General features: G+C 42.0%; 53 protein-coding genes (1 of these 53 running past the window's edge). 27 read left to right on the top strand and 26 right to left on the bottom strand.

The window, feature by feature from the left end; genetic code table 11:
- The 3 genes from ABJK37_RS07855 to ABJK37_RS07845 all read left to right on the top strand — a co-directional run.
- Positions 1-837 carry the end of a TonB-dependent receptor gene (locus ABJK37_RS07855; RefSeq protein ID WP_348351801.1) on the top strand. It extends 1,488 nt beyond the left edge of the window, so 837 of the gene's 2,325 nt are visible here — the last part of the coding sequence; the start codon falls outside the window, past its left edge; it ends in the stop codon at positions 835-837.
- Between the two features lie 525 nt (positions 838-1,362).
- The gene (locus ABJK37_RS07850; RefSeq protein ID WP_348351799.1) at positions 1,363-3,402 is read left to right on the top strand and encodes a TonB-dependent receptor; all 2,040 of its coding nucleotides are present in this window, start codon (positions 1,363-1,365) and stop codon (positions 3,400-3,402) included.
- A 17-nt stretch (positions 3,403-3,419) separates the two neighbouring features.
- On the top strand, positions 3,420-4,571 hold the full coding sequence (locus ABJK37_RS07845; protein ID WP_348351796.1) for a PepSY-associated TM helix domain-containing protein: 1,152 nt from the start codon (positions 3,420-3,422) through the stop codon (positions 4,569-4,571).
- A 26-nt stretch (positions 4,572-4,597) separates the two neighbouring features.
- Here ABJK37_RS07845 and ABJK37_RS07840 read toward each other — a convergent pair whose 3' ends face one another.
- The 10 genes from ABJK37_RS07840 to ABJK37_RS07795 all read right to left on the bottom strand — a co-directional run bounded on the left by ABJK37_RS07840 (position 4,598) and on the right by ABJK37_RS07795 (position 15,960).
- Positions 4,598-5,974 (bottom strand): histidine kinase sensor domain-containing protein, encoded by a 1,377-nt coding sequence (locus ABJK37_RS07840; RefSeq protein ID WP_348351794.1) that lies wholly within the window; start codon positions 5,972-5,974, stop codon positions 4,598-4,600.
- Positions 5,971-6,660: a response regulator transcription factor gene (locus ABJK37_RS07835; protein WP_348351829.1), complete on the bottom strand. Its 690-nt coding sequence runs from the start codon at positions 6,658-6,660 to the stop codon at positions 5,971-5,973. The genes ABJK37_RS07840 and ABJK37_RS07835 overlap by 4 nt, the downstream gene beginning before the upstream one ends.
- A gap of 705 nt (positions 6,661-7,365) precedes the next feature.
- Entirely contained in the window at positions 7,366-8,403 is a 1,038-nt protein-coding gene (locus tag ABJK37_RS07830; protein WP_348351792.1) for a 2-dehydropantoate 2-reductase, read from the bottom strand.
- A 78-nt stretch (positions 8,404-8,481) separates the two neighbouring features.
- The gene (locus tag ABJK37_RS07825) at positions 8,482-9,978 is read right to left on the bottom strand and encodes a BCCT family transporter (RefSeq protein ID WP_348351790.1); all 1,497 of its coding nucleotides are present in this window, start codon (positions 9,976-9,978) and stop codon (positions 8,482-8,484) included.
- Positions 9,979-10,072: 94 nt separating this feature from the next.
- A complete protein-coding gene (gene egtD / locus ABJK37_RS07820; protein WP_348351788.1) occupies positions 10,073-11,020 on the bottom strand; it encodes an L-histidine N(alpha)-methyltransferase in 948 nt (315 codons plus the stop codon).
- Positions 11,021-11,056: 36 nt separating this feature from the next.
- The gene (egtB, locus tag ABJK37_RS07815) at positions 11,057-12,238 is read right to left on the bottom strand and encodes an ergothioneine biosynthesis protein EgtB (RefSeq protein ID WP_348351786.1); all 1,182 of its coding nucleotides are present in this window, start codon (positions 12,236-12,238) and stop codon (positions 11,057-11,059) included.
- Between the two features lie 18 nt (positions 12,239-12,256).
- Positions 12,257-13,108: an SDR family oxidoreductase gene (locus tag ABJK37_RS07810; protein ID WP_348351784.1), complete on the bottom strand. Its 852-nt coding sequence runs from the start codon at positions 13,106-13,108 to the stop codon at positions 12,257-12,259.
- A 174-nt stretch (positions 13,109-13,282) separates the two neighbouring features.
- Positions 13,283-13,666 (bottom strand): nuclear transport factor 2 family protein, encoded by a 384-nt coding sequence (locus tag ABJK37_RS07805; protein WP_348351782.1) that lies wholly within the window; start codon positions 13,664-13,666, stop codon positions 13,283-13,285.
- A 231-nt stretch (positions 13,667-13,897) separates the two neighbouring features.
- The gene (locus ABJK37_RS07800; protein ID WP_348351780.1) at positions 13,898-15,271 is read right to left on the bottom strand and encodes an ATP-binding protein; all 1,374 of its coding nucleotides are present in this window, start codon (positions 15,269-15,271) and stop codon (positions 13,898-13,900) included.
- Positions 15,268-15,960 (bottom strand): response regulator transcription factor, encoded by a 693-nt coding sequence (locus tag ABJK37_RS07795; protein WP_348351778.1) that lies wholly within the window; start codon positions 15,958-15,960, stop codon positions 15,268-15,270. Before ABJK37_RS07795 ends, ABJK37_RS07800 begins: the two co-directional genes overlap by 4 nt.
- Positions 15,961-16,182: 222 nt before the next feature.
- Here ABJK37_RS07795 and ABJK37_RS07790 point away from each other — a divergent pair, with 222 nt between their 5' ends.
- The 10 genes from ABJK37_RS07790 (at position 16,183) to ABJK37_RS07745 (ending at position 24,112) form a co-directional block, all read left to right on the top strand.
- Entirely contained in the window at positions 16,183-16,620 is a 438-nt protein-coding gene (locus ABJK37_RS07790) for a hypothetical protein (protein WP_348351777.1), read from the top strand.
- An 84-nt stretch (positions 16,621-16,704) separates the two neighbouring features.
- On the top strand, positions 16,705-17,178 hold the full coding sequence (locus ABJK37_RS07785) for a Na+/H+ antiporter subunit E (RefSeq protein WP_348351775.1): 474 nt from the start codon (positions 16,705-16,707) through the stop codon (positions 17,176-17,178).
- Positions 17,179-17,451 (top strand): monovalent cation/H+ antiporter complex subunit F, encoded by a 273-nt coding sequence (locus ABJK37_RS07780; protein ID WP_348351773.1) that lies wholly within the window; start codon positions 17,179-17,181, stop codon positions 17,449-17,451. It abuts the gene before it with no gap.
- Positions 17,448-17,771 carry a monovalent cation/H(+) antiporter subunit G gene (gene mnhG, locus ABJK37_RS07775; protein WP_348351771.1) on the top strand — a complete coding sequence of 108 codons (324 nt, stop codon included), beginning with the start codon at positions 17,448-17,450 and terminating at the stop codon, positions 17,769-17,771. The genes ABJK37_RS07780 and mnhG overlap by 4 nt, the downstream gene beginning before the upstream one ends.
- 44 nt (positions 17,772-17,815) lie before the next feature.
- Positions 17,816-18,829: a Na(+)/H(+) antiporter subunit B gene (locus ABJK37_RS07770; RefSeq protein ID WP_348351827.1), complete on the top strand. Its 1,014-nt coding sequence runs from the start codon at positions 17,816-17,818 to the stop codon at positions 18,827-18,829.
- Positions 18,829-19,173 carry a cation:proton antiporter subunit C gene (locus tag ABJK37_RS07765; protein WP_348351769.1) on the top strand — a complete coding sequence of 115 codons (345 nt, stop codon included), beginning with the start codon at positions 18,829-18,831 and terminating at the stop codon, positions 19,171-19,173. The genes ABJK37_RS07770 and ABJK37_RS07765 overlap by 1 nt, the downstream gene beginning before the upstream one ends.
- Positions 19,173-20,657: a monovalent cation/H+ antiporter subunit D family protein gene (locus ABJK37_RS07760; RefSeq protein WP_348351767.1), complete on the top strand. Its 1,485-nt coding sequence runs from the start codon at positions 19,173-19,175 to the stop codon at positions 20,655-20,657. Before ABJK37_RS07765 ends, ABJK37_RS07760 begins: the two co-directional genes overlap by 1 nt.
- Positions 20,654-22,135, top strand: a complete 1,482-nt coding sequence (locus ABJK37_RS07755; RefSeq protein ID WP_348351765.1) for a proton-conducting transporter membrane subunit — start codon at positions 20,654-20,656, stop codon at positions 22,133-22,135. The genes ABJK37_RS07760 and ABJK37_RS07755 overlap by 4 nt, the downstream gene beginning before the upstream one ends.
- Entirely contained in the window at positions 22,135-22,437 is a 303-nt protein-coding gene (locus tag ABJK37_RS07750) for a hypothetical protein (RefSeq protein ID WP_348351763.1), read from the top strand. The genes ABJK37_RS07755 and ABJK37_RS07750 overlap by 1 nt, the downstream gene beginning before the upstream one ends.
- Positions 22,424-24,112, top strand: a complete 1,689-nt coding sequence (locus ABJK37_RS07745) for a Na(+)/H(+) antiporter subunit D (RefSeq protein WP_348351761.1) — start codon at positions 22,424-22,426, stop codon at positions 24,110-24,112. Before ABJK37_RS07750 ends, ABJK37_RS07745 begins: the two co-directional genes overlap by 14 nt.
- 200 nt (positions 24,113-24,312) lie before the next feature.
- On the opposite strand, the gene ABJK37_RS07740 is transcribed toward ABJK37_RS07745, so the two are convergent.
- The gene (locus ABJK37_RS07740) at positions 24,313-25,545 is read right to left on the bottom strand and encodes an FtsX-like permease family protein (RefSeq protein WP_348351759.1); all 1,233 of its coding nucleotides are present in this window, start codon (positions 25,543-25,545) and stop codon (positions 24,313-24,315) included.
- Positions 25,545-26,270: an ATP-binding cassette domain-containing protein gene (locus ABJK37_RS07735; protein ID WP_348351757.1), complete on the bottom strand. Its 726-nt coding sequence runs from the start codon at positions 26,268-26,270 to the stop codon at positions 25,545-25,547. Before ABJK37_RS07735 ends, ABJK37_RS07740 begins: the two co-directional genes overlap by 1 nt.
- Positions 26,271-26,352: 82 nt before the next feature.
- Between ABJK37_RS07735 and ABJK37_RS07730 the strand changes: the two genes are divergently transcribed.
- From ABJK37_RS07730 to ABJK37_RS07720, 3 genes are read left to right on the top strand one after another with little or no spacing between them, the layout of a single operon-like run.
- Positions 26,353-26,937 carry a DUF3299 domain-containing protein gene (locus ABJK37_RS07730; protein ID WP_348351755.1) on the top strand — a complete coding sequence of 195 codons (585 nt, stop codon included), beginning with the start codon at positions 26,353-26,355 and terminating at the stop codon, positions 26,935-26,937.
- Positions 26,938-26,950: 13 nt separating this feature from the next.
- The gene (locus ABJK37_RS07725) at positions 26,951-27,391 is read left to right on the top strand and encodes a hypothetical protein (protein ID WP_348351753.1); all 441 of its coding nucleotides are present in this window, start codon (positions 26,951-26,953) and stop codon (positions 27,389-27,391) included.
- A gap of 24 nt (positions 27,392-27,415) precedes the next feature.
- Positions 27,416-28,096 carry a DUF3299 domain-containing protein gene (locus ABJK37_RS07720; protein WP_348351751.1) on the top strand — a complete coding sequence of 227 codons (681 nt, stop codon included), beginning with the start codon at positions 27,416-27,418 and terminating at the stop codon, positions 28,094-28,096.
- Positions 28,097-28,160: 64 nt separating this feature from the next.
- Here ABJK37_RS07720 and ABJK37_RS07715 read toward each other — a convergent pair whose 3' ends face one another.
- The 6 genes from ABJK37_RS07715 to ABJK37_RS07690 form a co-directional block, all read right to left on the bottom strand.
- Positions 28,161-28,628 carry a transcriptional repressor gene (locus tag ABJK37_RS07715; protein WP_348351749.1) on the bottom strand — a complete coding sequence of 156 codons (468 nt, stop codon included), beginning with the start codon at positions 28,626-28,628 and terminating at the stop codon, positions 28,161-28,163.
- 295 nt (positions 28,629-28,923) lie between these two features.
- Positions 28,924-29,601 (bottom strand): DUF1826 domain-containing protein, encoded by a 678-nt coding sequence (locus ABJK37_RS07710; protein ID WP_348351747.1) that lies wholly within the window; start codon positions 29,599-29,601, stop codon positions 28,924-28,926.
- Positions 29,602-29,605: 4 nt separating this feature from the next.
- A complete protein-coding gene (gene zigA / locus ABJK37_RS07705) occupies positions 29,606-30,805 on the bottom strand; it encodes a zinc metallochaperone GTPase ZigA (protein WP_348351745.1) in 1,200 nt (399 codons plus the stop codon).
- A gap of 7 nt (positions 30,806-30,812) precedes the next feature.
- Positions 30,813-31,223: a MerC domain-containing protein gene (locus ABJK37_RS07700; protein WP_348351743.1), complete on the bottom strand. Its 411-nt coding sequence runs from the start codon at positions 31,221-31,223 to the stop codon at positions 30,813-30,815.
- Complete coding sequence (locus ABJK37_RS07695; protein WP_348351741.1) at positions 31,216-31,713, bottom strand: transcriptional repressor; 498 nt, start codon at positions 31,711-31,713, stop codon at positions 31,216-31,218. The genes ABJK37_RS07700 and ABJK37_RS07695 overlap by 8 nt, the downstream gene beginning before the upstream one ends.
- Entirely contained in the window at positions 31,710-32,252 is a 543-nt protein-coding gene (locus tag ABJK37_RS07690) for a DUF2796 domain-containing protein (RefSeq protein WP_348351739.1), read from the bottom strand. Before ABJK37_RS07690 ends, ABJK37_RS07695 begins: the two co-directional genes overlap by 4 nt.
- Before the next feature lie 108 nt (positions 32,253-32,360).
- Between ABJK37_RS07690 and ABJK37_RS07685 the strand changes: the two genes are divergently transcribed.
- The 7 genes from ABJK37_RS07685 to ABJK37_RS07655 all read left to right on the top strand — a co-directional run bounded on the left by ABJK37_RS07685 (position 32,361) and on the right by ABJK37_RS07655 (position 43,463).
- Positions 32,361-34,814: a TonB-dependent receptor gene (locus ABJK37_RS07685; protein ID WP_348351737.1), complete on the top strand. Its 2,454-nt coding sequence runs from the start codon at positions 32,361-32,363 to the stop codon at positions 34,812-34,814.
- Positions 34,815-34,863: 49 nt separating this feature from the next.
- On the top strand, positions 34,864-36,267 hold the full coding sequence (locus ABJK37_RS07680; RefSeq protein WP_348351735.1) for a 5-methyltetrahydrofolate--homocysteine methyltransferase: 1,404 nt from the start codon (positions 34,864-34,866) through the stop codon (positions 36,265-36,267).
- 203 nt (positions 36,268-36,470) lie between these two features.
- Entirely contained in the window at positions 36,471-38,123 is a 1,653-nt protein-coding gene (locus tag ABJK37_RS07675) for an HAD family acid phosphatase (protein WP_348351733.1), read from the top strand.
- Between the two features lie 22 nt (positions 38,124-38,145).
- Entirely contained in the window at positions 38,146-39,525 is a 1,380-nt protein-coding gene (locus ABJK37_RS07670) for an alkaline phosphatase PhoX (RefSeq protein ID WP_348351731.1), read from the top strand.
- Positions 39,512-40,519, top strand: coding sequence for a GTP-binding protein (locus tag ABJK37_RS07665; protein WP_348351729.1), 1,008 nt, complete (start codon positions 39,512-39,514; stop codon positions 40,517-40,519). Before ABJK37_RS07670 ends, ABJK37_RS07665 begins: the two co-directional genes overlap by 14 nt.
- A 302-nt stretch (positions 40,520-40,821) precedes the next feature.
- On the top strand, positions 40,822-41,433 hold the full coding sequence (locus ABJK37_RS07660; RefSeq protein WP_348351727.1) for a PEP-CTERM sorting domain-containing protein: 612 nt from the start codon (positions 40,822-40,824) through the stop codon (positions 41,431-41,433).
- 998 nt (positions 41,434-42,431) lie between these two features.
- Positions 42,432-43,463, top strand: a complete 1,032-nt coding sequence (locus ABJK37_RS07655; RefSeq protein WP_348351725.1) for a TetR family transcriptional regulator — start codon at positions 42,432-42,434, stop codon at positions 43,461-43,463.
- A gap of 172 nt (positions 43,464-43,635) precedes the next feature.
- Here ABJK37_RS07655 and ABJK37_RS07650 read toward each other — a convergent pair whose 3' ends face one another.
- From ABJK37_RS07650 to ABJK37_RS07615, 8 genes are all read right to left on the bottom strand, one after another.
- Positions 43,636-44,502 carry an alpha/beta hydrolase gene (locus ABJK37_RS07650; RefSeq protein ID WP_348351723.1) on the bottom strand — a complete coding sequence of 289 codons (867 nt, stop codon included), beginning with the start codon at positions 44,500-44,502 and terminating at the stop codon, positions 43,636-43,638.
- Between the two features lie 144 nt (positions 44,503-44,646).
- Positions 44,647-46,833, bottom strand: coding sequence for a TonB-dependent receptor (locus ABJK37_RS07645; protein ID WP_348351721.1), 2,187 nt, complete (start codon positions 46,831-46,833; stop codon positions 44,647-44,649).
- 338 nt (positions 46,834-47,171) lie between these two features.
- Positions 47,172-47,642, bottom strand: a complete 471-nt coding sequence (locus ABJK37_RS07640; protein ID WP_348351719.1) for a nuclear transport factor 2 family protein — start codon at positions 47,640-47,642, stop codon at positions 47,172-47,174.
- Positions 47,643-47,687: 45 nt separating this feature from the next.
- Positions 47,688-48,239, bottom strand: coding sequence for a hypothetical protein (locus ABJK37_RS07635; protein WP_348351717.1), 552 nt, complete (start codon positions 48,237-48,239; stop codon positions 47,688-47,690).
- A 6-nt stretch (positions 48,240-48,245) separates the two neighbouring features.
- Positions 48,246-49,244, bottom strand: coding sequence for a fumarylacetoacetate hydrolase family protein (locus tag ABJK37_RS07630; protein WP_348351715.1), 999 nt, complete (start codon positions 49,242-49,244; stop codon positions 48,246-48,248).
- 104 nt (positions 49,245-49,348) lie between these two features.
- A complete protein-coding gene (locus ABJK37_RS07625; RefSeq protein ID WP_348351713.1) occupies positions 49,349-50,215 on the bottom strand; it encodes a glutathione S-transferase family protein in 867 nt (288 codons plus the stop codon).
- Between the two features lie 48 nt (positions 50,216-50,263).
- On the bottom strand, positions 50,264-51,493 hold the full coding sequence (locus tag ABJK37_RS07620; protein WP_348351711.1) for a VOC family protein: 1,230 nt from the start codon (positions 51,491-51,493) through the stop codon (positions 50,264-50,266).
- Between the two features lie 337 nt (positions 51,494-51,830).
- Positions 51,831-53,501 carry a CocE/NonD family hydrolase gene (locus ABJK37_RS07615; RefSeq protein ID WP_348351709.1) on the bottom strand — a complete coding sequence of 557 codons (1,671 nt, stop codon included), beginning with the start codon at positions 53,499-53,501 and terminating at the stop codon, positions 51,831-51,833.
- Positions 53,502-54,025: 524 nt separating this feature from the next.
- On the opposite strand from ABJK37_RS07615, the gene ABJK37_RS07610 reads away from it, so the two are divergent.
- The 4 genes from ABJK37_RS07610 to ABJK37_RS07595 all read left to right on the top strand — a co-directional run.
- On the top strand, positions 54,026-54,592 hold the full coding sequence (locus tag ABJK37_RS07610) for a cytochrome b/b6 domain-containing protein (RefSeq protein ID WP_348351708.1): 567 nt from the start codon (positions 54,026-54,028) through the stop codon (positions 54,590-54,592).
- A 150-nt stretch (positions 54,593-54,742) separates the two neighbouring features.
- Positions 54,743-56,449 (top strand): long-chain-fatty-acid--CoA ligase, encoded by a 1,707-nt coding sequence (locus ABJK37_RS07605; RefSeq protein WP_348351706.1) that lies wholly within the window; start codon positions 54,743-54,745, stop codon positions 56,447-56,449.
- A 189-nt stretch (positions 56,450-56,638) separates the two neighbouring features.
- On the top strand, positions 56,639-56,791 hold the full coding sequence (locus tag ABJK37_RS07600) for a transposase (protein ID WP_348351704.1): 153 nt from the start codon (positions 56,639-56,641) through the stop codon (positions 56,789-56,791).
- A gap of 605 nt (positions 56,792-57,396) precedes the next feature.
- On the top strand, positions 57,397-57,671 hold a 275-nt coding region (locus tag ABJK37_RS07595; protein WP_348351702.1), incomplete at its 3' end, for a DUF3718 domain-containing protein.

Raw genomic sequence — 57,671 nt, 5'->3', positions numbered from 1 at the left:
TCGGGGGTAGAGCCTCCTTCATCCGCTGATTTTGACGCATTTTTACCTAAGCTAGGGGTGAGTTATCACTTCAGCGATAACATGACTACCAGCCTTATTTATCAAAAGGGTTATCGTTCAGGTGGCGTCGGCACCAATACTGCCGACAACTATCTATTTACTTATGACGCCGAGTATACCGACAATATAGAGCTGTCGTATCGTTCTGTTTGGATGCAAGGACGGCTTATGTTTAACGCCAATACCTTCTTTACCAAATGGACAGATCAACAAGTGTTGAATCAACTGTCTACCCGTCAATATGATGTGGTGACACAAAATGCCGGAAAGTCAGAAGTCTTTGGGATCGAAGCGGAAGTTTATTACTATCCAAGCAGTAACTTTTCTATCACCGCGGGTCTAGGATATGCAGATTCAGAATTTGTGGAATTTAGTTATGTCATCCCCGGAACCGAGATTGAACGAGATCTGTCAGGACGTTCCTTTGCCGATTCGCCTGAATGGACAGGTAACATTGCCCTAGAATACGAGTTTGAATCAGGATTATTCGCTAATTTGAATGCGAACTATCAAAATTCGTCGGTCGCCTATTTGGATAACGAACGCTCAACAGGCAGGGCAGGTTTTGATCCCAAAAATGACAGCAGGCTGCTAATCAATGCTCAAGTTGGTTACGATTTTGGCAGCTATTCAGTTAGATTGGACGCGCGGAATTTATTAGACGAGCAATATATAAGCCGTTACTTGTTAGATATTGAAAATCCAACGAGCTCTTATGGTCAGCATCAACTAGGCCGTTCGCGCCAAATTAGTTTGTCTTTACAGGCTCATTTTTAAGATGCAAACAAACAAGTACCGATTGAGGTCGGTACTTGTTGTTTTGAATCTGGCTACACTTGCTGCCAATTGAATTGGGTAGCAAATAAATACAAATATTTATTGATAATCATTATCATTTGCGTTAACTTGATCTTGTCAAGTTAATTGGTCTTTTCTTGACATCGCTCTAGGGTAGGTATTCTCCGAGGGGTACCTGCCCAATTCTATCCGTCCCAAGATAATGTTCGCCTAATTCAAATCAACGTAACTAACAAAACAATTCTGCTAGGTTCAAACTGACACAGCTGCTGGAGATCCTGAATTAAAAGACTTTAAAGCTGAAACTCATCGATATCCAAATAACAATTCCGCTGACGGTCAGCTTTGCCTGCGGCAATGTTAAATTTAGCGTGGGTTTTACCTTGTCGCTCATATAGGTTTTTGAGATCAGTAAATGTAACAAATGTAAAAGTACTACTTTTTTTGTTTTAATTAAATGAGAATTGTTCGCATTAAGAAATTTGAAAATAATAGGAGCTTTTCTTGAAAAAACGAGTCTTTATCGGTGCCGTTTGTACTTTTGCAAGTGCACTGTCATATGCTGATACCCAAACAACAGAAGATACAACAACAGTTGAAAAAATTACTGTGGTAGGTGCTGCCACTAATTTAAGTATTACAGCTGAAGATATTGAGCAATATCAGGCAAGTGATCTAGCAGATATTTTTAAACACGCCCCTTCGGTGAGTGTGGGCGGCTCGGTAGGGGTTGCGCAAAAAATATATGTACGAGGCTTAGAAGATTCATTTTTAAATGTAACAGTTGATGGTGCCCAGCAAACCTCAACGCTGTTTCACCACATAGGTCGAGTAACCATTGACCCTGATCTTTTACAACAAATTGATGTGCAAGCCGGAGCGGGTGAAGCAACAAGTGGCCCGGGTGCGATAGGTGGTTCGATTCGATTTAAAACCAAAGACGCGCAAGACTTATTGCAACCAGATCAACGTTTTGGTGGCCGCATTAAAGCAAACTACTTCTCAAACGATGCCACTCGTTATAGTGGCAGCCTATATGGAAAATTAAGTGATACTTGGGGGGTTTTAGGTTACTTCAGCACAATTGACCGTGACAACATGGAAGACGGCGATGGCAACGAGATATTCGGTACCGCTGCCGAGCAAGACATGTTATTTATCAAAACCAGTGGCGATATCGCCGAAAACCATTTTTTATCGTTGAGTGTGGAACAACGTGATGAAAAAGGAGAGTTTTCAGCTCGTCCAAATTGGGTGGTACTTGAAGGTGCAGCACTTTATCCTAGCGAAGCGCAGCGTGATACTTATGTAGCCAATTACCGTTTTGACCATAGTGCTATGGTTCAGCTAGAAGCCACGGCTTACCAAACTGAATCATCTTTTCGTGGTGGCCGATTTGATTGGTTAGCCGACATTGATAGCTTTGGTTTTGATCTTCGTAATACCAGCGAAACTTCACAGCATAAATTTGTATACGGTGTGGATTATCGTAGTGATGAAGTCACAAGCGGCCCTGCGGAAGGTGCGGTAGAAAATGCTGAAGAAGGCAGCGTTTTAGGTGTATATGCCCAAGGTTATAGCGATCTTACTGCTGATTTATTGTTAAGTTATGGGGTGCGTTATGATGACTATGATTTCCAGCAAAATATTCTTGTTGATGAGTACTATGGTGAACCAGTTACTGACGAGGCGTCGTCATTAAACGACTCAGAAGTCAGCTTTAACATAGGTCTAGCGTACCACGTAAATGAAGACTGGACACTTGGTTTGGGATACGCGCAAGCCGCCCGAGGCAAACAAATTGGTGATGGGTTTACAATTGATGGGTATCTATATGATGGATCAGATATCCCGGTAGTGGCAGACGATTTAGTACCTGAAACAGTGGAAAATATTGAAGCGTCTATTGAATATAATGCCAACAACCTAAACGCAAAATTGAGTGTTTATGATTCATCTTTGGATGACGTGATTTTCGAAGGCTATGAAGGAAACTCAGTCTTTAACAATATTGGCACGTTAGAATCGAGCGGTATTGAGTTTGATGTGGCCTATCATTGGCAGGATCTAGATTTCTACCTAGGTTTTGCCCATGCTGACACTGAGTTAAAACCTAATGATGGTTTGTACAACGTGGACTATTCATCCATCGCTATCAACGGTTATGAATTTGTAGGGTTAGGTAACAGCCGAGGTAATACTTGGGTAGCTGGTGTGGACTATGAGTTAAATGCAGCTGCATCTATTGGTTTTAATATCACTAAAGTCGACTCTATTGACATAAATACTCTACATCAAGCTGTTGACCTAGCTTGGACTGACTCCTTGTATCGTTTAAATAAGCCAAGTTACACAACAGTGGATGTTTATGGCGAGTGGCAAGCCACGGACCACGTATTGGTTAATCTTGCGGTAACTAACTTATTCAACGAGCAATATATAGATCATTCAAGTGTAGGAGATTACAGCGAAGTATTTGCTACTGTAGTTGGCCCTCATGAAGCGGGTAGAGATATTAGACTGTCTGTGACTTACGATTTTTAAGACTTAGTAGACTACCTATGAGCTTGAAACTCTTTAAAAGGTGGGTCTTTTGGGCCCACCTAATTACAGGTCTGGTTGCTGGTTTATTTATATTTTTTATGTCTTTTAGTGGGGTGTTACTCACCTACGAAAGGCAAATAAAAGAACTCAGTGAAATGCGATATACAGTAGAGTCTACGCCAGCATCACAGCGTATTACTACTGACAGAGTGGTTGAGATCCTACAGCGACTAAAACCGGATGAGCATCATATCTATGTACGCTGGGTCAATCGTGAGGGAGCCGCTGTGCCTGCTTGGGCCGGTCGATATAGCTATTTATTACATCCCTACACCGGAGAGGTACTACGCGAAGGGGAAGGTACGGCAGCTGCATTTTTTCACGTTGTCACCGATTTTCATCGCTACTTGTTGCTAGAAGGTGGCAATCGCTCAATAGGCAAAAATATTACAGCCTATGCCAATCTTGTTTTTATATTCTTGTTAGTTAGTGGCTTGTATTTATGGTTACCTAAGCGTTTTGGCTTTAAAGCATTCAAACAATACTTAACCTTTCCAAGTCGCTATATCAATGTTCATCATCGCAATAGGCAGTGGCACTTAGTGTTTGGAGTTTGGTGTTTACCGGTGTTATGTGTGATAGCTATTACTGCTACTATTTTTCACTTTTCTTGGGCAAATGTTGCCTTGTATGGCGCGTTTGGCGAAAGTGTGCCCAAGCCTGAGAAACACGAAGAAGTGCTAAATCTAAACGCTGATATTATTCCCTACGAAACCTTATTTAATCAGGCTAAGTTGCAGGCTAACAATAATGGCTATCAAGATTGGTATTCGATGTGGCTAGAAATTGGAGAGCATAAAAACGAAGCACGCTTTTACATCGATAAGAGTATTGGTCGTAGACAAGAGTTAGCTTACTCTCTATTTTTTGATACTCACACTGGCGAGCAGACTCAGGTATTACGCAAATCTGACTGGTCCAAAGGAGGTCAAGCATGGGGCACCGCGCGGTTTTTACATACTGGAGAATACTTTGGATTCGTGGGGCAAACCATTGCAGGTTTAGCCTCATTGTTAGCTTGTATCTTAGTGTATACCGGTGTTGTGCTTGCTTGGCGACGTTTAATTACTGTACCTTTACGACAAAAGTATGAGAGTCGCGCTGAATAACGCACATGATTGAGTGCTAAGTTCAGTTATAGCGGAAGGTCTATGGTAATTTGCAAGCCCGAAAGGTGGCCCGACTCTGCGTAATAGTTGGTTGCTCTGATGCTGCCACCTACCGCAGAGATTTGCCTATGCGCTAACGCTAAGCCTAAGCCAAATCCGCTGTTTGTGGACTTATCATTTTGGTTTTTACTGGTGGTTCTTGCTTTATCAACACGAAAGAACGGCTTGAATATGTCAAGAAGCATAGCTTCTGGTACGCCAGGGCCTTGATCAGAAATCAGCAAACGATAAGCTTGTTCGTTGCGGCTAAGGGATACTTCTATTTGTCCCCCAACAGGTGTGAATCGTAGACCATTGCGAATAGTATTTTCTATTGCTTGCCCTAGCGCTTGCTGGCTGCTGTTGATCATTACTTCTTGCTCTGGCAGCTGGATTCTAAGCGCGCGGTCTGGGTATTCAAAGCGCGCGTCTTCACAAATAACTTGGATTAATTCGACTAAATCAAAATGATCCGTTTTTAAATTTGGAGATTCGGTAGTGAGCCAGGCCAAGGTCAGGGTATCTTCAACTAGATTGCGCATGGTGGTGGCTTCATAACGGAGTCGTTGTAACGCCTGTTGGGGATTTATTTTTTGCTCTACAAAATCTACCGCCATATCGATGCGGGTCAAGGGGGTTCGAAGTTCATGAGACAAATCAGCAAGAATTTGCCGTTGGTTATAGATAAGTTGGCTGATGCGTTCTGCCATCTGATCAAAAGTAGTCGCAAGGCGCGTTAACTCGTCATTTCGATCCTGTAAAGAAGGACTCACTCTCACATCAAGTTTACCTTCGCTAAACGACTTAGTGGCATTTTCTAGTCTGCGAAGTGGGGTCATAACATACTGGTAAATCACAAAACTTAAAATACATAACAGTACAAAGGGCAAGGCAATTTGCAGCAGTACCTTGGCATAAATAAGCAATGCTCCCGGGCGCATCCGTTGCGGTAACTGAATGATTAAATGGGAAGACCGGTCAGAAAACGGGATTTCCATGGTGGGGTTGGTTTCAAAATATAAGTGAATCTTCCATTCAACACTTCTTCCTAAAAGGAATTTTTCGAGATATTCATTGGGAAGCGTTGTGCCAGCAAAAGGAGTGAGTTGTGAAGTGACCACTGCGGCCCACGTATTCTCCTTACGCTGAAGTTGTTGTAACCAAGTTGCTAGTGCGGCTTCACCATGCTGATGTAATATTTGTTCTGCCTGTTCACCATAACCAAGTAGCTGTTGTTGATGTTCTTTAGAGATAAAACTCATGCTAGTTTCAGTGTGATCCGTCAACCAGCTCAAGGCCCAAAATAGTAAAACCGTGCCGCATGCGATAAATACACAGAGACGCCAAAATAGCTTATTTTTCATATAAAGCGGTAACCCTTACCATGAATGGTTGCTAAGCGTTCTGGCGACATTCCCGCATCCACCAATTTTTTGCGTACCCGGCTCATATGCATATCTAAACTGCGGTCATAACGGCTAAAAGGCCTATCCAAAACGCTTTGATATAGAAACGCCTTGCTCAAAATATCCTGCTGATTTTCGAGCATTATCCACAACAACTTAAATTGGATAGGCGTGAGCTCTACCTCTTTTTTGTCGAATAAGACTTGTTGATTTCTGCGGTTGAGTTGCAGTTTATCGACTGTAAGTTGAGTGGCAGGGGTAGTTGGTTCTGCGTAACGCTGTGTGCGTCGTAACAGTGCTTCCACACGTAACATCATTTCAGTGAAATTGAAGGGTTTAGGCAAATAATCATCAGCGCCTTTGCGGTAACCTTCGATACGTTCCTGCTCTGCGCCACTGGCCGTAATCATCATTACAGGGGTATTTTTAACTTTCCTTAATTGGTTAAGAACCGAAAAGCCATTTATAGAAGGCAACAGTAAATCTAACAAAATCAGGTCAAAGCGTTGCTGTATGGCGGTCAGTAGCCCCTTTTGGCCATCAAGACACTGTTGTGTCTGAAAACCCTTTTTTTGAAGAAGTTGAGCGACTTGATCACTGAGAACAGTATCATCTTCAATAATTAAAATGCGCGCGAGAGACATAAGCTGAGTGGTGAGGTTTGAATGATTATCAATCTTATTGATAATCATTCTTATTTGCAAGTTTATTGGTTGTTCATTCTAGCTATAAGGTAGATGAAGCATTCACCCATGCTATCAATATATATGAAAACACTATGTATTTAACCTTCACTACTACTGGTCACAATGATGAGCATTACGCCATAGATTTAAGTAACATGAACTCGGGATAAGCCATATCGTCCAGCACCGCTATTATTGCGCCTATCTTCGTTGAACTTGCTCTCAATAGCTGGCTATTGCTTCACAAGCTCGCCTTGATAAACACAATAATATCAGCACTGGATGCATTAAATTGGCGGCTAGATAAATAGTAAGACTATAACCTATTGTTTTTATTAGATTTACTTCATAGGACGCGGCACGTCTTAACCCGAGCTCGGGTTAAGTAACAACTTAGATGCATATGGTAATGTTGATGTACATGATCTTCCACACGGCTCCACGGGGGATTGGGTTGTTGATAATACCAATCCATCCTAACAATTGATCGCTCAGAGAACACCAGCGACTAATTGATAAGATGAATTGGTATAAGGCAAACGGCGATTATACTCAGGTAACCTTTCTATGCTTAGTGACTGCTAGTGCCAAAATCCCAATAATTGAATCGATAGATTGTGTTCAATTGCTCGAGTCGGGTAGGTTTGCCGATGCAAGGCAAGGCTAGTTCTTTATAGAGTCTAAAAGTACTCCGGCAGGTATTTCAGGCGAGCCTTGGTTCAGTTTTTCTGCTTTTTTGACTAGCTCAACAATGGCGTTATTGACTGGTGCTTTGATGGATTTTTTATTGGCTAGGTGGAGTATTTCACCGTTAAGAAAGTCAATTTCTGTTTTTCTATTGCGTACAAAGTCTTCATACATTGAAGAGCGTGCCAAAGGGTCAATTTTCAAACTCGCTGCGGCAATCTTTTTATAAAGCCAATTTGGTAAATTAAGGAGTACCGGCAATAATTTAGGAGGAATATTATTTGCTGATTGCACAGCTATATTATTTAAAGACAATACCTTAAGCGTTTCTTTAATGCTTTTTGCTAAAACCTTTCTGTAGTCTCGATTGCCTAATTGCTCTACTAACGGTAAACCCGATAGGGCATTAATGGCATTGTTAAGGTTCATAATTAACTTCCCCCATTGTATAGGCAGCAAGTTTTCATAGGTATTGATCGCTAAGTTAGATTTTTCGGCAACGGCAAGTAGGTCTGAAAACTCACCCGGTTTCGCTTCAATTGCCAATTCGCCTTCCGTGCCGCGGTGAAAATGTCCTGAACCTTTATTAATAACGTTAAAGGGCACCATGCCACGGATCACTCTATTTTGATTGAGAATGTCTGACAACTCATCAAAATTCCGTATCCCATTTTGAAAACTGATAACAACGGCCGAGTCCTTAAGGAGCGCTTTAATCTGCTTAGCGGTAACAACTGTATCGCCACTTTTAACCGCCACAAATACGTAGTCTGCGTCGCTTAAACTGTCTAAATCGGTAACATAATCAATATCACTGGCGACAATGCATGCGTCGATGCCGTCTAGGTCAGTGAGTTTTAGTCCGTGCTGCTTAACGTCTGCCTGTATTTTTTCTCTACCGATAAGCGTGACATTTGCACCACTGTTAATGAATCGACCACCTAAGTAGCAACCAATGCTGCCCGCTCCCAATATCACTATTTTGGGCGTATCACTTTGTAAGACGTTTGACATATTTACAATCCAATCTAAAAATTAGAGTTTCAATCAAGACAAAACCGAGTAAAAAATTGCGATAACAAACACAGTAATTTAGGACTTTGTTTCACTCAGTAACTCTTTAACAAAACCTATGAGCTGCAGCAAAAATATAACTAAAAACGGGATGGCGCCTACAATGGCAATGCTTCGATTTAATGGCTCGTTGTTTTGCACCAACAAAACATAGCCACATAAACCTAGGGCGATTGCCCAGCCGTATAAACTCCAAGATTTTACCTGACTAGCACCACTCAACTGACGTATCACTAATATGGCAGAATCGGCAGAAGTGGCCACAAAAATCAATAAAAGTAATAAACTCGCCCATACCAATACGGCCCCTTGCCATCCGAGTTGTTCAAAAAACACAAATAAACCTTGGGTGTAGTCGGATTGAATCGCCTCTAAAATGCCACTGTGATGCGCGGCATCCCATGCGATGGCAGAGCCAGAAAACACACTAAACCATAAAATGGTCACTAAAGTTGGTACCAATACGACCCCTAAGATATATTGCCACACAGGACGACCTTGGCTAATTTTGGCTAAAAACACCCCTACAAATGGCCCCCAAGCTAACCACCAAAAGTAATAATTATAGGTCCAACCGTTGGCCCATTCTGGGTTGTTGAGTTGATTGGCAAAGTGCCAAGTACCACTTGTGATTAACTGTATATAGTCCCAACTCCCTCCTATCGCGGTATCAATAATAGGTTGTATAGGTACAAAGATTAATAGCCAAACAATCAACGCAAATGCGATAAATACGTTGAGTTTACTGAGCGCTTGAATACCTTTTTTAAGCCCTAGTTTGGCCGACAAAGTGTACAAAACCACTATTAAGCTGATGATGATTAATCCTGAAAATAGCGCGGATTCGACGCCAAGTTTGATTTCTAAACCTTTTCGCAGTAACAAGGTTGAATTGGCTAGCGTGCCCACCACACCAAAAAAAATGGCAAAAATAGCCACTAATTTAATGGTAAAACTTAACTTAATTTGCCAATTTTCGGTCAATAACCCTTGGCTTACACTTAGCACTGGGGCACTAATATCTCCAGACTGACCACTTCTACTACTTAGTCCTCCTAACACTAAACCAAAGACTGCGTAAAGCGCCCAAGCGTGTGCGCCCCAATTTACCAAAGTTAACGCTAATCCACTGCTTTGCGGATCACCGAATAGCTCCGCTTTTAAGGGAGAATTAATGGTATGTAATGCAGGCTCTGCAATGCCCCAGAAAATCAGTCCAGAGCCCATGCCAGCCGCAAACAACATAGACAACCATCCAAACAAATTGAATTCCACTGTTGCCTGTTCACCGCCCATTTTTCGTCGCCCGATTGGACTAATGGCTATGACTAAAACAGCCACAAGTAATACGTTAACCAACACAAAAAACGGCGCACCCAACAAACTAAGTGATTGATTAATAACAGGTTGTAACTGAAGAGTCAGGGCGTCAGGGAATAAAAATGCGATTATCGACAAAACAATGCATAAAAATAATGCGGTTTTTTCAAGTTGATTGGTGTTTTTGAAAAGCAAAGTGATCGCTACCTGTGTGATGAAAGCCTAGGTTAATGTGGTTCAACAGGGATAGCAAATCGGCGAATCACACACTGACGATAGCCAAGGAGGTTCAATTTCGATTCAATAAATAATCGGCAAAGTAGTTTTTTTTGTCGGTAAATTTCGCACTGATGCTAAAGTCTGTTTTAACTAATATTTTCGCCAATACTTGATCATCGTATTTACGTGATATCTCAGTGTGAATTTTCTCGCCTGCTTGAAAGTTATAGGTTTTGCCCGTCGCCGCAATTTCCACTGATTGGACTTTGTTACTTAATAAGTAACTCTTTGCGATACCTTCATTTTCATTATATTCAGGGGCATGAACAAATCCATCAGGGTCAAAAGTGGCACCTAATTCAGCATTCATTCTATGTAATAAATTAATATTAAACGAAGAGGTGATGCCACTCTCATCGTTGTAAGCAGGCAATACAACATCGGCGGGTTTGATTAAATCTGTGCCCAATAATAACTTATCGCCTTTGCTTAAATTAGCGCCCAATTGGTAAAGAAAGTCACTGGCTTCGGGATCTGTCATATTGCCGATATTTGACCCAAGAAACAGTACGATTTTGGGGTGATGGCTGTCTTTAACCGAACCCAACATATCAAAATAGTCACCGTGTTTGGGCACAACTGAAACTTGTGGTAAATAACGCTGTAATGATTGCTGCAATTGATCTAGTGCATTTTGAGAGATATCTACTGGCAGATAATCAAACTGATAGCCTTTTTCACTCAATGCCTCAAGCAATGTGCGAGTTTTACTGCCATCTCCGGCCCCCAGTTCTATTAACTCAAAATAGTCATTTTTACTGGCTTGAAATGATGCAATTAATTCATCTGTTTGTGTTGTAAAAATCTCCATTTCACAACGAGTTAAGTAGTATTCTGGCATATTCATAATTTCTACAAACAGCTCATCGCCATTTTTGTCATAGAAATATTTTGAAGGTAAGGTTTTCTCAGTTTTGCTTAAACCTGCATCTACATTTTTGGCAAATTGTTCAATCATAGTGTTGATGTATCCCTCAATTAGAGTATCGCTAGGTTATTTAACTAGACGAATACCAGAAAACTGCCATTGGTGGTGTGGTTGAAAAAAGTTTCGGTAAGTCGAGCGGGAATGATCCTTAGAAGTTGCAACAGAAGCCCCTCTCAATACCATCTGATTAACCATAAATTTACCATTATATTCGCCCACTGCACCTTCACTGATAGCAAAGCCGGGATAGGGAAGGTAAGCAGACGAGGTCCATTCCCAACGTTGCCCCCAATCAAATTGACTTGAAGCCACTTCCCATTCAAATTCGCTAGGGAGACGCATGTTCTTCCAGCTGGCAAAGGCATTGGCTTCGTAATAAGAAATATGCGACACACTGGCTTCATCATCTATTGGTTGTAAACCCGCGAGGGTGAAATTAAACCACTGTCCATCAATTTTTTGCCAATACAAGGGACTACGAACTTGGTTGTTAGTTAACCATGCCCAGCCGTCGTCTAACCAATGACTAAAAGTTGTATAGCCATCATCTTCGATAAATTCTATGTATTCCCGGTTGGTGATTAGTGCGCTGGCAATCTCAAACTTTTGCAGTAATACCTTATGCTGGCAACGTTCATTATCGAAACAAAAACCATCGCCGTTATGGCCTATATCATATATGCCCTCTTCAACGCTAAGCCATTCACCCTCTTGCTCTTTAGTAATAGGCAATTGGGCTACAAGATTAAAGTCTTGATGGTAAACAGGCTGGATAGGGTTGAGTGAAAATGTATATTTAAGATCCGTTAGTAGTAATTCTTGATGCTGTTGCTCATGATTGATGCCTAAAGTGATCAGTGCTTTTATGTCATCAGATAGGTCATTTTGTATGTCTTCGATAAGGAAACGCTGCATGTGCTCGTCTACATGATGACGATATTGATAGACTTGTTCTACGCTAGGGCGGGTCATAATGCCACGTTGTGCTCGCAGCGCTTTTTCACCCACAGTTTGGTAATAACTATTAAATAAAAATCCAAAGTGGCTATCAAACACGGCGTAATCCTCGACGTATTTAGTCAGAATCATTTCTTCGAAAAACCAAGTGGTATGGGCTAAGTGCCATTTAGGCGGGCTAGCGAAATCAGCGGCTTGGGGAACGTAATCTTCGATGTTTAGTGGTTTGCAAAGCCGCTCAGTATATTGGCGTGTTTTTTGATACTCGGTAAAAAGTGGAGATAATGACAAAGTGCAAAATCCTTTTAATTATATATTAGCTTTAATACGCGCAAAGTAGGTTTGCCAGCTTTCGTGCTCACGCCCTGCAGCAGTTAAATAATGGCTAACATTGTTAGATTTACCCTCTCGAATTCCCTGATAAATTCCTGCAATGATTGTTCCTATAAAATCACCTAGCGCGGCTTTTCGTTCTCCACGGTATTCTTCAACTGTCATCGATTTGTAAATCAAATTAGTGCCAAAGGCGCTATTAAAATACTCAGCAAGTTGTTGTTGGGTAATGGCTTCACCATGTAAATTGTAGGTGTGCCCGTTGTGCTTATTTTCGGTAAGCATTCTTGCATAGGCGTAAGCTAACTCGTTTCTTGAGGTAAAACCACAACGGCCATCACCCGCACAATTAAAAATGCCACCGGCTTTTTTGTAATTTTCGATGTATTCAATATCCGGCTCTATATAAATCCCGTTGCGGCCAACGACCCAATCCAAGCCACTACTAACGACATCTTTTTCAGTTTGACGGTTACTTTGCACCACAGGTGAAAAAGCGGTGTTTTCTTCAGCCCCTTGGACACTGGTATACACAATTTTTTTCACGCCGGCTTTTTTGGCAGCTTCGATAACGTTTCTATGTTGATCAATTCGCTTGTCTGGCGCATCCATCCCCGACACTAATAAAAGGGTGTCGACAGACCGTAAGGATTGTTCTAGTTGCTTTTGATCATTGTAATCTCCGGGTCGAACTTCAACACCCAAATGTTTAGCTTTGTCTGGGGTACGCGCTAAACCGATAACATTTTCTTTTGATACTAAAGCAACCGTGGCGTTAACAATGGCAGAACCTAAATTTCCGCTGGCGGCTGTGATGGCTATTTTCATTAGTGCATTCCTAGTCCGCTAATCATGAGTCCTCGCATTTATGTTAGGCATTAAATCAAACCAAGATTAAGTTTTTGTTGCGATAAAAATTAATAATTGCTTAAAAACCTTTAATTCCTTCCCATCACAGAAAAAGACCTTCTCGATGGACTGAGTATTTCACTAGGTTCAAAATTAATACATAGCGTTGCCATTTTTGGATACCGCTGGTATTTCCTGAATTGAATCCCAGTGCTCTACTATTTTCCCTTGCTGATCAAAACGGAAGAAATCCATGGTCACGTATTCATCGCCGTCTGGCCATGTTTGATGGGTATGTAAAGCGACCAAATTACCCTCAGCAATAGTGCGTACAAATTCAATACTTTTGTTTGGATAGTCTCGGTGCATTTCACTGAAGTAGTCAATAAATGCTTGCTTACCATCGGCTACAACGGGGTTATGCTGGATATATTCATCACCAGTATACAATTCTACAGCTTTAACTGGGTCCCCCAAATAAGCGGTTTTATAGAAAGCGATAGCGTTTTGTTTATTTAACTCTGTATTTTGAACCATAATTTGCCCTTAACAATGAGTATCATTTCAATCAGTTATTATCTCGCTGATAGTTGCGCATGCAATGCTTTTTTATGCTTCTAAGCCGGGTGGCAAAGCTGTCAGGCCTATTGCGCCAAGAATAGTCAGGAAATCGCACCAAACGTCTAATATTCGAAATACGACTGTTACGTATAAAGTAAAGTGCACTTTTTAGCCGTTGTTGTGTTTTTATGGGGTAACTGAATTGCTTCAATTATGAAGAGACAAACTATTCAACGGTAGTTGTATCTGAACTTTCAAACCACTATCGTGATGATTCAATAGGGTCAATCTACCACCGTGAGATTTGATAATATTATCTGCAATACTTAGCCCTAAACCTATACCACCGGTATCCTGACTCCGTGATTGTTCAAGTCGATAAAACGGCCTTAAAACCGTCTTTAACTGGTCTTCTGGAATACCCGCGCCGTTATCTATAACCTCTATTGAAGCGTAGTCATCATTTATTGATAAACTCACTTGTGCTCCATTGGCATATTTTATGGCGTTATCGATAATATTCTGTAAACAACGACGAATTTCTGCGGGGCGGCAGGTTAAGTTGATTGAATCGCCAGCATATTGATAAGTCACTGGCCGGCCTTCATCGGCCAAATCCGTACAATAACTTTCTACTAATGCGCTGATATTTACACTACGCATCGGTTCATCAGGGTTATAACCTCGCAAGAAATCGAGTACTGATTGGATCATTTGGCGCATATCTGCAACCACTTTAAGCATGCCCACACGTTCATGTTCATTTTCTAATAGGTCACTACGCAGTTGCAAACGAGTCACTGCAGAACGTAAATCATGGGAAATGGCTGATAACATTTCACTCTGACTATGTAACAGGTTGGCTAAGCGAGTTTGCATAGTATTGAATGCTTTGGCTGCCATGGATATTTCTTTGGCTCCGCTTTCATCCAATGGTGGACTATTAATATCCATGCCAATTCGATTGGCGGCATTCGCTAATTTTTCAATCGGTGCGATGGTTTTTTGAATTAAATACCAAGCGAGTAATAAGGCTAGTGCACCTTCCAATAGAATAAAGAAAATGACGCTATCTTGTAATAAAGATTGGCTTTCAGGTAAAACTGAATGAAAGGTTATCTGTTGACCGTTGGCAAAATTTATCATAATTAGCACATCAAAACCTTGGCGTAAGGTGGTACGTCTTTCCAGAATTGGGGTATTTTCAAAGCGACGCACGCAGACGTTTGCGTCAATTCCAGGTAGTTTAGAAAATGCCAGACTGAGCTTGCTTGAAATATGCTCCGAAAAATTATTTTGTTGGCAAGCCACTTCTTTGATTGAGATGACATCTGGAAACAAGGCTAAAAATTGGGTTTCTGCGGCGGCTAATATTTTTTGACGATCTTGCTGGGGGAAACCATATGCTAAATCAACAATTCCAATTATTCTGTCGGCGAGATCAGTTGCTTCTGCAGATAATACTGCATTATCTCGGTTGTGTTCGAAAATAATTAAGGTGATCATCTGTGACAGAATGAATACCGTGCCTAGAATGATAATGGTACGGAATTTTAGGGTGAGTGATTGCCAAAAATTCACTGTGCTTCTACATGGCAAGTGAAGATATATCCCGTTCCCCAAGAGGTTTTAATGATCTCCGGCTTTTTACCATCATCGCCTAATTTACGCCGTAGGCGACTGACATGAGAGTCAATGCTGCGATCAAAAGGGGTACTATTTCTGCCTTTGGTTAAATCTAATAATCTGTCGCGGGACAGCGGTACCCGTGGATATTGAACAAAAGTGAGTAACAATTGTGTCTCGCTAGTAGAAAGTGGAATGCTAGTGCCTGTTGTGTCAAAAATTTCCATCTGATTGGGTTTGAAGCTCATACCAGCAAAACTATAGACACCTTTACTTACTTGAGCGTTGCCTGATTTGACTCGTCGCAACACCGCCTTGATCCGTGCAATTAACTCGCGCCTGCCAAACGGTTTGACAATATAGTCATCTGCTCCTAATTCTAATCCAACTACGCGATCAATCTCTTCATCTTTGGCGGTTAGCATAATCACCGATGGCATATTAGGATCGGCACACAACTGGCGGCAAAGTTCAAATCCATCGAGGCCAGGCAGCATCACATCCAGTAAGATTATATCGGGTTTTTCTTCCGCCAATTTCTGCCACATATCTTCGCCATCCACTGCTGCACTGGCGGAATATCCGTCGGCTTCCAGCAATTGGCAAACCAGTTCACGAATGTCCTGATTATCATCAACGATCATAACGTTCGTTGGTATTGATGGATTGACTGTAGTCATCATTAGTGTGTGGAGGTCCCATTAAGCTGTGCAAATTTTCTTAATCTTTAACATACATCACAACCATTAAAAAAAATACGTACTTGCCGCGTTGCTACACTTTTTTACACTTTTGACAATCTTTTCCAATAGTAACAATGCAAGAATCGGTGCACAGGCTTAGATTTCTAATTGAAGGAGAGGGCCATGCTAAAAAGTATATTCGGGCAGGTTTTAGTTTTATTAATGGTGGGTAACCCCTTTAATGCCCATGCAATAGAAAAAATGACTGGGCTTGAATTACAAGCTGTTTGCCAGGCATTTGAAAAAGAAAACGATTCAGCGTCAATCGATAATGAACAAGCACTTTGTGCGATGTACATAAAAGGATATCTCGCTGGCGAGAAGCTCTATCGTGCTGAAAAAATGCCGCCGGCTACCTTTCGTGAAAAAGCCCTCAAATCCCGTGCAGGTGGATTGCTAGAAAAATATCAAATGGCTGACGATGTAAGTTATTGCATTCCAAAGTCTACCCGTATTGAAGATATTGCTCTACTCATTAATCGGCAATCCCCCGCTAACGATGCTTCCGCAGAAAGTCTAATTAAAAGTGTATTGCAACAAGAATTTCAATGCGGCAGATAAACACTATGGGTTTTGATTCATTAAATTATGTATTTCTTTTATTAATCGCAATGTCCAGCTTGGTTGCATAGGCAAGAGGGCGCCATGAATAAACACATTATTAGTCTATTTTTAATTCTAGCCATTTTATGGCTGTTTAACTCTGGCATGTACACCCCGTTACCAATAGCACTAGGGCTAGTGTCGATTGGCTTTGTTATTTGGCTTTCACTGCGCATGGGCATTATTGATGACGAATCCCAACCTTTGCAGTTAAGTCGTAAACTACCCGCTTATTACTTTTGGCTTATCAAAAAAATTATTCAAAGCAATATTGATGTGGTGCTGCTCGTTTGGCGCGGTAACGGGGCAATTAGTCCTTGTGTGGCGTCCATACCAATCGGACAGCAAAGTGAAATAGCTAAAGTGATATATGCCAATTCCATAACGCTGACGCCAGGTACAGTAGCGATGAATATTGAAAATGACAGGGTACAAATTCATTCGTTAACTACACACAGTATGGAGGAGCTGCAACAAGGAGACATGGCTCGGCAAGTAAATCGGTTGGAGATGTAAATGTTAGTCATGTTAGCGGTGGTATTGTTAACGGTCATGTTGATGGCATTAGCCAGAGCTTTACTGGGACCCAGTATCTATGACCGCATTTTAGCAGTGAATCTATTTGGCACAAAAACAGTGCTGTTAATTGCAGTGATGGGCTTTTTGTTTGGCCGTCCTGATTTTCTTGATATTGCGCTGGTATATGCGCTGATTAACTTTATTAGCATCATTGGCGTGTTGCGATATTTTGAATACAGCGACCGTAAACAAATTGAAGGAGAACCATGATGGAATGGCTTATAGAGTTGATAATCTCTGCCTGTTTTATCCTTGGAGCTTTGCTCATATTGACAGGTGGTGTTGGTATTTTGCGTTTTCCAGATTTTTTCACCCGTATGCATGCAGCAGGGATCACTGAAACCTTGGCAACGAGTTTAATCCTGATTGGGTTGATGCTTATGGCTGGTTGGGGAATGGTGATGTTCAAGTTAGTGCTGATACTACTGTTTATTATGCTTACCAGCCCAACAGCCAGCCATGCTCTGGCAAAGTCTGCACTGCATGGGAAATTAAAGCCCATTACCTTCAACGAGCAATCAAAAGAATAACTGCACAGACCATAGTCTTTTTAGCGCTTTTAAGGAGAGATAACATCTTACTCGTATTCGATTTCATATTACTGTTGTTATTGGTGGTAACTGCCATTGCCATTGCTCGCGTTAGTGATCTCTTTGCGGCGGTTATGTTAAGTGGCATCTATGGATTACTGTCGGCGAGTTTTTTTGTGGCCTTGGATGCGGTAGACGTGGCATTCACCGAAGCGGCCGTAGGAGCCGGTATCTTTCCAATATTGATGTTGATGGTGCTTGGCGTTACAGGTCGCTACGAGAAAATCGCTGCAGAACGCAAAAAAGCGAGGGTTAAAAATGTGGCCGTGCTAATGGCCATGTTAGTGACAGGTGGTTTATTGATAGCTGGTATGCTGGATATGCCGGCTTTTGGAGATCCTGACGCGCCTGCGCAGCAACATGTCAATATTCGCTACATTGAACAATCCCCTGAGGAAATCGGCATCCCTAATATGGTGACCTCAGTGTTAGCCAGTTATCGCGGCTATGACACCCTTGGCGAAGTGTTAGTGATCTTTACGGCCGCGATGGGTGTGTTGGCATTGTTCTCAAGCCAACTCTTTTCGACAGGCAAGCCATCAATCAAGTCTGAAAAAAACGATATGCATGAACACAACGTACTGCGAATTGTTAGCAAGATATTGATCCCATTAATTTTATTGTTTGCTTTTTATGTGCAGTTTCATGGCGAATATGGTCCAGGGGGCGGTTTCCAAGCCGGGGTTATCTTTGCTGCGGGGATTATTCTCTACACCATGTTGTATGGACTCGATAAAGCGAGGCAAGTGATTAAACCTGTTGTATTGCGTGTGCTCTGTGCCTTTGGGGTATTTATCTATGGCTGTACCGGTGTGGTGAGTATGTTGTCAGGGGGAAATTTCCTTGATTACTCAGTATTGGCGAGCGATGCCATTGTTGGTCAGCACCTAGGTATTTTGGTTATTGAATTGGGGGTGGGTATCACGATTGCGGCTGGTATGATTTTGATTTTCTTTGCGTTTTCTCATCAGGCTGCCACTCAGTTAGGAGAGGAATAATGTTTTTTGATTTATATAATTATTGGATGGTCATCATCTTAATGATGATTGGTTTATATATGGTGATTAACCAAAGCAATCTGATTAAAAAATTGATTGGCCTGAATATTTTCCAAACCTCCATATTCATTTTCTATATCAGTGTCGGCAAAGTTAAGGGTGGTAGCGCCCCGATTTTTTCGAGTACAGAAACACTTTATTCCAATCCATTACCCCATGTATTGATCCTGACGGCTATTGTGGTCGGTATCGCTACCATGGCGTTAGCGTTGGCATTGGTAGTGAGAATTAAAAAGGCCTATGGCACGGTGGAAGATTCTGAATTACAGGAGCAAGATCACTAGTGTTAGAGCATTTACCCATTTTACAGGTGATTGTGCCGCTGTTAGCCGCGCCTGCTTGTTTACTATTAAACAAACCTAAATTAGCTTGGTTGTTTGCCTGCTTCGCTGCGGTGATTTCACTGCTAATCAGTGTCGCGCTGTTAAATCAGGTGCAGCAAAGTGGCGTTATCAGTTACATGCTCGGTGGATGGGAAGCCCCTTGGGGTATCGAATATCGCATCGACCAGCTCTCAGCTTACGTTTTACTGATTGTTAGCGCCATCGGCACCATTGTTTTGTTTGCCGCGAATACCGGTATTAGTCAGGAAATTGATGAAGACAAACAAAGCATATTTTACGTGTTGTATTTACTTTGTATGGCGGGCTTATTAGGTATTGTTGCGACAGGCGACATCTTTAATGTGTTCGTATTTTTAGAAATATCGTCGCTGGCCACTTATGCACTTGTGGCGTTTGGCCGTGATCGCCGTGCGCTACTGGCGGCTTATCAATATTTAATTGTAGGCACAATCGGCGCCTCCTTTTTGCTGATGGGTATTGGCTTGTTATATAGCTTGACCGGCACCTTAAATATGCAGGACGTGGCTAATCGGTTACCTTTGGTGAGCGAATCAGCAACTGTTTATACTGCGTTCGTGTTTATGATTGTGGGTGTGGCCTTAAAGCTAGCATTGTTTCCGCTGCATTTGTGGTTACCCAATACTTATACCTATGCGCCTTCTATTGTTACTGCGTTTTTAGCCGCTACCGCAACAAAAGTCGCAATATATCTGTTAATACGTTTGCATTTCTCAATATTTGGCGATGATTTCGGTGGAGGGGTTATTCAGACCATTTTTATCGCTCTTGGGCTGACGAGTATATTTGTTGCCTCTATGGTTGCTATCAAACAGCCAAATATTAAACGTTTATTTGCTTATTCTAGTGTCGCGCAAATCGGTTACATGATCGTTGGTATCGGTATAGGTACTAGCTTGGGGTTACAAGCGACCTTATTACATTTGTTTAATCACGCATTGATGAAAGGGGCCTTATTTTTAGCTCTAGCGGCTGTTGTGTACCGTATTGGTAGTACAGATCGCGCTTGTTTTAATGGCTTGGCAAAACATATGCCTTGGACTATGGCTGCGGTTGTTGTTGCAGGCTTAAGTCTAATTGGTGTTCCTCTTACAGTCGGTTTTATCAGTAAATGGTATTTGGTACTTGCTAGTTTCCAGAATGGTTTATGGACGGTGGGATTACTGATTGTTATAGGCTCTTTGATCGCGGTTTATTATGTTTGGACCTTGGTCGAGAGTGCTTATTTTGGCAAAGCAGATGCGGCTTTAACTTCTGGATCGTCACCCGTAAAAGAAGCGCCGTTAAGTTTGTTAATCCCTCTGTGGTTATTGGTGATAGCCAATGTTTACTTTGGCATAGACACTCGACTTCCTTTAGAGGCAAGTGCTAGTGCGGCTAGTTTTCTGATGGGTGGTGAATTATGAATCTATCTGCCGAAATGTTAATCCAACTGATTATCCTACTGCCTTTAGTCGCTGCAATTGGCGTGATGTTGAGCCATAGACATGCGAATATCAGAGAGGCGATATCCTTAGTCATCGCGACTAGCGTTTTTATTTTGGTTTGCTTGTTGTACCAACAAATCATTAATGCTCAAACGGGGATAGTGACATGGACCACTATTTTGCCCGGACTTAGCATTAGTTTTAAAACCGAAGCATTGAGTGTGTTATTTGCGCTTATCGCCAGCTTTTTATGGATAGTCACTACACTCTACGCTATCGGTTATATGCGTAGCCATAAAGAACAAAATCAGACGCGATTCTTTACTTTTTTTGCTATCTCAATCGCTGCTGTGATGGCTATCGCGTTTTCTGAGAACCTGTTTACGCTGTTTATCTTTTATGAAGTGCTGACACTGGCCACTTACCCGCTGGTTACCCACGCGGGTACCGAAAAGGCTAAGCAAGGTGGCAGAACCTACCTGAGAATTTTACTAGGCACCTCCATTGTATTTTTCTTACCCGCATTAATTGGTACTTGGGCTATAGCCGGTAACCTATCCTTTACTGCGGGTGGTGTATTCCCAGATGAAGCTTCGCCACTATTGTTGGCTATTTTGTTAGTGATGTTCATTTTTGGTATAGGTAAAGCCGCGATGATGCCGTTTCATCTGTGGTTGCCATCGGCCATGGTTGCTCCTACACCCGTTAGCGCGCTGTTACATGCAGTTGCAGTAGTGAAGGCGGGGGTTTTTACCTTAATGAAAACAGTAGTGTTTATATTTGGGATGGATACGGTAGGAGAGTTGGTTACTACCGATTTTCTATTGTATTTAACTGCCTTTACGATTTTGGCGTCATCTTTAATCGCGATGCGTCAGGATAATCTAAAAGCACGTTTGGCGTATTCGACTATTAGCCAACTTGCCTACGTTAGTTTGGGCGTCTTGCTGGCAACTGAGGCAGGTCTAATCGGCAGTAGCATGCATATTGCTATGCACGCATTTGGCAAGATCACCTTGTTCTTTTGTGCCGGAGCGATTTTAGTGGTCACCCACAAAACAGAGATCAGTCAGATGGCAGGTCTGGGCCGTAAAATGCCGATCACTATGATAGCCTTTCTTATTGCCTCTTTAAGCATTATTGGCCTGCCGCCCACGGGGGGAAGTTGGAGTAAATACTATTTATTACTAGGCACTTTAGAAACTCAACATTGGGTACTAATGGTGGTGTTGATGATTAGCTCATTGCTCAATATTGCTTATTTGTTGCCTATTCCTATTCGCGGTTTTTTCCCTGGAAAAAAAGTGGCCACTGAAGCCGTTCATACTCCGGAAAAAATCCAAGAAGCACCGCTGCCTGCGCTTATTGCAATAAGCATTACCACTTTAGGTTGCCTGGTGTTGTTCTTTTACCCACAACCATTGTTTGAGCTGGCTAAGATGGTTGGAGTTGTATAATGAAAACAGATAAAAAGTACTTATTTGATAATCCCAAAAATATAAAAAGAGTGCTGCATGGTTTGTATATCTGCTGTGCTTTACTGGTCATTCTCGATTTTGTTATTAACCGCAAGGTGTATCATAGCTGGGAAAATCTCTGGGCCTTTTATCCAATCTACGGTTTTGTTGGCTGCGTGGTGCTGGTATTTGTTGCTAGGTGGATGCGGATTTTACTGATGCGCGACGAACATTATTACGATCCGCCAGAATTAACAGAAGTGTCAGGATCAGCCGAAGGAGAAAAACATGTTCGGGACTGAAATGGCTCCTTTTGTGATATTTTTTGTTGCAGCATTGTTTGCCGCCATTACTCATGGTTGGCTACGTGCTGCCATTATGCTCGCAGCTCCAATATTGGGTGCGATTAATTTATGGATGACGCCAGAAGGTAGTTATTGGGCGATCTCATTTTTAGACTTTGAACTGAGTGTATTGCGGGTTGATCGACTGGCCATATTGTTTGGCTATTTATTCCACCTCGCCGCCTTTATTGCCATAGTGTATTCATTACACCTACGAGATCGCATGCAACAAACGGCTAGTATGCTTTATGCGGGTAGTGCGTTGGGTGCGGTTTTTGCTGGAGATTTGTTAACGCTGTTCGTTTTTTGGGAGCTGTTGGCGATCACCTCAGTGTTCCTGATTTGGGCAAGGCGCACTAATCAGTCGTACCACGCAGGTATGCGCTATTTATTGTTTCAAGTGATTTCTGGATTGTTATTGTTAGGCGGTGTAATTGCCTTCGCTAACATGTCTGGCTCACTCCTTTTCGAAAATATCGGTTTGACCGGGGTACATGGTTGGTTGATCTTTATCGCTTTCGGCATTAAGTGTGGCTTTCCATTTTTGCATAATTGGCTAACAGATGGGTATCCTGAAGCCACACCAACAGGTACGGTTTTTCTGAGTGCGTTTACCACCAAAGTCGCAGTGTACGCTTTAGCTCGTGGGTATCCCGGTACAGAATTATTGGTTTACATCGGAGCAGCCATGACCTGTTTCCCGATTTTCTTTGCGGTGATTGAAAATGACTTACGTCGCGTGTTGGCCTACAGCCTAATCAACCAGCTTGGTTTTATGGTGGTGGGTATTGGAATCGGGACCGCCTTAGCAATTAATGGCGCAGTAGCTCACGCTTTTAACGATGTTATTTTCAAAGGTTTGTTGTTCATGTCGATGGGGGCTGTGCTGCACGTTACTGGCAAGATGAATGGCTCAGAGTTAGGAGGCTTGTACAAGACCATGCCCAAAACTACTATTTTGTGCATTATCGGCGCTGCATCGATCTCTGCATTCCCACTGTTTAGTGGTTTTGTTAGCAAGTCGATGATTATGAGTGCCGCATTGAATAATGATCATACTTGGGTGTGGCTAATGTTGCTGTTTGCTTCTGCGGGTGTATTCCATCATGCTGGCATTAAGATCCCATATTTTGCGTTCTTTGCCCATGATTCTGGTATCCGCGCTAAAGAACCGCCGCTTAATATGATATTGGCTATGACCATTGCTGCAACACTATGTATCACTATTGGTATTTTTCCTGAATATCTATACCAACTGTTGCCATATGAAATGGATTATAACCCTTACGATGCGACCCATGTCTTGGCACAGACACAATTGTTATTCTTCTCAGCATTGGCATTTGTGTGGCTGAACCTATACAAAATGTATCCGCCAGAATTACTCTCCGTGAATCTGGACGTGGACTGGATATATCGTCGTTTGATACCCCGTACGCTGCAACGTTTGGGGAATGCTAAGCAAGCATTGGTGCTGGCTGTTAGCCATTTAAGCGCGCAACATTTGCCGAAATTGACGAACTACATATCAAGACACTACGCCCCACAAGGTAGCTTGGCCAAAACATCCTCCACTGGTACAGCTGTTATGTGGATAGTGTTGATGTTAGTAGCCTATCTGCTAATTAAATAAGCGTCACGGTATCGCAATCTTCCTATGTGTAATACCTATGTGTAATACCTATGAGTGATATTACACATTAATTAAACTGGCTATTGCACTACGTTTACTACGTAACCTTAACGGTTTATACCAATCCGTAGTTGTCCTTACGGATTGGTATTGTTCATTAGAATCAAAACTCAACTCAGATTTTTATTTGTGCTGCTTTATCACCCTGACAACTGACTATGCAGCGCTTTCTTATAAGCTTCTATGCCGGGAACCAAAGCGGTCACACCTGTAGCACCAAGGATAATGAGGGACAAATTCAGCGAGTCTTGGGTAAATAAATTCTGGTTTAAGAACAAACCATACTCTGCGGTTAACCAACCTTCTAACCCCATCAATAAAAAAGTCACGACAATAAACGCTGTGATTAACGCCATAAAACTAATTACTAAGGCTTCTAAAATGACTAACGAAAGAATGAATATCGGAGATGCGCCTAAGATACGAAATACCGCAATTTCTTTTTGGCGTTCGTTCATGGTTGCGAGCAACATAGTGGCTAAACCAAAAAGCGAAGCCAATAACACTAAAAAGCCTATGACTTGCAGTAGGGTTTCAATATTACCCATCAAACTCCAAAGTTGTGTCATCGCCACGCCAGGTAAAACTGCCATCAATCTGTCGTCTTGGTAGGTATTGATGTGACGCTGTAAAGTGAAAGTAGCAAATCTATTATTCAACCCTAACAAGACAGCAGTTATTTTTTCAGTTGGGTGGTGATGAGAGTGGGGATCTTCAACTAGCTCTTTTAATTGTGCTGGTGGCAGATGAATTGCTTCTATCGCAGCTAGGTTAACATGTACGGTTTTATCTACCGGGGTGCCTGTCGCAGCAATAATGCCTGATACTGTAAAGGGCGCTTGTTCGTGATGCACAAAACTCGTGCTGCCGATACCGTGTGAAAGCACAAGTTTATCCCCTAACTTGTAGCCTAGAGTTTTGGCTACATCTGCCCCAATTACCGCTTCAAATGGGCTATCAAACACTTCACCTTGGGCCAAATCCAGGGCCTTTTTATTGGCATATTTAAAATATTGGAAGTAGTCGGAATTGGTGCCCATCACGCGAAAGCCATGATGGGAATCACCCAACGAAATTGGAATAGCCCAAGCCACAGATTTATTAGCTTTGAGCATAGTAAAACTGTCGTAGTTGATATTATTGGTAGGGCTACCCATTCTAAAAATAGAATACAAAAGTAAATTTAATTCACCACTAGGCGCTCCTACTATTAGGTCGACGCCAGAGATAGTTCGATTAAAACTTTCTTTCGCCTGCGAGCGAATGTGTTCAACACTTATCAAAACACTAATACTCACTACCAAGGATAAAAAAGTCAGCACTACGGTTTTGCGACGACTTATTAAACTGCGCCATATGATAGAAGTAAGCATTAACTTACCTCCTCTGTAGTTTGTGCATTGCAAATTGCAGTAATAGGGGTATGCAATGAAAAAAGTGGTTCCAGACTGGTATCGTGACTAACAAACACCATAGAGGTGTTGTGGGTTTGACACATTTCAAGTAGTAGGGTGACAAAGCCTTGTTTGGCATTATTATCTAGGGCAGATGTAGGCTCATCAATAAGTAATAATTTCGGTGAGTTAATAAAGGCTCGCATAATCGCCACTCTTTGTTGTTGCCCTACGCTTAAGCTTGCAACTGGCGTGTTTAAAATACTATTAGGTAATTTAAGTGCTGCCATCAATTGCAGTATAGGTTCAGACAACTTCTGTTTTGGGGACTTAGCTAGATATACGGCGAGCTCAATGTTTTTTGCCACGCTTAAATAAGGAATAAGATTAAACTGTTGAAATACCACACCAATATTTTCGGCTCTAAAGCGATCTCTGCGGCGATTCGAAAACTTGGTTATGTCATTGCCAAACAATTTAATACTACCTTGTTGCGGCGCTAAAATACCCGAGAGTAAATTTAGCAAAGTGGACTTGCCCGAACCAGAGTCACCGTATAGAAATACCTGCTGACCTACTTCTACTGTCCACTTGCTGAAACATAGGGGAGAGTCTTTCGAGTAGGAGTGTACTACTTGATTTAACTCAATTGCTGGTGTTGGTTGAGCCTGTGGATCTATTGGATTTTTATCTTTTATAGTCATAAATCAGATGAAGCTAGTACAGAATGTATTTGTTATGATATAACGTAATTATCATATAGCCGCTCACAATTGACAATCAATAATGAACACCAAAAAAGTACGTCGTTTACAACACTTTATCATTGTTCCATTAGCAATGCTTTGGTTTGCCTCTGTTAACCTTTTTGCAGCGGAGTCAAAAAATTATCAAGAAGTAGAATGGATTCAGTTAATGCCTCGGGATGATTTAGATGCCTTGCTTAACCCACCTGAATATTTGGCAAATGTGGTCGACGGAAGCGAACAAGATTCGGTTGATGCTTTGTCTGCTATTGAGGACCAAGACGATACAACACGGCGCTTTCAACAGGCACTCACGTCACAAAGAGTGATTCAAGATTTTGATGAAAAAGCGGTAAAAATACCTGGTTTTGTGGTGCCCTTAAGGTCTGATGAAAATCAACGAGTCACCGAGTTTTTTATTGTTCCGTATTTTGGTGCCTGTTTACATATGCCTCCACCACCTCCTAATCAAATGATTTATGGCAAAGTTGAAACGGGATTTGAATTGGCGCAACTCACTGAACCATTTTGGTTTAAAGGAGTGATCCATATCGAAACTACGAGTAACACAACAGGCACATCCGCATACGGTATGAGCTTAGATAAAATGTATCCTTACGAATAATATGATTGCCTCAATGAAAATTAAATTAGCAATGTTAATGTTGTCGCAGATATTTGTGACGTCGAGTTTTGCCTGTGATTTACATGGAGAAAACAATTTTGGCGTGTTTGGGCAATTTCACCCTCTGGCTAACCAGCATCGATTTGTTCCTCAATTGGCCGAACTAAACTTAAATCACGCCAAAGAGGTGAATATCAAGTCTAATATTGATGAACGAGTTAAAATTAGTTATTCCATTCCAGATCATTACAACGAAGCGCGGGTGTCCTATTCAGCCAGTGAAAATATCGTGATACACAACGAGCTATCGCACAGTCTTTCACTGTCAGGAAATTACAATTTGTCGTTCCGTGCTACTCAGCCAGGGGAACATTTTATATTCGTTAATATTGATGCCATTCAAAGTACAGTGCCTTATGTAAAAACTCAGCGGATACTGATTGTTTCCGATTAATTCTATTGCAATCGCGAATACAATATGAAATTTTGGGCTGCTAAAAAAACTAAAGTAATTGTCGGGCTTTTTCTGTGTCTTGGTTTAGGGATGTTGTTTGCTCGTTTGGGGTTGTATCTTTGGCCTAGTGTTAAACAAGTTTTCCTAGACAAACCATTCGTCTATTTTACCAGCAACGAAATCCTCGAAGAGGCGTATACTCAATCGGCTGTTATGCCGCTAGATTGGGCGATGTTATTGCCTCCCGAAGAGCAAGCAATCATTACGCATTATCAGACTCAAAATGCGCAAACAGTCAAAGAATTAAGCGCCCAAATACTGCGCTCTATTGAGGCATCCACCGATCCAAATTATCATGAAGCCTTAATCTCAACTAATACGGTTAAATCCTTTGAAAATAAGATGGTGTCACTGTCTGGTTTTGTGGTACCAGTAGAGTATTACGCTGATAAAAATATAAAAAGTCTATTTTTTGTGCCTTACTTTGGTGCTTGTTTACACTATCCACCACCACCACCGAATCAAATGCTATTTGCGCAAATAGACCAAGGGTTTAGTCAGTTCGATATCACTCAAGCCTATACGATTACTGGGAAAATCAGCGTAGGTCTATTCGAAGATCCAATGGGAACGTCTGCTTACCTACTTGAAGTAGTCTCAATACAGCCCTATTTCGGGCAACCTGATGATATTCGTCGTCATTAAAGCAAATGGTTGACGCAATATTTGTTGTTTGTAGCGTGTTGAATTACATCACACTACATGCATTTTAGGCTGCGCTCGCTAGACACGCATCGCAGATACATTGCAATTCCATTTGTGAATTCGTGAGTGTATACCCAGCATTGGAGACCTGCTCTTCGAGCTCTTCTACTATGCGTTTTGCGATGGCAATCTCTTTAACACTTTGACATTTTCCACATATTAAAAACTGTGGTATTTCATGGGCATGGTTGCAAGCTATGTGTGAACACGCCACATATTTGTTGGCTGAACTGAGCTTGTGTACAAGTTGTTCAGACTCTAAAAAGTCCAAAATTCGGTAGACTGACATCGGCTGAATGGTTTTTTCGGCGTTTTTATTATAAGCATCTGCTACCTCATAAGCAGATAAAGGGGTGCCCGCTACAATAAGAAGTTCCAAAATGCGACTTCGTTTTTCTGTCAAACGACCACCTGAGCGCGAGCATATATCTTGCGCTTTCCCCATGATTGTATTCAATTGTTGCGTTTTCACTGATTTTACTCCAAGACCTTATGGATTTTTGATTGTACTTTGTAATATTGATCCACTTACGTTTATTTACTTAAAAGAAAAGTAGACCATCAAGTAATAATCTGTTCACCACAGCCTTCGAAATCAAAGCTATGGATACCTAATTTCATGTTAACATTCAATTCGATGAATGGCTGCAAAACCTATGCAGTTTTGTTAGGCAATTCCCAGCCTAAGGGTTTGATGCGACTTCATCAAAAAATGGCTAAACTAGAATTTTTCTCCATAAATTATCATGTCGGGGGTGATCAAGGTACTAAACAAAGTCTATGGTCAGCACTAAGCGAGGTTCATCTGGGGTGTTAGCAGGTGAGCGATGCACTAAACCTCGGCCTTCATTGCCATCCCATGCTTCACCTTTTAATAGTGCTACATCAAATGGGGCAATATTTTGAATATTGCGTTGTTCACAATAGAGACCGGATTGATCATCAGGTTTACCATCATTACCCAAGCCTAATTTTTGGCGGTTAACTACATGATTGGGAAGCCATTGAGTGCCCTGATAGCCGTATAAAGTAGTGACCAATCGACACGGCACTCGGTCAACGTGAAAACGGGGACACATTGCCTGTTCAAGTTTGGTGAGCCGCAGTCCAACTTGAGATAAATCAAACAGACAGCAAAACATATCAACTAGCTCTGTGATATGTAGCGCTAATGTCTCGGAACCTTCGAAACGGGCTAAAAATTCTTTGATGTCTTCAGATGCAGAATTAACATTCACTTTTTTAACTATATTGATAACGCGATTATCGCGCAAAACACTGTGAATATTTGTTAGCAAATTGTCCCGCAAAGGGGGCTTCCAAATCACTATATTGTTTTGTTCGGCATAGATTTCGGTTAATACACTGGGGCAATGGGACTGCACCAGTGCTTGGATTTCTTCTTTCTTGATGGTCGGTAGTGTGTCTATCGAATGCTGTGTCATCAGCTTATTGCTCCCAAACTGGAAAAGGGTCAGCTAAGGTCTGCCAGTACTTTTTACCTTGGATGAGTTCATCATCATCTAACAAACATGCGTCGAGTTTTTGAGTCATCAATTCTTTATCTAGGTCTTGTCCAATGAAGACTAACTCTTGACGCATATCACCGAAGGGTTCTTGCCATAGGTGCTCAATAGACTGCAGCGATTCTTGATCCGTTGGCCATTGTTCCGGTGGTACAGACTTCCAAAATAAACCTGCAAATCCATAACGAGCGATGCCGCCTGCCTGATTCCATTGCCCCGCAAATTCTGGGCGACTGGCTAACCAAAAGTAGCCTTTTGAACGCAGTAATTTGCCAAGCCCATCAGTACTATGTAGAAATTGATAAAATTTTTCGGGATGAAACGGACGCCTAGCGGAATAACTGAAGCTACTGATCCCATATTCTTGAGTTTCAGGAATATGTTCTCCTCGCAATTCTTGGAGCCATCCTGGGGCTTTTTCAGCTTTTTCGAAATCAAATAACCCAGTGCCGAGTATTTCACTTACATCAACTCGACCGTCTTTAATTGTTATGATACGCGCCTGTGTATTTAGCGTGCTTAGGATAGCAGTGAGTCTTGCTATGCTGGCATTATCGACCAAGTCTGTTTTACTAATTAAAATAACATCGGCAAACTCCACTTGATCGATCAACAGATCAGCGACACTACGTTCGTCTTCTTCGCCAAGATGTTCATCGGTGTCTTGCAAATATTTGGCTTGGTCGTAATCGTTGAGAAAGTTCACCGCGTCAACCACAGTTACCATAGTGTCGAGATTTGCCACATCCGACAAAGTTACGCCGTCCTCGTCTGCAAAAGTGAAGGTTTCAGCTACAGGCAAGGGTTCTGATATGCCAGTTGATTCAATCAGCAAATAGTCAAATTTACCTGTTGCTGCTAGCTTATTTACTTCTATTAGAAGGTCTTCTCGTAAGGTGCAGCAAATACAGCCATTACTCATCTCAACGAGTTTCTCGTCACTGTGATTCAGTGATACATCGTTTTTCAGTGTCGAAGCATCAATGTTTATTTCACTCATGTCATTGACAATTACCGCAACTTTTTTCCCTTGGCGATTATTTAATATGTGACTGAGTACTGTGGTTTTTCCCGCTCCCAGAAAACCCGACAACACAGTGACCGGTAATTTTAGATTCTTCATGGTCGAGTTAATCCTGATTGTGAGGCTTGGAGCATTTTTCTTGGCGCCTTAATTGATAGTTACGTATGTGTCCGAATGCGATGATGCTTGAACCGAGTACCGTTAAGAGAACCTCGCCATTTTCACCAAGCAGTTCATGCCCCCAAAACGCAGTGAAAATAAGCAGTAGCAATCCCACTGCTCCTATCAGAAACACGCGGCGACTTTTATGGTGGACATATCCAATCAATAGTGCAGCAAGGCTAATTGGAACCACTGCGTACAATAGCCATCTGTGAAACAGCTCATCGTTCAAGGCAAATAAGCCAGATAAAGGAGGAATAAAAATCAACAGTATTGGGAGCAAAAGGCAGTGAATTACACATAAAAACGAAAGGCCGATCGCTGTTTTGTCGCTGATTTGTTGGAACTTAGTCATGGATATCTCCGGGTGAGTTGGATTCTAAATTTTGCTGGCAGATGTTGCATAAGCTACTCAGCTCCATTTGAGACCCCGCAGATACAAAACCGGCTTCGTCGACTTGCTGTGAAAATGCGGTAATAAATTCTGTAGCGATTTCAAGGTCCTTTATGCAGTGGCAGGATCTACAAACTAGAAAAAAAGGCGTTGTGTGATGACATGCGCCGATGCTGTGATTGCAAACAATATATTTGTTAATCGAGCGCAAACGATGTACCAATCGAATGGATTCTAAAAAATCTAATATTCGATAAACTGACATCGTTTTGATTGGCGAATCAATTAGAAGGTTATAATGTTCTGTCAGTTCATAGGCCGACACTGGTGTATTTAATTCATATAACACTTCTAAAACATGCTGCCGAGTTTCGGTTAAACGATTACCGGTTTTATCGCAGATACTCCTAGCTACTTTGACCATATCCTTAGCGGCTGCAGTGCTCATCATAACCACGCCACTACTGGGTCATCATGGTTCAAAACAGTTAAACCTTGGCCTTTATCGAGAATCCATTGGGCTTCAATACTCGTTAACGAGTTTATCCATGTAAACAAAGTCACCGACATTTGCGTTACCTTTGATTGGCATGAATAAATGTATTCCACTTCAATATCACCATGCTGATGACTCGAATGTTCTTCTTCACTATGGTGTTCATTTTCGGCATCGTGTTCATTGTCATCATGGGACTCATGTTCTGTGAGTGAGTTTTCGGTGTGTGTCAAAGTACAATCGCCATTCAGTTCAAGTACAGATGTGTGGTTCATGAACTTGGTGGTTATTTCACTCACCAACTTATGCTGTTCTTGAGTCTCAGGCTTATGTTCAAATCCCAGGACATTAATAGCCGGTAAAACAAACTGAACGTGCCAAGTATTGTCTTGTTGGGCTATCAACATTTTTCCTTGTCCATGTACATGTTGCTGCGCCACCGTTGGAAATGCTAAAGCAAACAATGTCACCGATAACACGGTGTATTTATTCATAAATTAAGCTCCTATTTACTGTCACTCTGGATTGCCATGGAATTAAATATGATATAACATAACTTAAAACTAGTAATGATACAATATAACATAACACTGGAGATTGAAATGTATAAGATATCAAGAGTAGCAGCACTTATTGGTGCACTCTTACCGGCTAGCGTCATAGCCCAATCAATTGAAGGAACAGTCAAAAACAGTGATGGAGAAGCTGTTGTAGGGGCGTTAATTCGGATTGAAGGTAGCAATAGTAAAACCGTTACCGATCAAACAGGACATTTTGTCATTGATAACTTAAGTGCTGGCAAAAAAGAACTTCATCTTGCGGTACCTGGATATGCTCACCTTCACCAAGATATTCAATTATATCAAGATGATATAAAAACTCTGAACTTAACATTATCTCGGTCACCGATTGAAGTGATTGATATTGTATCTACACCCATTCATATGTCGGTTATGGAATCGGCAGCGCCTGTAAATGTCATCGCCGGTGAAACATTACGTCGACAACAAGCCGCTACGTTAGGGGACTCTCTAGAAAAACTTCCCGGTGTACAAACAAATTTCCATGGCAATGTGGCCAGTACGCCAATCATTCGAGGGCTAAGTGGTCCTAGAGTACTCATTGCCCAAAATGGTTTAGATGTGAGTGATGTTTCTAGAGTAGGGCCAGATCATTCTGTTGCCGCAGAATCATCCACCTCACAACAAATTGAAGTGTTACGTGGTCCCGCCACTTTATTCTATGGAAGCGGCGCAATTGGTGGTGTAGTGAATGTTGTAGATGGTCGAGTACCTACCGATAGCACCACCCGAGGTGAGTGGTTACTTGAGAACAGTTCGGTTAATGACCAAAAGTTGGGATCATTTAACGTGACGACTGGCTCCGAGTCATTTGGATTTTATGCTGACGGTTATTGGCGTGAGTCAGATGATTATGAAGTGCCAGTGGATCCTGAATCAGACCATGATGAACATGACGATGAACACGAAGAGCATGATTTTGTTGTTGAAAACAGTGCTGAAGAATCAAGCGGTTTTACCCTTGGCGGAAGTTATTTGTTTGATAAAGGTTATGTGGGTGTTTCGGTAGAACAATTTAATCGTGAGTATGGTATTCCCGGGCATTCTCATGGGGATGAAGAAGAACACGACCATGAAGATGAAGCGGAAGAAAGTGTATTTGCCGACCTAGAGCAAACTAAAGTCCAACTATTAGCCGAGTATAATCTTGATAATGATTGGGTAAAGCGAATTAATTTGCGTAGCGGCTTTACTGACTATGAACATGCAGAAATAGAAGCCGGTGAAACAGGGACATTATTCGAAAACGAAACCCAAGAGCTGAAGCTCGATCTTATTCATAGTTCTTTTGCAGACTGGAACGGTGGAGTCAGTTTTCACTATAAAAATAGTGAAGTAGCAGCTCAGGGAGAAGAAGCTTTTACCCCTCCTTCAAAAGCGCAATCAATTGCATTGGCGCTAATGGAAGAAAAACACATGGGCGACGTTTTATTGCAATTCGGATTGCGAGTCGAGCGAGTCACCTTAGAAGCCAATGATGTGTTGCTGCCAACTCTAGAAGCACATGATCACGAAGTTGAAGAGGCCGATGATGACCATGATCACGACCATGAAGATGAGCATGATCACGATGAAGAAACAAACATTACCCGAGTATTTGCAGCAGACCATGAATTTACTCCTGTCAGTGTATCAGCAGGGCTAGTTTGGGAATTTACCGAAGGTTATAACCTTGGCGTGTCGATCTCACGATCACAACGCGCTCCTTCTGCATCAGAGTTATTATCTTTTGGTCCTCATATTGGAACCGGTAGTTATGAAGTCGGTGCTTTGTTTGCGCTGCATCAAGAAGACGATGAAACTCACATAGGTTTATCAGAACAAACAATAGATCTAGAAACCGCCAACAATATTGATTTGACCTTACGTAAAAGCCAAGGTGATTTAGCGTTCGTTTTTAACGTTTTTTATAACCAAGTAGATAATTATTACTATCAAACAGCTACAGGTTTATTCGCCGAAAGTGGCCACGATCATGACCATGGTGCTGAAGAAGAAGCCGAAACTGATGAACACAGTGATGAGTTACCTGTGTATATTTTCCAAACTGACGATGTAATTTTACATGGCTTTGAAGCCCAGGTCGCTTGGCAGGCAACCAATGAATTCAAAGCTACTGTTTTCTCCGATTTGGTTCGTGCTCGTCTAAAAGATGGCGGTAACTTGCCGCGCACACCACCTATTCGTTTGGGTACCCAATTGAGTTACGAAAATCAAAACTTAAGTGCCCACTTAGATATCACGCGTTATCAAGAGCAAGACAAAATCACTGCAGCTGAAACTGTGACTGACGGTTACACCATGGTTGATGCCAGTATTTCCTATGACATTCCTATCGTCAATCAAGACATAGCCGTATATCTCCAAGGGAATAACCTAACTGACACTGAAGCCCGAGTGCATACCTCTTTTATTAAAGATGTAGCCCCTCGACCTGGACGTAATATTTCGGTGGGCGTACGCGGCTACTTTTAGTTTGGCATTGCACATATAGAACAATATTTACTGAATAAAGGAACACACTATGAAAAAATCATTTCAGCTTAATTTATTAACAGTCACAATCAGTAGTTTACTACTTTACGGTTGTGGCGATGCCGAAACCACCATTATTGAAAAAGACCCAATAGTGGTAATTGATGAAGACGACGATCATGATCACGACGACGATGATCATTCTGATGACGAGTTCATCATTGAATCTATGGGGCGTCTTGCCATATTGTCTGGCGATAGCAATGAAGCCGCGATAGTTGACTTAGATGACAGTGAACTTCTGGACACCTTCACATTAATTCATGATTCAAACTCGCTAACAGCGTCTGCTGATTTCCGTTTTGCTATAGTGGCGAGTCGCAGCAATGATTATGTTGGTTTTATTGATGGTGGCATGTGGCGCGAAGATCATGTTGCGCATCTGCACGATTACGAGCAAGCACCTGAGATGAATCACCTTGAATTAACGGGTAGTCGTCCAACGCATATCATTAAGCACGATGGACACACAGCGGTGTTTTATGATGGTGATGCAGATTCAAGTACTCCTGCTGCCGTGCAAGTACTCACAGATACTGATATCAGCACTGAAATTACCGATATTCCTACTTTGAACTACACCATGAATATGCATGGTGTTGCTGAGCCAATGGGCGAGTATTTGTTGTCCACAGTAAGACGAGATGACGCAGAAAGTACCTCAGCAGCAAAAATATTGCCTGACCAAGTAGCCGTTTATCATCTACATGATGACGAATATGAACAAGAGCAAGTGTTAGATGTGTTGTGTCCTGACTTGCATGGTGCGGCGCAAAACGGTCATTATGTCATGTTCGGTTGTGCAGACGGAATATTGGCTGCCCATGCTCATGATGACGAATACGAAGCTGAAAAAATCCTTAATATTGCAAGTTTAGATGGCTTACGAATAGGCAGTATTTATGGACATGAAGAAAATGAAACCTTTATTGGTGTTGCCTCTGGACATGAAGCGGGTGAAGCAATACTGATTAAAATTGATCCAGAAAACTCTGAGATGGAAACACTAGAGTGGCAACCTGAAATTGATGCTAGTCCAGTGTCTTATGCATTTGCATACGAAGGAGAAGCCTTCCTTGTTTTAGACAGTAAAGGTTTTTTAAATATCTTAACTGCCCATGATCATGATGGTGAAGTTCATTGGGAACTAGCAGGAAGTGTAGATATATCTGAAGAAGATATTACAACTATGCCAGAAGGCATGTCATTTAGCATGACAGTTGCGCAAAATGGTCACTATGTTTATGTGTCTGATCCTATCGCTCAACATGTACTGCAAGTGCATATAGAAGACATGGAAATCGAAGGTGATGTTGAGCTGGAATTTGCACCTGCAAGTATTACCTGGTTAGGTATAGCTGAAGAAGGGCACGAAGAAGATCACGATCACTAAGCTGCCCGACACTATTGGAGTTGCACTCAATGGGTCAACGAAACAGCCTAATGAGCTTAGACATACTTGAGAATTAGGGTGATTGAGAACGGTCTACAAAGGTTCAATTCCAAAAATAAAAAATGGTATAACACTGGAGTAATCGTGGATGCGCAAAGTATCCACGATCTTTTTATAGTTGGGTTTTCACTAGGTAAAAAGTAATGATAAAAAACGCAAAATTATTGGCACTTTACGTGTGTGCAAATCTATTACTAGGGTGCACAACAACAGCCACTCCAAATAGTGACAACTCGCAACTTACCCCGTTATCATCAGTTGAGCTAAAAACATCATTCCAATCCATAATGGACACATTAAAAGTTGCCACTTGGAATGTAGAGCATTTAGCCTATCCAATCGAAACTGGTTGTAGACCAAGAAGCCCAGAAGAAGTTGAAAAACTCAAAGCTTATGCACAGTCTTTAGATGCTGACATTATTGGATTACAAGAAGTCGACTCTGCCGAAGCTGTATCTGAAATATTTCCTAGTGATGATTGGCAAATAATCATGTCGCCACGTCAAGACAGTCGCTCATATAACTGTAGAGAGTCGGGCAACCAATCGACTCAACAAAAAGTCGCTTTTGTGGTGAAAAAGCCAATACAAGTCGAAAGTGTTCAAGCCCTCGAAGACCTTGGATTAGATTCACCAGGCTTACGTTATGGGCTTGAAATACAAGTGATGACTGACGTTGGTGTCGTTTCACTGCTCAACGTGCATTTAAAAAGTGGTTGTTTTGTTGATAATTACCGCCGTGGCGAAAAAGAAGCCTGCAGCGTTTTAGCTAAACAAGCGCCTATTCTTGATAACTGGATAGAACAAAAAGAGCAGCTAGGCTTACCCTACCTTGTATTAGGTGATTTTAACCATCGGTTAACCGCGCCTTATAATCAACTGACCCAAGAGATTATGAGTAGTGAAAATGGTAAGCAACGCTCAATCGTTAATACTGGAGCACATTTAATTGGATGTCATCCATATTATCCGGCACCTATAGACCAAATTTTTATCGGTCAGTTTGAAAGTTCATCTATTGCGTATCAGGCAACAGTACATCATTTTGACGACATGCAAGTAGATTCGATGTTAAGTGATCATTGTGCCTTATCTGCCACACTATCCAAAAAACAGTTACCTGTAACGAATTCAGTGAAATGGCTAACCAAAAGTAAAGAATACTCATTAATTACTCAAAGCATATACAAGCAAGCAGAAGCACGTTTGTCAGCGTTAACATTACCTAATAAGCCATGGGCAGTGGTCATGGATGTTGACGAAACTGTACTAGATAACAGCCCATATCAACTTATGTTGGACCAATCAGGAGCCGCTTATACCCAGCAAACTTGGAAAGACTGGGTTGAGTTGCAGCAGGCGTCGCTTGTGCCCGGCGCAGAGGGATTTATAAAAAAAGTATTTTCATTGGGAGGAAAAGTCGCATTAATCACCAATAGAGATAAAGAGCTTGATAACGCTACTTGGCGTAATTTATCAAAACTACTACCTATTACCCCAACCAATACTTGCCTAACAGGCAGAACTTTAATTGATAAAAAGGCCGTAAATGGTCAAGACATAGTTAACGACAAAGATCTGCGCCGCCAACAACTTAGAGATGGAAGCATCGATTGTTTTTCGAGTCGTAACGATTCAGCGATATGGCAATCCGGTCATAATATTATCATGCAAATCGGTGACAATATCGAAGATGTGAATGGTGTGACCCAACATAACGCTGACATCGATGAATTAATCGAGCGTTCAAACAACAATATATTTATTTTACCCAATCCCATGTACGGATCTTGGTAAAACGAGTTGGAGAAAAGTCAATATGGTGACTCGTAGGCAGTTTAATCAGGGATTAATAACAATAGCGCTTAGCGGCCTTGCCTCACATTTAAAGGCGGCTGACGTGTTAACTAGATCTGCTGCAAGCAGTCAAGGTAAACAACTTGGGAAGTTGTTAGCTGATCCTGAGGGAGTACTCGATTTACCTGAAGGTTTTAATTATCAGATAATTTCAAAGTTAGGCGATCTTATGAATGATGGCATGGAAGTGCCAGACCGTGCAGATGGAATGGGGTGTTTTGCCTTAGATGATGAACGTGTTGTGTTGGTTAGAAACCATGAAATATCGCCTTCAAACTCATCTTCAGAACCTGATAATAAACACGCGGCCATTGCAGCCAAGGCTTATGATACTGATAACACAGGACAAGCCCTGCCTGGTGGCACCAGCAATATTGTTTATAATTTAAAAACTAAGCAGGTCGAACATCAGTGCATGACCCTAATTGGCACGATTAGAAACTGTTGCGGAGGGGTGACTCCTTGGGGGAGTTGGTTGAGCTGTGAAGAGTCAGTGGCAAAGGCGTCTGATAAACTGAGTAAAGACCATGGCTATGTATTTGAAGTGCCTGCTCAGGCAAAAAATTTGGTTGAAGCGCTGCCCATAAAAGCTATGGGTAGATTTAATCATGAAGCGGCCTGTGTAGACCCAGCTACTGGCACGGTATATTTAACCGAAGATAGACAAGACAGTTTGTTGTATCGCTTTGTTCCCCACAAGCAAGGAGACCTTCACGCTGGTGGAAAATTACAAGCGTTAATGGTTTCGGACAAACCACAATTCGACACTCGAAACTTTGCATTGCCTTTTATGCAACAAGAGCAAGGTTATCGCTGTCAGTGGCTTGATTTAGATGATGTTGACAGCCCAGAAGATGATTTACGCCTTCGAGGTTTCGCAAAAGGTGCAGCGCGGTTTGCTCGTGGAGAAGGTATTCATTTTGGTGTCAACGAAATGTATTTTTGTTGCACTAGTGGTGGCAAACAACAATTTGGTCAAATAATGAAATACACTCCTACGCCGCTTAATAGTCAGCAAAAAGCAGCTGAGCAAGAAGGAGTACTCACACTCTTTGTAGAAAGCAAAGATAAAACTAGTTTTAACTATGGTGACAATCTTGCCTTCGCTCCTAATGGACACCTACTCGTATGTGAAGATCAATACACTGATACAGTGAACAACCACCTTAGAGGCGTGACACCGCAGGGCGACATCTATGACTTTGCAAAAGTGCATTGGCAAACTGAACCTGCAGGCGCGTGTTTTTCACCCGATGGAAAAGTGTTATTTGTTAACTTATATTCTCCAACCGCAACCTTAGCCATTACTGGCCCCTGGAGCCACATCTATGCAAAAAATTGAACAAGTGCCTACCAATATCATTACCGGTGCATTAGGGGTAGGTAAAACTACCTTGATTCAATCTCTGTTAAAGCAAAAACCTAGTCATGAAAGGTGGGCAATTTTAGTCAATGAATTTGGAGAAATTGGCGTAGATGGTGCGTTGTTAACAGCGCCAGATAAGGATGGAATATACATTAAAGAAGTGCCAGGTGGATGTATGTGTTGTACTTCGGGCTTACCCATGCAAATAGCCCTAAATTTTTTATTGGCAAGAGCTAAGCCCCATAGATTGTTAATCGAACCCACTGGGCTAGGCCATCCTAAGGAAGTATTGCAAACCTTAAGTGAAGAACATTACAAAGAAGTCTTAGATATTCGCGCTACTTTGACGTTAATTGATATTCGTAAACTTTCAGACAACCGCTGGCGAACTCATCAACCATTTCAAGAACAAATGGAAATCGCAGACCATATAGTTGTGACTAAGTCAGACTTGTATCAAGAAGATTTAAGCCCACAACTTACGGATTATTTAGCTGAACTTGGTATCGCGGATTTACCAATCAGTTATGCGCAAACCGGCAAAGTTGACCCGCAAATTTTGCTAGAAAAATCAAAATATCAACTGCCGAGCAATTATCATATGCACTCACACTCTGTCATTACTGACCCAATGCAAACTATCAATCCACCTGCGACTGGCTCCATTAAAGTTGAAAACAGCGCCGAAGGCTTTTATTCCTATGGCTGGATATGTGCACCCACAAAAATTTTCGACTTTAAGTCTGTTATGGACACATTTACACCACTTTCCATAGAACGTTTGAAAGGCGTATTGATAACGGAACAAGGTGTACTGGCCTGTAATTTAAGTGATGGTTGTTTATCTGTGAGTATGACAGGATTAGAAGAAGCCGCGGATTCTCGCTTAGAGATTATTAGCCAAGATAAAGAGCTTGCCGAACAAAGCTGTAAAATCATTGAAGCCGCGTTTGATTTAGTCTCGCAGTGAATCAATCGAATACGTTAACCTTTAGTTGATGTTGTTCACATCTTAATCTGCAATTTTGAATTGATAGATGTCAGCTTACTTCGGTCAGTCGCCTTTATATTCACCCATGCGGAATATCTGTATCCTGGTTAACACTACAATTTTGGCGTATTGAGGTTGAATTAGGGGAATATCTATCTCATCAGCCATCTCAATTATCGCTGTCAGGTTTATTTACACATTTTGAAGTAATTAGATTTTTGTTTTCATGTAACCACATCCAGCTTACGTTTCTAGAATTTGGCATATTATTTGCTGCTTCTATGAAGTTTATTAAAACAAACGAATGGAAGGATGACATGGTCAATCTACATGGTTTCAAGGTACTGATTTTTCTTGTTTTGACTTTGGCAAGTCACTTAACTCTGGCTGGGCTAATTAAGTATGAAGTTACGGGAACTGACCTATCCGGAGGTAAATCTTCTGGTTACTATCTTTTTGAAAACGCCGAATCAGTCATTACTAATGGTGGTTCTTTATCTACTTATCTCAGTGGATGGAGTTTTGAATGGACTGACGGCTTGGCTACTTATGGCCTAGATGATAAAACGTCGACAGCTATTTCTTTTACTTTTGATGTCCTTGCTGGCGGTGATATCAGGTTCGTAACGTCATGCTTCGTATCGACAAGGTCAGCTTGCTCCTTACAAGGGCATGCCGTTTTTATCGGTAATTGGAGTCACTCAACACTCAACAATTGGCAAGGTAGTACTTCGACTTCTTCTTTAGTTGGCATAGATAGGAATAACACTCAATTACGTTTTTCAGGTCCTACTCCAGTTCCTGTTCCTGCCACTCTCACTCTATTTTGTTTGGGTCTCGCCGGTCTTTTCTGGTTAAAACGCAACAAACAAATCATAGACACATCAAGTTAGAGCAGCCTGCCTAGTGTTTTACCAAGCCACCCATAATAAGATTTTGAGTCTACCTGAACTCAGATTCTAATTGGAAGTGCACCACCTAGTTCATCATAAACTTCATTTGGAGTTTTGACGCCTAGGCATTTTCTTGGTCGATCATTGAGCAATTTTTCTACTTTTTTAAGTTTGTGTTGAGTCAAATTGTTACGGGTGGCTTGGTAAAATTTTTTAAAGCTTAATTTAACTGCGCTATAGTCAAAACGAATTTCATAAAAAGATCGATAAATATATAAATTTGATGATGAATATATCTATATATTCGGCATTGTTGGGCTTTACGACGAACATTAAAAAATAGTTTGAAAATAGTCTGACTACCATTAAGAGTATTTCTTTGCTCTACTCTGGAAAGTTTAGCTTAAACACTCACCTAATCCCTTGAGTTTTAAGGTTGACAACAAAGCCTGATAACCGCATATTCTATTGATCAGTAAGATGTTTTCTTATTATTAGAATGATTTCTTTTTCTACCTTAAGGGAATAATCGAAACAAAACATGGGATGTTTTATTCTTCTCAGTAATTTAAAAAAAACAGGATTGCTTCTATATGATAAGAGGTGATGTTTACCTGTTTGCCAGCCTGTTATTATAGGTAAGCACTTTTCGAAAAGTACAAGGCTCGAATCGAGAAGTCGCTAGCAACGAGTCTTTTCTGCCTTGTAAATACATAATGAGACTTTCTTAGAAAACGGAAGGCGAATAGCTTATTAGGCACCTAGTCATCAAAAAAGACAAATAGAACATGATTGAAAAAAATGAAAGTAAGGCCCGACAGCCCAAACGGCTCAAGCTGCTGGATATTGCCGCTGAATCTATTAACCGCCATGGCCTAACATCTACATCACTTTCTCAAGTTGCCAAGGCAGCAGGGGTTTCCCGAGCAGCGTTGTACTATTATTTCGAGGATCAACAAGACCTCGTTTGCCAGTGTTATATACGTTCTTGCGAGCTCATGTCGAGTTGCTTAGATCAGGCCGAGAGTGAAAATCTGGGCGCACTAGAAACGATTTTTTCTTTTACCGATAGGTTATTGCTCTCCGATATTCCAGAAATTGCGGCATTGAGCGATGTTGCCTACCTTAAACCAGAGTGGCAGACAGTTGTAAAAGAAATGTTTGTCACGCTGCGCGATCGGATTGCCGATATTTTGTCTAATGGAATTGAATCTGGAGAGCTACGCCCATGTGTTCCTAATGTGGCTGCCGCAGCGACCATCGGTATGGTTGAGTGGCTACCTATGGCGAGTCGCTGGCCGACCCTTGGTCTGGTGAGTAAATATGACTTGATCCATGCTCTCAAAACGATCATTCGAGTCGGTGTGGCCGCTGATCGTGAGGCACCGGCCAATTACGACATATTAGCGCCCTTGCCTTTGATGATCCCAGCTGTGAAAATTTTCGATACCGATGTGCTTGCGTCTGCGCGGCGAGAAGCCATATTGGCAAAAGCCTCATGGCTATTTAATTTGAAGGGTATCGACAGTACCTCACTCGATGAAATTGCAGATCAACTTGGTGTGACTCGCAAAGTTATTTATCACAATGTAGGTGATAAGCCGACGCTGGTAGGAGAATGTTACCGCCGTTCGTTCAAACTCTATGAACAAATTGCTCAACGGTTAACAGCCATTGATGGCCCGAAAATTAATATGGTTGCAGCCACCGCTTACGCAAATGCAGAAGCTACCTTGCGAACGGATATTGCACCACTTGAACCACTAGCCGGTTTTGAAGTGGTACCGGATGAAGTAAAAGACGAAATCAGCATTACTACCGCTCGCCTTATTAATACCTATTTAGGGATTTACGAACAAGGTCAAGCAGAAGGATCTATTCGCAATTTAAATTCACGGTCAATTTTAAGTATGCGGCCCGGCACACACGAATGGTTGCGTATATGGATAGATACTTTCAGCGAAGAAGATATTTCAAAAGCACCAAGAGAAATTGCCGAAATAACGCGCATTGGTTTAAAAGCGATTTAAGTACTTAACTGTTTTTGAGTTTTAATACCAATCCGTAATGATAACCGCTCAATCGGCGAGAGTTATCAATACGGATTGGTATAAGATCTAACATTTTCAGTCTACTGTACAAAGTAAAAAAGGCGCAGCAAAACAGGGCGCCTGTTTTACTATGTAAAAGGGGCCATCGCTTTTATTTTTCTATATCGTGAATAGCTTTATCAAGGAGCATATTAAATTCCTGAGGTTTTTCTAACATAGGAAAGTGACCTGTTTCCGCTATATACACCAGTCGATAATTTTTAATTGTTTCTTTATTTCCAGTTTCATTCGTGGGCCGTTGTTTAGCATTAATTGATATGACAGGAATAGTGATATCTTTAAATACTGATGCGGAGTCACCCGTGATAAATTGCTGCATAAAATGACTAATGGCACTGACTGCAACCGATTTAGGCGCAGAAGTCATATCATGACTAATCCATCGTTTAAGACCTTCATTGGTTTTTTCCGAAAATAGTCTCGCAACAAATACCCCCATCGTTTTTTTATAATTAGCTGAAAATGGTGTTAATAAAGCGTCGATGGCTTTCTGTGGCCGTTTAGATGACACATCATGGAAGGTATCAATGCCAATAATGCCTTTCACTCGATTAGGTATGTATTGAACAGCGGTAGCTACAATCGAGCCGCCCATAGAGTGGCCAATTAAGATAACGTTATTGAGATCTTCTCTTTCTATAACAGCTCGTATATCTTTTGCAAAAGAGTTAATTGTGTAGTCTTTTCTGTTCGAGGATGAATTACCGTGTCCGGCTAAATCAATGGTAATAATTTTATAATCTTTGCCGAATGGTGCTAATTGCTTCATCCAATAACGGCTATCACTACTCCAACCGTGTATGAATACTAATGTCGTGTCTCCAGAGCCATATACACTATAGGCAATGGTTTCTGCATCATAAGAGAGTGCAAGGTCGTGTTTTATTACATTGCCCTTACTGCCGACTGCGTTAAAAATACATAAAACACACAATACTAAGAGTAAATAACGTTTCATAATGCCTCCAAAATTACATAACAATTTTCACTAAGCACTAACGTCGATAAACGCGCTATCGTGTTAAGCCATAAAAATGCCCGACCTCACAAATTGTAAGATAGGGCAAGTAGTCAAATACTAGAAGTGTGGGATTGCTATAGACTAGAATCTATAGCGTAGTTCAGCACCAAAGGTACGTGGATCGCTATACTCGGCCATGACGCCAGCCAAAATATTACCGGCCTTTACCTTTGTCAGTTGTAAGTCGTCTTCAAGGTTGTTGGCGAATAAACTAAGCTCTAAGCCTTCTAACGAACCTGCTTCAAACAAGTAACTGGCCCGAATATTGGTTTTGCCATACGATCCCTGCTCAGCATAGTCTGAGTTATCAATATCCAAATAGTACGAACTTGAGAAAGCATGATCGAAACTTAGCGTGACCAGCCCATCGCCAACAGATAATTCATACAAAGCAGAAATATTGCCCGAGTATTCCGCTTGGGATGGTAATCGATTTCCTTCAAGGTTAGTGACACCAGTAGGGCCAAAGGTATTAGGTGCGAAGTATTCACCAAATTCTGAATCAGCCCAAGCCACATTGGTCTTTAAGGTAAGACCATCCATTGGTATAAGCCTAAATTCAAACTCTAGTCCTGTCACTTCAGCATCAGCAGCATTGGTGGTGACCGATGATATCCCAACGATTGAATTCGCCTGAAACCCTTCAAAGTCATAGTAATAGGCATTGACATTCGCTTGAAAATGTCCTTCTAGCCAGTCGCTTTTTAGGCCTGTTTCGTAGGATAAAAGGGTTTCAGGATCATAAATTTGACCGATTTGATTGACATTGACACCGCCTGCTTTGAAACCTTTACTCACCGATGCATAAATCATCATATCGTCATTAAGGTTGTAGTCTATACTGGCTTTTGGTGATACCTCGGTATAACTAAGATTATCGGTACCCTCCGCAGGCGCACCAAAACCTGCCACAGTCTGATAAACCGTTTTTTCTTCATCGGTGTAGCGTAGTCCAGCGGTTAAACGCAGGCTGTCACTAACATGGTAAGTGGCTTGACCGAAAACAGCTAAAGACTCTGTCTCTTGATTATAATTGAACACTGGAGCAGCTTGCGCAGGCCCCAAATCTGGGAAAAAACCAATAAGCGTTATTTCTTGCTTCGCCTCAAGCGTATCGTCCAAGTACCAAGTGCCAACAACCCAATCTAGATTGTCATCATCACCCGATAAGGTAAATTCCTGTGTCCACGCTTCAGAATCATCATCTACTGACTGAGTAGCATAAGCCCCTGAGGTGCCATCATTGTCCGAAATCCCCAGCGTAACATGCTCTTGGTAGGCTGTAACAGACTTTAATACAGCCCAATCCATGTCATAGCTGGCAGTTAAACTGAACACTTTATCTTCAAACGAAAGCCGCGAGCGTTGGTCATTGCGAATGTTTAGCTTGTCATCGGAGCTTTGTCCAGCGGTATAACCGGCAGGAAGAAACGGGGGGTTGGGTGCGATGTCCGAAATTGGGTTAACTATTGCGCCTTGCGTGCTTAAATATTGATTAAACATTGCTCCGACTTCATCCTCAGAAACGTTAACGCGGAACACAACATCCAGCTCGTCTGTGGCCATCCAATTAAACACAGCTCGTGCAGATTTATGTTCTTCAGGGTCTGCCATCTCATCTAAAGTAATATTTTTAACATGACCATCATTTTCATCAAACTCTAGCCCAAAGCGAGCACTTAATGTTTCGCTTATTGGAGTTGAAAACACGCCACGTACTCGTTTACGGCCAGCATTACCTTGCAGCGTGGAGACCTCGCCACTTAATTCATCATCTGGTTGTTTTGTCCAAATATTGATGGTTCCCCCGGTCGCATTTCGACCATACAGCGTACCTTGAGGACCACGTAACACTTCAATTTGCTGGAGATCGGCAAAAACGGTGCCCTGTAACGTCGTTCTAGTCATATAAACACCATCGACATTCACAGGGACGCCAGACTCAGCCGCAGCCGTTGCCAGTCCACTTCCTATCCCGCGAATAGAGATATTGGATCGCGTATTGGTCGTACTAACCACTAGCCCCGGAACCTGACCTTCAAGCTTACCCACTGAGTCGAGATCCCCCCTTTCAATGCTACCTTTATTGAAGGCAGAGATCGCCAACGGTACATCTTGTAAAGCCTGATCACGACGTTGAGCGGTGACAATAATTGTTTCAAACTCTGCGTTATCTGGACTATCAGGGCTTTCTACTTCTTGAGCACTGACCGACATTGCCATTGGCAGGGTACATGCAGCGACAGAAAAATAGGTCTTTATGTTCATGGCTTACAACCTCATTTATTATTTATTATTTACTGCTGAAGTTAATTAATATAGCGCTTCAGCGTTGCGCACATGCCTTAAACCAGCAGTAAACTATGAGCTAAATGGTGTAAAGCAATTTGACGATTGTGATTAATTTTACTCGAAAGTGTCAGTTATCATGAGCTACACATAACGGCAAGTCAAGCCCATAAATCGTTTAAATTTCAATCTAACATTTTCGAAAAAAAGAGATGCATGGATTAGCTCGTTCAATATGTAACGTCGCCAAATAAATGCTCGAAATACTTTTCACGGGAACAATATTTTGTGCACACTTATACATAACAGCAATAACCCTAGCTCCAGCCTTCACGGTGAGCTGCCCAATGGTGCATCACTACGCGTCTTAGCTTAAATCGCCATTCAGCCCCCTGTCGAACCAACTCATCTTCGTAGTAACCCGAGCCTATAAATGGCTCGCCATTTTGCACAAAGCGTACCTCCAAGGAGCAAAAACAACGTGCTGTATCCCCGTTTAGTTCTACAATGTGATTATGCACACAGGGCAGTAGGCCTAAACCTTGAGACTTTTTGTACATTTCTCGAAGCCCGGCATGACCTCGCGCTTCGGAGGTGTCAAGACCGGAATTTGGCGGGTTTAAAGCCTCAAGTATACCGTCTTCGGTAAACAGCATAACTAGGGACTCGCTATCACCGTGTATTACGTTGCGGGCGTAAAGACTGGTTAATTCAATAATTTTTGCGCGATCTTCTGCTGCTCGCAAACCCACTTCGAGTTGAGTGACACGTGATTCAAGATCAGACATATAATGATTCTCTTTCTTTAGCATTGAATAGGGCCCGACTGTTCATCAAGAGCCCTCTAATATTTGATAAGACTGCTCAGCCGCAGGCTCATCCATGGGGGTTTCTGCATTAACATTAATAGCGGATAAGGTTCTATAGGTGCCGTGCAGTAAGCTCAGTTCAAGCACTTGAGCTTCGGAGAAATACTCCCGTAATGTTTTCCAGCAAGCATCATCTGCCTTGGTTTTCTCAACGACTTGTTGAAGATAATTAAGTAGGGCTTGATCCTCGTTGCTCCATAAGGGCAAGGTATAATCATGGTTACGGATGCCATCTCTTTGCTCTTTAGTAATACCAATTTTTACACTTAATGGTTTATGTTGCCCCCATTCGTAAGTTCCTTTTTCTTGATTGGCGGCGTGTAAAATCGTCATTTCTAAATGTCGCTCGGTAATCTGATTTTTTCTATTCAGCGCAATAATTAATTGCACCCAGATCGTAAAGGTTTCTCCAAGGTGGCCCATGGTCTCAAAGACGTGGATTGGCGGTAGGCCGCCAATAATAGACCGAGCCGATTCAGGCAGATCGTCTAAATTAAAAGGTGAGATGCGTGGCATCGGGGTTTACGCCTGTTTCGCCACAACGCGATTGCGCATTGTGCCAATTTGTGGCGAGCTGATTTCAACAACATCGCCAACACGTAAAAAGTTATCCAATACCAGTTTACCATCCTTGCGTACACTTGAATCAGCGGCGGTGCCACATTGCGTACCCCCGGAGAGCACATCACCGGGCACGAAGCTGAAATCTTTAGAAAGGTGTTCGACATACTCGCCAAAACTGTATTCCATTTCACCGCTATTAAAGTTCTGGCGTGTCTCGCCATTTACTGTCAGTTTTAGATCGATATTGGCCGGGTCAAGGCCTTCGCGAACAACAATACAGGGTCCCATAGAGCAGCAACTGTCAAAGTTTTTGGCCAGATTGAAACTAACCGGGCCTTCCCCTTCGGGGCCCATTTCACGGGTACTCCAGTCATTTAACATGGTTACACCCCAAATATATCTTGGTAACTCTGCGGCTTTAATATCTGCCCCGCGTTTGCCAAAAATGAGCGCCGATTCAACTTCGTAGTCAAACACTTTGGTACGCCCTGGATAAACGACATCTTCATCTGGACCTTGAACATGGAAGGGTACTTTAAAGAAACCCATCGGCGGTTTGCTGCGAATGCCTTTTTCGACTTCTTCAAGGGTTTTAACGATGCCCACGAAGTTTTCATAGCCGTCGCGAACGTGCTTGGCAAAGTTTACCCCTGCACACGCAATACGACGTCGCGCCCAAGGGGCATGCAGTACAACTTGATTTTCTAAGTAGTTGATTGCTGGGTCATCGTTACCTTTAATATAGGCTGCGGCTTCTTCTGTAAGATCGAGTGCCACATCACCTGCTTCAATGAAGTGGGCCAAGTTACAAGGTGCTTGCTCTGCTGCTTGTTCTATTGCACGTTTAACGCCGCGCTTATCTGCTAAGTATTGACCCACTGCTTTGTTGATATCGATAATTCTGCCATCTTGTTGTAGACCTACTCTTCGTTCATCTCCAAATACAACAATTTTCATGTTCTCTCCTATGTTTCTTCGTTTTTTAGGCGAGGCTACTTTTAAGTCGTAGGCTTTCCTCGAATTTGCGAATCAAACGTTTTTTATTTCGTTATGTGTTGGGTTTATTCAATTCCAGCGACCAAACTTAAGGTCGTGCCGTCGGCTTCGTTTTTCGTTTTGAGCGCCTCTACGTGGGGCTGAATAAAAGGTGGCGTTATACATTCTTTTGCGAAGTCTTTTCGCGCATTGAGTTTGTGAAACCATGCATCAACATTGGGATGAAGTTTGGCAAAGGGGTAGCCCACAATATTGAGACGGTTGGTGTAGATGTACCAAGCAATATCGATTAGTGTAATGTCAGAGCCTAAGAGATAGGGTTGCTCACTTAGCGTTTCCTCGAATCTCTCAAAAACCTGTCGGAAATTATTGACCGCAAGTTTCACTCTGTCATCAGTAATGCCGTCTTTACGCAGGGTTTGCCAAAATTCGATTTGAGCTAATTTATCGTTATCTGCTTTACCTTGGACTGTTCCGCTGCCTGTATCTCGATAAGCCTTAAGACGCTCGTCATCTCGAAGTGCCATCTCCACTCCAAACATGTAGCGGATAGAAAGTGCTCGCAAATCGAGATGAAGATCATCTTCTTGTTTTAGTAGATGCTCAAGCTCTATTTCTTTCCCTGAGGGGATAAGTGCAGGACCGGAAAAATTTTTATCAAGGTAAAGGAGAATGTCATTGCTCTCAATATGAACCGCGCCATCATGAATTAAGACAGGCACAAGGCCTCTAGGGTTAATACCTAAAAACCATTCACCCCAGTTACCGCCAGGAATATCTTTTATGTCGTGAGATTCCCAAGGTACACCCTTAAGATTAAGGAAGATCCGTGTTTTTTGAGAGCAAGAAGACATCATCATGTGCATTAGATGTACGCCTTTCCAGTCCAACACTTCCTTTGTTTGAATATCTATATCGAGTAATTGAGGCATAGTGCTTTCTCCATAATTATTATTTTACGCTGGCGTAAATAACAGGTATTAGCCAATGGGCCCGTTAAAGGGCTGACCCGCATAGGTATCGGATAAGGCGTCGATTGTCTCAGGCCAGTCTTTACTTACTTTTCTGCGTAGTTCAGGAGGTCGAGGTTTACCATCCCAGCCAACTTGCTCCATGTGATAATAAAGCTGTATGCAATTACCTTCTGGATCAAGTAAATGAACGGCGTAGTCGATCCCGGGATGAAGCTCTTGAGGAAAATCAATAATTTTGGAGCCTTTTTCTTGGAAGAACGTCACTGCGCTGCGAAGCTGTTGGTAGCTGCCAACTTGCATGCCCACACTGGCACACAGTGAGCCTGAATGTAGTCCTAATTCTTCCCGTAGTTCTACTGGAAATAGAGCCAAACTATGGTGTTCGTTACTATTGCGTAAGAAGATGCAGCGATGGCCAGAGTAGGTGACAGATTCACATTCTACAAAACCAAGAAGTTCTTTATAAAACGCTTCAGAGGCTTTCATATCTCGACAGAAAAGTACCACTGGGCCCATATTGGTTATTCGGAATGGCCTTGGCTGTAACACCCCACCCACATCATACGTAGCGGGTAGAAATGCTGATTGTCGGTTACCACTGTGAATATCAACTCCCTTGTCTAGGGCATCTTTAATCTCAGCGAGCTCTCCTGGCATGGGCAGTTGAGCGGGTTCATCTAAGCCATACATTGCCATTGGTTTAGCGGTGCCGTTCCAGCCGACTTGCTCGATACCATAAAATAGTTCAACTGCATTTTGATCGGGGTCTTGAAAATAGACATGCCAGTTACTACCAGGAAAGTCTCGACCTACACGATCAACCTTGACCCCCTTGGCATTAAAAAACTCCACCGCTTGGGTAATTTCTTCAATCGAACCCACTTGCCATGCAATTTGATTTAAGCGAATTTCGTCTGGGTTAGGAATATTAAACGCTTCCATAACACCTTTAGGCGTAATGACAAAAGTGTGATGATCGGTGTTGTGGCTGGCAAAGATAGCTCTGGGATCCGGGATCAGTCTTTTAACGTTAGCCTGTACATCAGGATCTGGAAAATTACTAAAGTCCAATTCATCACTGGTGCGGAAACCCAATACATCGCAATAAAATTCTTTACCTGCATCAATGCCCTCCATATGAAAGCCCACATGACCTAATCGACGAATTTTAAAGGGTTGTGGAAAGGACACGCCGCCAACGTTGTAGCTTTCGTTGCTTGTTTTCTTATTTGTCATATATGAATACCGAATTAATATTTTTGAAAGTATTTATTTCTATCTAAAACCTTATCAGCATGGTTTTTAAGGTAAGCTGACAATTGTGTGTAATCATGCTCGTGATTGTTAAATATCATGTGGTATTCTCTGTTTTAAGTCAAGTTAATTACCGTAACTTTTTGTCTTAGACGTTTTATCTCAGAAAGTAGTGATAGTGTTGGGGTAACAAAAAATTTACTTGTTTTTACCCAATACACCCATTATTCAGTACCAGAAGGCCTGTGTTGTAGTGTTGAGCATAGCTAGTTGCTTGTTTTCCTTATTCAGCACCTAGCTATTGCATTTACCCATGCACTTAGGCTTTTGGAATAATCGGCACCAAGAGGTAAGAGTCATGCTCGCCGCCTGTATGAATCACATGCTCACCCTTATTGATCAGGTTTTTGTGTCCAAGAGGCATGCCACCCATCGGCGGCGGATCGTAGTAATAGATATCGCTACCTTGCAAGGTGATTTGCAGCTTTTCGCCCGCTTGAAATAGTGTGCAACTCGGCAGAATTTCAATATCTAAGGGGACTCGTTCGCCAGGCTGCAATTTTATTTGACGCTCATGTTTATAGATGGGCTGATAGTCCCTTGATTTCTCTTCATCCTGCTCGCGATGAGAAGCACGCAACCACCCCAGTGCTACGGGGCCATCGTCATGTGATGTAAAGAAAGGAAAGTGAACGATATCACCGCTTCTATTAATTTTTTCGACCGCGACAAATACGTCCATATCATCATTGCCGTCTGCTTGAACCCAGACTCTTAGCTTCATGTGGCCGGTGATTTCAGTCTCTTGCTTAAATTCATAGACGAAGCTAATGTTCTGAGATTTGTCATCTTGATTGTCTGCGTTGTAGCGTGCCTGTGAGGATATCGCGATAGGGAAATCCTGCATTGTGCCGTCGGCAGTATTCAAATATAGCGGGGTATATTGTGTGCGAGCCAATGGCCACTCGTTTTCGCCCCGGTAGTTCCCAACAAAATAACGTTCACGCACCTCCAAATTAACTTTTGGCCAATAATCTACTTCGCTATCAATGCCCTTTAAAAACTTATCGAAAAACTGTCGTTGTGAATCTATTTGCTGGTGGAATTCAGGCCATTTCATACGCCCGTGAACGCGAAGCCATTTATCCTTAGAGGCAATTTGTTTAAAGCCCTCAAGGGATCCTCGCAAATGTAAGCCGGTGTCTGACCAGCTAGCGGCTACATAAGCTGGCACAGTGATGTTTGCAAGGTCGCTATTTTTCGCGGCCCATTTTTCATTCCACAAGGGGTTTTCTTTAACCAGAGCCCCTAGGTCTTCTATGTTGTTGTGAGATTGCCCCCAAAATGGCCCTAAATGCTTAAATGAAAATGCTTCGGTCTCTTCTATACCACCGTGAAAGTGCATCTCGCGATAGAAATCGCTAACGCCTTCCCAAGGGTTAATGGCAGCCAAATGAGGCGGGTTTAGCGAGGCAACTCGCCATTGGCTCCACGATAGATAGGAAACGCCAGACGTGCCGACTTTACCTGTGCTCCAAGGTTGCACCGCTGACCATTCTATTAAGTCATAAAAGTCTTCTGCTTCTTGCTGGGAGTAAAAAGAAAGGTCACCTTGTGAGCCCCAACTTCCACGGGGATCAGCATAAATGATGATGTAATCATGGGCGCAATAATAAGCGGGATCGGGGGCTTCAAAGCCGCAATGTTTAGACAGGTCTGTTTGTGGTTGTCCACAACCTGGCAACATGTCGTACTTAACAAAGCCATGTTTACCATAAGGTCCCCAGGCAATTATTACCGGATAACGACCCTCTTTCTCGGGGCGATAGATATTAATACGTATATTGATACCGTCACGCATCGGCACAGCTACATCGTAGTCGATGGTGATGCCATTTTCCGTTTCGGTGCGCGGATTCAGGCCGGGATATCCTACTGCTTCAGGTGAAAAACCTTGGATCCAATACAGTGCCGACTTTTCTTTAGTCATAAGTGCTTACCTTTTAGTGTGTTACATATTCCCGCCGATTTACCTACTGCTGAGCAGCGTGATGATATCGTCGTTATTCGAATAAATATTTACCGTAATATAGTCTCGTAAATACAGTCATCTTTGTTTCAGAGGGGGTTATTTAAATAGAGGTTTAACTCACCCTAACTACTTTCATCATATATAAAAAATAAACCTATGATTTTTAACAGTTTTATAACAATTTAGAGTTATCATTCTATAATTCTGCCTCAATAAATTACTGACACCATCGAACAAGAATGCTCTTGAATGTTAAATACAATGTGATACTCTCCGTTTCAAGTCAAGTGAGTTGTAGCAACTTTTTCTAAACAAATAGAGTTTGAGTAGAGCTTGCGTAGAAATTAACGTCACCGGCGAGCAAGACGTGATGTATACCTAAATCGCTTTGAACTCTCCATGAATGCGTCACTTTGAGGTGCTCTGGGTATAGAAAGCTTCCGTTTGATAAAAATTATTGAGAATAAAAATAGGTGGTAAGAATGAGCACAGTAGCAAAGCAAAATCCGCAAGACTATCGAGTGGCGCAGAAAATCATTCACTTTCTTATGGCGTTTTTCATCATAATGGACATGTTTGTTGCAAATAAATATGGAGGCGAGATGGAGCTGGCCGAGAGAATTGAGTCGCGAACCGATCACGCCACACTTGGCGTTACCTTAATTATTTTATTGATTCTGCGATTTTATTTTCGTTTCAAATCAGGCGCCCCGGCTATTCCTGAAACGGGTTTAAAACAGTGGCAGCTAACAATGGCAAAATTTGTTCATGTTGGCCTTTACTTCTCGATGGCAGCCTTGCTTGCAACTGGTGTGCTTACGGCCATGCAGGCCACGGATCCTATTCTTGTTTATTACAATTTTGACATAACGCTAGGCCGATTGACTGATGAGCAATTTGTCGCCGTAAGAATATTCCACGAAATTATGACCTGGGTGATGATAGCGTTTATCGTGGTACACGTGGTCGGCGCGCTTTACCATCATTTTGTATTAAAAGACCGTCTGTTAATCAAAATGTTGAAGTTATGGACCTCAGAAAAATCCTAGGAATAGCATTCAAAGGTAAGAACATTCAAAGAGCTTCAGATATGAAAAAACGCCATTCTAGCAATGTCTTTGACTTGCGAAGTTTGGCTTTGGGATCAGAGTTAACAACATTAGTTAGCAAAAATTAGAAAGAACTTAGCTGAGAACATTATGACGACAACACAAAGCGCCCCAGTACATTATCAAGTTTGGCCCCCGGGCGTTCCCCACGACATTGATATTCCCAACCATACATTATGGGACAATTTGCATAATAGAGCGGCTTCTGATCCTGATGAGATTGGGATGGAATTTGTCGGGCATACTTATACTTGGAAGGAGTTTGAGCAACAAGCCCTCTGGCTTGCGGGCGCTATGCAAAATCTTGGACTTAAAACTGGCGATAGAGTGTTATTGTTTGCACAAAATTGTCCGCAGTTTGCTATTGGGCTTCATGCCGCGTTTCGATGTGGTGCGGTCGTTGTCACAATCAACCCGATGAACAAAGCCGCTGAACTGGCATTTAGTATCAGCAATTCGGGTGCAAAATATGCCATTTCAGCAGCTGAGATTGCCCCTGAGCTAGGGCTTGCAAACAAACAACTTGATAGTGAACATCAACTCGAACATTTGATCGCATTTTCAACAGCGGATGCCCTGCCTAAGCCTGAGCAAGTACCCAGCGTTTGGCGGGATTGGTTGTGTGCAAAGCACGAGCTGCCAGCGCTACCTAATGGCAGTGTACATGACTGGTCATCTCTCATCGATAAGAAGCAGTTGCCGGATGAGCTTGCCATCAACCCAGATGATCTTGCTTTATTAATGTATACCAGTGGCACTACGGGTAATCCAAAGGCCTGCATGCATTCTCATCGTACTGTTATGGCAAATACGATCCAGCCTAATTTATGGCAGGATATGCGTAAAGGCGATGCGTCTTTAGTCGTGACGCCCATGTTTCACGTTACCGGCCTTATTGGTTGTTTTTTGTCAGCCGTTTATGCCGGGGCAAAAGCAGTACTAATGCCTCGTTGGGATAGGCGTGTTGTAGCTCAAGCAATCGCTAGCCAAAATATCAGCCATTGGACAAACATTCCGACCATGGTGGTTGATCTACTCGCCGAACCTGAGCTAGATAAATTCGATCTCAGCAGTCTTAGGTACATTGGTGGAGGCGGTGCTGCCATGCCTGAAGCCGTAGCTGAACGGCTTAAAACTCAGTTTGGCCTTGATTATATTGAAGCCTATGGTTTGACCGAAACTGCAGCACCGAGTCACGCCAATCCCAGCAATGCGCCACGATTTCAATGCCTTGGGATCCCTGTTATTAATACTCAAGCATGTATCCTAGATATTGATACTCAATTGGAAGCCGCAATCGATGACGTTGGGGAAATACTCATTAGAGGCCCCCAAGTATTTCTGGGTTATTGGCACAATCCTAAAGAAACGGATAAAGCGTTCATCCAACTGAATGGACATAAGTGGTTTAGAAGTGGCGACCTTGGCCGTGTTGATGCGAATGGGTATTTTTATATTGCCGATCGGCTTAAACGGATGATTAATGCCAGCGGCTTTAAAATTTGGCCAGCAGAAGTGGAGAACTTATTACACAGGCATCCGGCTATTCACGAAGTGTGTGTGATTGCCAAAAGCGATCCTTATCGTGGTCAAACGGCAAAAGCAGTTGTCGTACTTAAAGCGACAGACAAGGGGCAAACCACAGCCGACAATATTATCGCGTGGTCGCGAGACAACATGGCAGTCTACAAAGTGCCAAAAGAAATTGAATTTGTCGGATCCTTACCAAAAGGCGCTACGGGCAAGGTAATGTGGAAAACCTTACAAGCCCAGCAAGACGAGTCTGAAAAAGTGTAATTTATCAGCATTTTTATGAGACTGTTTTACATAATCTTTAGGCTATGTTCCAGTTAAGTGTTGACATTTTGTAGATGGAACACCTTATCTATCACCTTTACACCTGCGGCTACATTCAGCCGCAGGTGGATTAAATTATAATTCCAATCTGTAATGATAACTCGCTGAGTGAGCAGTTATCATTGCAGATTGGAATTACACGTTAAGATAGACAGCAGTATTGGTCGAAGACAGTACAGCAAACAATTAGGCATGATTGAGCCGATGTTTGGTCATATCATGGTCAATAAAGGTATGAATAAACTGACATTGCGAGGAAAAGATAAAGTGAATGCCCAATGACAAATGTATTGTTTCGTTCACAATATAGAAAAACTCAGACACAGCCTTCAATGAAGGTTATTGAGACGAAGCTCCGCGTTTTAAGTCGTTAATCCCCTCCTAATTAGCCTATATCGCTTTCGAAAAAACCGTCAAAATAAATATCCCAGATAAATCGATAAGTCTTTGAAATAGCTGACATGCTCAATTATTGTCTTAGCATTAAAAAATTACTGGCTAGGAATGATACCAATCCATCCTAACAATTGATCGCTCAGCGAGATTTAAAAGCACCTAATCAAGGCGCTCGAATGAAGCAATAGTTATTCTATTGTAAGTTCGAGCAACGCAGAGTAGGTGCTTTTAAACCTCGCCCAAAGGGAGAACACCAGCGACTTTCACTCTTCGTTCTAGTCCTTTGAAAGGGGGTAGCCATTCCTACAGGACTACGCCTCGATTGAAAGTCGCTGGTGTTCTCTGAGTGACTAATTGATAAGATGAATTGGTATAACTTCTCATACCTAAGTATCACCTCACAGATTTTTTAAGCCATTCAAATGGTTTTTAATGACTCCATCGACACGCAGCAACAGCTGCATAACAAACTACACTCGAGGAACTTAACCATGTTGAAAATAGTTAAAACTTCTATCGCTATCGCTACTATCTCTTTATTCTCTGCGGGCAACGCACAAGCTGATGTTGGCGAAGCATTACAAAATATCTGCACTATCGTTAAAGCCGATGACAAAGGTGAACTACGTAAAAAAATGAAACGTGTTCAGTCTGATTTCAGATTAAAACTTAAAGATTACTACACTGGTGTGTCTTGTGGCGGTAACAGCCTTATTCGTACCGCTATGCTAAACAATGCAGTAGAAACAGGTACCTTGATGGTCAA

The sequence above is a fragment of the Paraglaciecola sp. genome, from assembly GCF_039964565.1.
Taxonomy (GTDB): Bacteria; Pseudomonadota; Gammaproteobacteria; order Enterobacterales; family Alteromonadaceae; genus Paraglaciecola.
This window is presented reverse-complemented; position numbering and strand designations above follow the sequence as displayed.

Bases quoted from the DNA above. Each gene is read 5' to 3' on its own strand.
- ABJK37_RS07690 (WP_348351739.1), bottom strand. From the start codon at position 32,252: ATGAATAAATACACCGTGTTATCGGTGACATTGTTTGCTTTAGCATTT.
- ABJK37_RS07620 (WP_348351711.1), bottom strand. From the start codon at position 51,493: ATGACAAATAAGAAAACAAGCAACGAAAGCTACAACGTTGGCGGCGTG.
- ABJK37_RS07695 (WP_348351741.1), bottom strand. From the start codon at position 31,713: ATGATGAGCACTGCAGCCGCTAAGGATATGGTCAAAGTAGCTAGGAGT.
- ABJK37_RS07845 (WP_348351796.1), top strand. From the start codon at position 3,420: ATGAGCTTGAAACTCTTTAAAAGGTGGGTCTTTTGGGCCCACCTAATT.
- ABJK37_RS07840 (WP_348351794.1), bottom strand. From the start codon at position 5,974: ATGAAAAATAAGCTATTTTGGCGTCTCTGTGTATTTATCGCATGCGGC.
- ABJK37_RS07650 (WP_348351723.1), bottom strand. From the start codon at position 44,502: ATGAAACGTTATTTACTCTTAGTATTGTGTGTTTTATGTATTTTTAAC.
- ABJK37_RS07630 (WP_348351715.1), bottom strand. From the start codon at position 49,244: ATGAAAATTGTTGTATTTGGAGATGAACGAAGAGTAGGTCTACAACAA.
- ABJK37_RS07790 (WP_348351777.1), top strand. From the start codon at position 16,183: ATGCTAAAAAGTATATTCGGGCAGGTTTTAGTTTTATTAATGGTGGGT.
- ABJK37_RS07645 (WP_348351721.1), bottom strand. From the start codon at position 46,833: ATGAACATAAAGACCTATTTTTCTGTCGCTGCATGTACCCTGCCAATG.
- ABJK37_RS07640 (WP_348351719.1), bottom strand. From the start codon at position 47,642: ATGTCTGATCTTGAATCACGTGTCACTCAACTCGAAGTGGGTTTGCGA.
- zigA (WP_348351745.1), bottom strand. From the start codon at position 30,805: ATGAAGAATCTAAAATTACCGGTCACTGTGTTGTCGGGTTTTCTGGGA.
- ABJK37_RS07610 (WP_348351708.1), top strand. From the start codon at position 54,026: ATGAGCACAGTAGCAAAGCAAAATCCGCAAGACTATCGAGTGGCGCAG.
- ABJK37_RS07720 (WP_348351751.1), top strand. From the start codon at position 27,416: ATGAAATTTTGGGCTGCTAAAAAAACTAAAGTAATTGTCGGGCTTTTT.
- ABJK37_RS07635 (WP_348351717.1), bottom strand. From the start codon at position 48,239: ATGCCACGCATCTCACCTTTTAATTTAGACGATCTGCCTGAATCGGCT.
- ABJK37_RS07805 (WP_348351782.1), bottom strand. From the start codon at position 13,666: ATGGTTCAAAATACAGAGTTAAATAAACAAAACGCTATCGCTTTCTAT.
- ABJK37_RS07675 (WP_348351733.1), top strand. From the start codon at position 36,471: ATGATAAAAAACGCAAAATTATTGGCACTTTACGTGTGTGCAAATCTA.
- ABJK37_RS07665 (WP_348351729.1), top strand. From the start codon at position 39,512: ATGCAAAAAATTGAACAAGTGCCTACCAATATCATTACCGGTGCATTA.
- ABJK37_RS07680 (WP_348351735.1), top strand. From the start codon at position 34,864: ATGAAAAAATCATTTCAGCTTAATTTATTAACAGTCACAATCAGTAGT.
- ABJK37_RS07745 (WP_348351761.1), top strand. From the start codon at position 22,424: ATGTTCGGGACTGAAATGGCTCCTTTTGTGATATTTTTTGTTGCAGCA.
- mnhG (WP_348351771.1), top strand. From the start codon at position 17,448: ATGATGGAATGGCTTATAGAGTTGATAATCTCTGCCTGTTTTATCCTT.
- egtD (WP_348351788.1), bottom strand. From the start codon at position 11,020: ATGATTGAACAATTTGCCAAAAATGTAGATGCAGGTTTAAGCAAAACT.
- ABJK37_RS07755 (WP_348351765.1), top strand. From the start codon at position 20,654: ATGAATCTATCTGCCGAAATGTTAATCCAACTGATTATCCTACTGCCT.
- ABJK37_RS07625 (WP_348351713.1), bottom strand. From the start codon at position 50,215: ATGCCTCAATTACTCGATATAGATATTCAAACAAAGGAAGTGTTGGAC.
- ABJK37_RS07685 (WP_348351737.1), top strand. From the start codon at position 32,361: ATGTATAAGATATCAAGAGTAGCAGCACTTATTGGTGCACTCTTACCG.
- ABJK37_RS07835 (WP_348351829.1), bottom strand. From the start codon at position 6,660: ATGTCTCTCGCGCGCATTTTAATTATTGAAGATGATACTGTTCTCAGT.
- ABJK37_RS07795 (WP_348351778.1), bottom strand. From the start codon at position 15,960: ATGATCGTTGATGATAATCAGGACATTCGTGAACTGGTTTGCCAATTG.
- ABJK37_RS07725 (WP_348351753.1), top strand. From the start codon at position 26,951: ATGAAAATTAAATTAGCAATGTTAATGTTGTCGCAGATATTTGTGACG.
- ABJK37_RS07710 (WP_348351747.1), bottom strand. From the start codon at position 29,601: ATGACACAGCATTCGATAGACACACTACCGACCATCAAGAAAGAAGAA.
- ABJK37_RS07810 (WP_348351784.1), bottom strand. From the start codon at position 13,108: ATGAAAATAGCCATCACAGCCGCCAGCGGAAATTTAGGTTCTGCCATT.
- ABJK37_RS07660 (WP_348351727.1), top strand. From the start codon at position 40,822: ATGAAGTTTATTAAAACAAACGAATGGAAGGATGACATGGTCAATCTA.
- ABJK37_RS07750 (WP_348351763.1), top strand. From the start codon at position 22,135: ATGAAAACAGATAAAAAGTACTTATTTGATAATCCCAAAAATATAAAA.
- ABJK37_RS07740 (WP_348351759.1), bottom strand. From the start codon at position 25,545: ATGCTTACTTCTATCATATGGCGCAGTTTAATAAGTCGTCGCAAAACC.
- ABJK37_RS07765 (WP_348351769.1), top strand. From the start codon at position 18,829: ATGTTTTTTGATTTATATAATTATTGGATGGTCATCATCTTAATGATG.
- ABJK37_RS07700 (WP_348351743.1), bottom strand. From the start codon at position 31,223: ATGACTAAGTTCCAACAAATCAGCGACAAAACAGCGATCGGCCTTTCG.
- ABJK37_RS07615 (WP_348351709.1), bottom strand. From the start codon at position 53,501: ATGACTAAAGAAAAGTCGGCACTGTATTGGATCCAAGGTTTTTCACCT.
- ABJK37_RS07785 (WP_348351775.1), top strand. From the start codon at position 16,705: ATGAATAAACACATTATTAGTCTATTTTTAATTCTAGCCATTTTATGG.
- ABJK37_RS07670 (WP_348351731.1), top strand. From the start codon at position 38,146: ATGGTGACTCGTAGGCAGTTTAATCAGGGATTAATAACAATAGCGCTT.
- ABJK37_RS07605 (WP_348351706.1), top strand. From the start codon at position 54,743: ATGACGACAACACAAAGCGCCCCAGTACATTATCAAGTTTGGCCCCCG.
- ABJK37_RS07655 (WP_348351725.1), top strand. From the start codon at position 42,432: ATGTCGAGTTGCTTAGATCAGGCCGAGAGTGAAAATCTGGGCGCACTA.
- ABJK37_RS07730 (WP_348351755.1), top strand. From the start codon at position 26,353: ATGAACACCAAAAAAGTACGTCGTTTACAACACTTTATCATTGTTCCA.
- ABJK37_RS07735 (WP_348351757.1), bottom strand. From the start codon at position 26,270: ATGACTATAAAAGATAAAAATCCAATAGATCCACAGGCTCAACCAACA.
- ABJK37_RS07830 (WP_348351792.1), bottom strand. From the start codon at position 8,403: ATGTCAAACGTCTTACAAAGTGATACGCCCAAAATAGTGATATTGGGA.
- ABJK37_RS07780 (WP_348351773.1), top strand. From the start codon at position 17,179: ATGTTAGTCATGTTAGCGGTGGTATTGTTAACGGTCATGTTGATGGCA.